The sequence below is a fragment of the Georgenia sp. Z1491 genome, assembly GCF_049856175.1.
Classification (GTDB): Bacteria; Actinomycetota; Actinomycetes; order Actinomycetales; family Actinomycetaceae; genus JB111.
Genome location: NZ_JBNDNA010000015.1, coordinates 1 through 57,671, shown reverse-complemented (window position 1 = coordinate 57,671; position 57,671 = coordinate 1). Strand labels below are relative to the sequence as shown.

General features: G+C 72.2%; 40 protein-coding genes (1 of these 40 running past the window's edge). 16 read left to right on the top strand and 24 right to left on the bottom strand.

The window, feature by feature from the left end; genetic code table 11:
- A protein-coding gene (gene aceA / locus ACPYO4_RS13895; RefSeq protein ID WP_425709847.1) for an isocitrate lyase crosses the window boundary here: on the bottom strand, positions 1-821 show its 5' portion. 544 nt of this gene lie to the left of the window's left edge; 821 of the gene's 1,365 nt are visible here — the first part of the coding sequence; it begins with the start codon at positions 819-821; its stop codon lies beyond the left edge, outside the window.
- Between the two features lie 133 nt (positions 822-954).
- Here aceA and ACPYO4_RS13890 point away from each other — a divergent pair, with 133 nt between their 5' ends.
- A complete protein-coding gene (locus tag ACPYO4_RS13890) occupies positions 955-2,541 on the top strand; it encodes a helix-turn-helix domain-containing protein (RefSeq protein ID WP_425709846.1) in 1,587 nt (528 codons plus the stop codon).
- A 119-nt stretch (positions 2,542-2,660) separates the two neighbouring features.
- Positions 2,661-3,713, top strand: a complete 1,053-nt coding sequence (locus ACPYO4_RS13885) for a lipoate--protein ligase family protein (protein ID WP_425709845.1) — start codon at positions 2,661-2,663, stop codon at positions 3,711-3,713.
- 9 nt (positions 3,714-3,722) lie between these two features.
- On the opposite strand, the gene pdxS is transcribed toward ACPYO4_RS13885, so the two are convergent.
- A complete protein-coding gene (gene pdxS, locus ACPYO4_RS13880; RefSeq protein WP_425709844.1) occupies positions 3,723-4,640 on the bottom strand; it encodes a pyridoxal 5'-phosphate synthase lyase subunit PdxS in 918 nt (305 codons plus the stop codon).
- A gap of 86 nt (positions 4,641-4,726) precedes the next feature.
- Here pdxS and ACPYO4_RS13875 point away from each other — a divergent pair, with 86 nt between their 5' ends.
- Positions 4,727-6,088 carry an aminotransferase class I/II-fold pyridoxal phosphate-dependent enzyme gene (locus tag ACPYO4_RS13875; protein WP_425709843.1) on the top strand — a complete coding sequence of 454 codons (1,362 nt, stop codon included), beginning with the start codon at positions 4,727-4,729 and terminating at the stop codon, positions 6,086-6,088.
- 7 nt (positions 6,089-6,095) lie between these two features.
- Here the strand turns inward: ACPYO4_RS13875 and ACPYO4_RS13870 are convergent, their stop codons facing one another.
- Entirely contained in the window at positions 6,096-6,896 is an 801-nt protein-coding gene (locus ACPYO4_RS13870; protein ID WP_425709842.1) for a UbiA family prenyltransferase, read from the bottom strand.
- 98 nt (positions 6,897-6,994) lie between these two features.
- Between ACPYO4_RS13870 and ACPYO4_RS13865 the strand changes: the two genes are divergently transcribed.
- The 5 genes from ACPYO4_RS13865 (at position 6,995) to ACPYO4_RS13845 (ending at position 11,076) form a co-directional block, all read left to right on the top strand.
- Positions 6,995-8,095: a type III polyketide synthase gene (locus ACPYO4_RS13865; RefSeq protein WP_425709841.1), complete on the top strand. Its 1,101-nt coding sequence runs from the start codon at positions 6,995-6,997 to the stop codon at positions 8,093-8,095.
- The gene (locus tag ACPYO4_RS13860) at positions 8,092-8,649 is read left to right on the top strand and encodes an isoprenylcysteine carboxyl methyltransferase family protein (protein WP_425709840.1); all 558 of its coding nucleotides are present in this window, start codon (positions 8,092-8,094) and stop codon (positions 8,647-8,649) included. Before ACPYO4_RS13865 ends, ACPYO4_RS13860 begins: the two co-directional genes overlap by 4 nt.
- Entirely contained in the window at positions 8,646-9,692 is a 1,047-nt protein-coding gene (locus tag ACPYO4_RS13855; protein WP_425709839.1) for an NAD(P)/FAD-dependent oxidoreductase, read from the top strand. The genes ACPYO4_RS13860 and ACPYO4_RS13855 overlap by 4 nt, the downstream gene beginning before the upstream one ends.
- A gap of 177 nt (positions 9,693-9,869) precedes the next feature.
- Positions 9,870-10,637 (top strand): GolD/DthD family dehydrogenase, encoded by a 768-nt coding sequence (locus ACPYO4_RS13850; protein ID WP_425709838.1) that lies wholly within the window; start codon positions 9,870-9,872, stop codon positions 10,635-10,637.
- Between the two features lie 148 nt (positions 10,638-10,785).
- Positions 10,786-11,076: a hypothetical protein gene (locus ACPYO4_RS13845; RefSeq protein WP_425709837.1), complete on the top strand. Its 291-nt coding sequence runs from the start codon at positions 10,786-10,788 to the stop codon at positions 11,074-11,076.
- On the opposite strand, the gene uidA is transcribed toward ACPYO4_RS13845, so the two are convergent.
- Positions 11,067-12,875 (bottom strand): beta-glucuronidase, encoded by a 1,809-nt coding sequence (uidA, locus tag ACPYO4_RS13840; protein WP_425709836.1) that lies wholly within the window; start codon positions 12,873-12,875, stop codon positions 11,067-11,069. The two genes, ACPYO4_RS13845 and uidA, sit on opposite strands and share 10 nt — an antisense overlap.
- 115 nt (positions 12,876-12,990) lie before the next feature.
- On the opposite strand from uidA, the gene ACPYO4_RS13835 reads away from it, so the two are divergent.
- Both ACPYO4_RS13835 and ACPYO4_RS13830 read left to right on the top strand, forming a co-directional pair.
- Entirely contained in the window at positions 12,991-13,746 is a 756-nt protein-coding gene (locus ACPYO4_RS13835; RefSeq protein WP_425709835.1) for a hypothetical protein, read from the top strand.
- Between the two features lie 109 nt (positions 13,747-13,855).
- Positions 13,856-16,114: an alpha-glucosidase gene (locus tag ACPYO4_RS13830; RefSeq protein ID WP_425709863.1), complete on the top strand. Its 2,259-nt coding sequence runs from the start codon at positions 13,856-13,858 to the stop codon at positions 16,112-16,114.
- A gap of 90 nt (positions 16,115-16,204) precedes the next feature.
- On the opposite strand, the gene ACPYO4_RS13825 is transcribed toward ACPYO4_RS13830, so the two are convergent.
- The gene (locus ACPYO4_RS13825; protein WP_425709834.1) at positions 16,205-16,966 is read right to left on the bottom strand and encodes a YggS family pyridoxal phosphate-dependent enzyme; all 762 of its coding nucleotides are present in this window, start codon (positions 16,964-16,966) and stop codon (positions 16,205-16,207) included.
- 93 nt (positions 16,967-17,059) lie between these two features.
- Here ACPYO4_RS13825 and galT point away from each other — a divergent pair, with 93 nt between their 5' ends.
- Together galT and ACPYO4_RS13815 are read left to right on the top strand one after the other, a co-directional pair.
- A complete protein-coding gene (gene galT / locus ACPYO4_RS13820; RefSeq protein WP_425709833.1) occupies positions 17,060-18,172 on the top strand; it encodes a galactose-1-phosphate uridylyltransferase in 1,113 nt (370 codons plus the stop codon).
- Positions 18,165-19,313, top strand: a complete 1,149-nt coding sequence (locus ACPYO4_RS13815; RefSeq protein WP_425709832.1) for a galactokinase — start codon at positions 18,165-18,167, stop codon at positions 19,311-19,313. The genes galT and ACPYO4_RS13815 overlap by 8 nt, the downstream gene beginning before the upstream one ends.
- 34 nt (positions 19,314-19,347) lie before the next feature.
- On the opposite strand, the gene ACPYO4_RS13810 is transcribed toward ACPYO4_RS13815, so the two are convergent.
- The 4 genes from ACPYO4_RS13810 to ACPYO4_RS13795 all read right to left on the bottom strand — a co-directional run bounded on the left by ACPYO4_RS13810 (position 19,348) and on the right by ACPYO4_RS13795 (position 26,037).
- A complete protein-coding gene (locus ACPYO4_RS13810; RefSeq protein WP_425709831.1) occupies positions 19,348-19,941 on the bottom strand; it encodes a hypothetical protein in 594 nt (197 codons plus the stop codon).
- Positions 19,942-20,063: 122 nt separating this feature from the next.
- Positions 20,064-22,847, bottom strand: a complete 2,784-nt coding sequence (locus tag ACPYO4_RS13805) for a DEAD/DEAH box helicase (protein ID WP_425709830.1) — start codon at positions 22,845-22,847, stop codon at positions 20,064-20,066.
- Between the two features lie 138 nt (positions 22,848-22,985).
- Positions 22,986-24,281 carry an APC family permease gene (locus ACPYO4_RS13800; RefSeq protein WP_425709829.1) on the bottom strand — a complete coding sequence of 432 codons (1,296 nt, stop codon included), beginning with the start codon at positions 24,279-24,281 and terminating at the stop codon, positions 22,986-22,988.
- 10 nt (positions 24,282-24,291) lie between these two features.
- Entirely contained in the window at positions 24,292-26,037 is a 1,746-nt protein-coding gene (locus ACPYO4_RS13795) for a heparan-alpha-glucosaminide N-acetyltransferase domain-containing protein (protein ID WP_425709828.1), read from the bottom strand.
- A gap of 291 nt (positions 26,038-26,328) precedes the next feature.
- Between ACPYO4_RS13795 and ACPYO4_RS13790 the strand changes: the two genes are divergently transcribed.
- Complete coding sequence (locus ACPYO4_RS13790) at positions 26,329-29,916, top strand: metallophosphoesterase (RefSeq protein WP_425709827.1); 3,588 nt, start codon at positions 26,329-26,331, stop codon at positions 29,914-29,916.
- A 418-nt stretch (positions 29,917-30,334) separates the two neighbouring features.
- Positions 30,335-34,051, top strand: coding sequence for a hypothetical protein (locus tag ACPYO4_RS13785; RefSeq protein ID WP_425709826.1), 3,717 nt, complete (start codon positions 30,335-30,337; stop codon positions 34,049-34,051).
- Positions 34,052-34,447: 396 nt separating this feature from the next.
- Here the strand turns inward: ACPYO4_RS13785 and ACPYO4_RS13780 are convergent, their stop codons facing one another.
- From ACPYO4_RS13780 to ACPYO4_RS13710, 15 genes are all read right to left on the bottom strand, one after another.
- Complete coding sequence (locus ACPYO4_RS13780; protein WP_425709825.1) at positions 34,448-35,296, bottom strand: fumarylacetoacetate hydrolase family protein; 849 nt, start codon at positions 35,294-35,296, stop codon at positions 34,448-34,450.
- Positions 35,297-35,301: 5 nt separating this feature from the next.
- Positions 35,302-35,679 carry a RidA family protein gene (locus ACPYO4_RS13775; protein WP_425709824.1) on the bottom strand — a complete coding sequence of 126 codons (378 nt, stop codon included), beginning with the start codon at positions 35,677-35,679 and terminating at the stop codon, positions 35,302-35,304.
- Between the two features lie 12 nt (positions 35,680-35,691).
- Positions 35,692-36,804, bottom strand: a complete 1,113-nt coding sequence (locus tag ACPYO4_RS13770; RefSeq protein ID WP_425709823.1) for an alanine racemase — start codon at positions 36,802-36,804, stop codon at positions 35,692-35,694.
- A gap of 58 nt (positions 36,805-36,862) precedes the next feature.
- Complete coding sequence (locus tag ACPYO4_RS13765) at positions 36,863-37,708, bottom strand: PIG-L deacetylase family protein (protein ID WP_425709822.1); 846 nt, start codon at positions 37,706-37,708, stop codon at positions 36,863-36,865.
- Positions 37,709-37,832: 124 nt separating this feature from the next.
- Positions 37,833-39,488, bottom strand: coding sequence for an ABC transporter ATP-binding protein (locus ACPYO4_RS13760; protein ID WP_425709821.1), 1,656 nt, complete (start codon positions 39,486-39,488; stop codon positions 37,833-37,835).
- A 1-nt stretch (position 39,489) separates the two neighbouring features.
- Positions 39,490-40,395: an oligopeptide ABC transporter permease gene (gene opp4C, locus ACPYO4_RS13755; protein ID WP_425709820.1), complete on the bottom strand. Its 906-nt coding sequence runs from the start codon at positions 40,393-40,395 to the stop codon at positions 39,490-39,492.
- Positions 40,392-41,351 carry an ABC transporter permease gene (locus ACPYO4_RS13750; RefSeq protein WP_425709819.1) on the bottom strand — a complete coding sequence of 320 codons (960 nt, stop codon included), beginning with the start codon at positions 41,349-41,351 and terminating at the stop codon, positions 40,392-40,394. Before ACPYO4_RS13750 ends, opp4C begins: the two co-directional genes overlap by 4 nt.
- A 4-nt stretch (positions 41,352-41,355) precedes the next feature.
- Positions 41,356-42,972, bottom strand: a complete 1,617-nt coding sequence (locus ACPYO4_RS13745; protein WP_425709818.1) for an ABC transporter substrate-binding protein — start codon at positions 42,970-42,972, stop codon at positions 41,356-41,358.
- A 68-nt stretch (positions 42,973-43,040) separates the two neighbouring features.
- Positions 43,041-43,886 carry a fumarylacetoacetate hydrolase family protein gene (locus tag ACPYO4_RS13740; RefSeq protein ID WP_425709817.1) on the bottom strand — a complete coding sequence of 282 codons (846 nt, stop codon included), beginning with the start codon at positions 43,884-43,886 and terminating at the stop codon, positions 43,041-43,043.
- 13 nt (positions 43,887-43,899) lie between these two features.
- Positions 43,900-44,412: a hypothetical protein gene (locus ACPYO4_RS13735; RefSeq protein WP_425709816.1), complete on the bottom strand. Its 513-nt coding sequence runs from the start codon at positions 44,410-44,412 to the stop codon at positions 43,900-43,902.
- Positions 44,409-45,425, bottom strand: coding sequence for a Gfo/Idh/MocA family protein (locus ACPYO4_RS13730; RefSeq protein WP_425709815.1), 1,017 nt, complete (start codon positions 45,423-45,425; stop codon positions 44,409-44,411). The genes ACPYO4_RS13735 and ACPYO4_RS13730 overlap by 4 nt, the downstream gene beginning before the upstream one ends.
- Positions 45,422-46,981: an N-acyl-D-amino-acid deacylase family protein gene (locus ACPYO4_RS13725; protein WP_425709814.1), complete on the bottom strand. Its 1,560-nt coding sequence runs from the start codon at positions 46,979-46,981 to the stop codon at positions 45,422-45,424. The genes ACPYO4_RS13730 and ACPYO4_RS13725 overlap by 4 nt, the downstream gene beginning before the upstream one ends.
- Before the next feature lies 1 nt (position 46,982).
- Entirely contained in the window at positions 46,983-48,308 is a 1,326-nt protein-coding gene (locus ACPYO4_RS13720; protein WP_425709813.1) for an aspartate aminotransferase family protein, read from the bottom strand.
- Positions 48,305-49,204, bottom strand: coding sequence for an amidohydrolase family protein (locus tag ACPYO4_RS13715; protein WP_425709812.1), 900 nt, complete (start codon positions 49,202-49,204; stop codon positions 48,305-48,307). Before ACPYO4_RS13715 ends, ACPYO4_RS13720 begins: the two co-directional genes overlap by 4 nt.
- Positions 49,201-50,007 carry an IclR family transcriptional regulator gene (locus tag ACPYO4_RS13710; protein WP_425709811.1) on the bottom strand — a complete coding sequence of 269 codons (807 nt, stop codon included), beginning with the start codon at positions 50,005-50,007 and terminating at the stop codon, positions 49,201-49,203. Before ACPYO4_RS13710 ends, ACPYO4_RS13715 begins: the two co-directional genes overlap by 4 nt.
- 236 nt (positions 50,008-50,243) lie before the next feature.
- Here ACPYO4_RS13710 and ACPYO4_RS13705 point away from each other — a divergent pair, with 236 nt between their 5' ends.
- Together ACPYO4_RS13705 and ACPYO4_RS13700 are read left to right on the top strand one after the other, a co-directional pair.
- Positions 50,244-53,360, top strand: a complete 3,117-nt coding sequence (locus ACPYO4_RS13705) for a sialidase family protein (RefSeq protein WP_425709810.1) — start codon at positions 50,244-50,246, stop codon at positions 53,358-53,360.
- A gap of 118 nt (positions 53,361-53,478) precedes the next feature.
- On the top strand, positions 53,479-57,671 hold a 4,193-nt coding region (locus ACPYO4_RS13700), incomplete at its 3' end, for a sialidase family protein (RefSeq protein ID WP_425709809.1).

Sequence of the window (57,671 nt, the reverse complement as noted above, 5' to 3'; positions counted from 1 at the left end):
AGCCGCGCGTCCCGCGGGTCGATGTCCGAGGTGATGAGCGTGGCCGCGAGCGCGTCCGTGCGGGCGACGATCAGCGTGGGCACGCCGAGGACGTCGGACGCGAGCCGGGCCGCCCCCAGCGTGCGCACGTGCTGCGCCGTGGGGACGAGGACCTTGCCGCCCAGGTGCCCGCACTTCTTCTCCGACGCGAGCTGGTCCTCGAGGTGGACCCCGGCCGCGCCGGCCGTGATCAGCGCCTTGGTCAGCTCGAACGCGTTGAGCGCGCCGCCGAAGCCGGCCTCGGCGTCGGCCACGATCGGGGCGAGCCAGTCGAAGCCCGGGTCCGTGCCCTCGGAGAAGGAGATCTCGTCCGCCCGCAGCAGGGCGTTGTTGATCCTGCGCACGACGCTGGGGACGGAGTTGACGGGGTACAGCGACTGGTCGGGGTAGGTCTGGCCGGCTGAGTTCCCGTCCGCCGCGACCTGCCAGCCGGAGAGGTAGATCGCCTCGAGGCCGGCGCGAACCATCTGCGTGGCCTGGTTGCCGGTGATCGCGCCGAGGGCGTGGACGTAGTCGCGGGTGTGCAGGAGCTCCCACAGGCGGTCCGCTCCGCGCCGGGCGAGGGTCGGCTCCTCGCGGACGGTCCCGCGCAGGCGCACGACGTCCTCGGCCGTATGGTCGCGCCGCACGCCGGACCAGCGTGGGTTGCTCGCCCAGTCCTGGGCCAGGTCGGCGGCCTCGGAGCGGATGCGGCCCTCGATCGACCGGGGGTGGCCGGTGCGGGGTGCAGCGGCGCCGGTGGTCCCGGTGGTCCCGGCTGTGGTCTCGAGAACGGTGCTCATGGGATGCCTCTTCCTCGTGGCTCTCCGCGGAGATCGGGTGAAATCCGCGATGAGTACACGTTCGCGAGCGGTGGCCGTCCCATCCAGCACGGATCTGTGTAAAGTTCGAGCGATCTTCACCGAGGGAGAAGAGATGGCCGCGCGCACACGCATCACCACGCCCGACGACGCCGGAGCCGCTCGGCGGCCCGCCGCGTCGCCGGCCGGACCGGGGGACCCCGGCGAGCCGGACACTCAGGGGAGCGCGGCCGGGACCGGAGCACGGGCCGAGCCACGCGCCGGCGACGACGGGCTCGACCTCGCCGTCCTCGGCCGGCGCATCCGGCACGCGCGCCAGGGCGCCGGCCTCACGCTCGCCGACCTGGCGGCACGCGTGGACCGGGCGCCGTCGCTGCTCTCCCAGATCGAGAACGGACGGCGCGAGCCCCGCCTCGCGCTCGTCCACGCGATCGCGCGCTCCCTCGACGTGCCGGTCGCTGACCTCATGCGCGCCGAGCCGCCGACCCGGCGCGCCGCCCTCGAGCTCGCCCTCGAGCGCGCCCAGGCCGACCCGACCTACGCCTCGCTCGGACTGCCCTCCGTGCGCGCCACCGCGAAACTGCCCTCCGACGCGCTCGAGGCCCTCGTCGGCCTGCACGCCGAGCTCGCCCGCAGCGCCACGGTCCGCTCGGCCACGCCGGAGGAGGCCCGACGCGCGAACGCCGAGCTGCGCGCCACGATGCGGGGGCGGGACAACTACTTCGCGGAGATCGAGCAGGTCGCGGCGGCGATCTCGGAGGCGGTCGGCCACCGGGGCGGACCGCTGACCGACCGCGGGGTCTCCGCCGTCACCGCGCACCTCGGCTTCACGATCCACCGCACCGACGACCTGCCCCGCTCCACGCGTTCGGTCACCGACCTGCACCACCGCAGGATCTACCTCCCGATCACGGCCCGGGGCGGTCACGACCCGCGCACGATCGTCCTGCAGACCCTCGGCCACTTCGCCCTGGAGCACGCCGACCCCCGCGGCTACGCGGAGTTCCTCGCTCAGCGGGTCGAGGCGAACTACTTCGCCGCCGCCCTGCTCGTGCCCGAGCGCTCCGCCGCCGACCTGCTCACCGCCGCCAAGAAGGAGCGGGACCTCGCGATCGACGACCTGCGCGACGCCTTCGCGGTCTCCTACGAGACCGCCGCGCACCGGTTCACCAACCTCGCCACCGAGCACCTCGGTCTGCCGGTGCACTTCCTGCGCGTCGGGGAGGACGGGGTGATCTACAAGGCCTACGAGAACGACGACGTCACGTTCCCCACCGACGTCACCGGCGCCGTCGAGGGTCAGATCGTCTGCCGGAGATGGGCCTCGCGCCGCGTGTTCGACAACGTCGACCGCTACGCCACCCACTTCCAGTACACGGACATGGGGCGGGGCACGTACTGGTGCACCACGCACGTGGAGCGCACCGACGGCGGGGACTTCGCGATCGACGTCGGCGTCCCGTTCGACCACGCGAAGTGGTTCCGGGGGCGCGAGACGTCCGTGCGGCAGAGGTCGAGCTGCCCGGACCCGGCGTGCTGCCGGCGCCCGCCGGCAGCGCTCGCGAGCCGGTGGAAGTCGCACGCCTGGCCGAGCGCCCGCGCGCACAGTCACCTGCTCGCCGCTCTCCCGCCGGGCACGTTCCCCGGCGTCGACGACACCGAGGTCTACGAGTTCCTCGATCGCCACGCCACCGGCGCGTGAGGCTCTCCCCCATGTCGTCGAGAGTGCGGTTCCTGGTCGTCGAGAGTGCGGGTGACCGCACTCTCGCGGTCGGAGAACCGCACTCTCGACGAATGTCAGGGGGTGCGTAGGCTCGAGGCGTGCATGGTGAGTACAAGGTCCCCGGAGGCAAGCTCGTCGTCGTCGACCTGGAGGTGGCCGACGGACGACTGACGGACGTCCACCTCGCGGGAGACTTCTTCCTCGAGCCCGACTCCGCGCTCGCCGAGCTCGACGCGGTCCTCACCGGGCAGCCGGAGTCGGCGTCGGCGGCGGACCTGGCTGCCGCCGCGGCGACGGTCCTCGACCGGCCGGACGTGCACCCGTTCGGCCTCACCGCCGAGGGCGTGGGCATCGCCGTGCGCCGGGCGCTGGGCCGCGCGATCTCCTGGGACGACCTGACCATCGAGCTCGTCCACGGGCCCACCCTCCACCCGGCCATGCACGTCGCGCTCGACGAGGTGATCCCCGGCGAGGTCGCCGCAGGACGGCGCGGCGCCGTCCTGCGGTTCTGGGAGTGGGACGCACCCCTGGTGGTCATCGGCTCGTTCCAGTCCGTGCGCAACGAGGTCGACGAGGCCGCCCTCGACCGTTACGGCATGTCCGTGGTGCGGCGCGTCTCCGGTGGCGGGGCGATGTTCATGGAGGCCGGCAACTGCATCACGTACTCGCTCGTGGTGCCGACCTCGCTCGTCGAGGGCCTGAGCTTCGAGCAGTCCTACGCCTTCCTCGACGCGTGGGTGCTCGACGCCCTGAAGGAGATCGGCGTGAACGCCCGGTACGTCCCGCTCAACGACATCGCGTCCGACGCCGGAAAGATCGGGGGAGCGGCCCAGAAGAGGTTCGCGTCCGGAGTGGTGCTGCACCACGTGACGATGAGCTACGACATCGACGCGCAGAAGATGCTCGACGTGCTGCGGATCGGCCGCGAGAAGCTCTCCGACAAGGGCGTGCGCTCGGCCGCCAAGCGCGTGGACCCCATGCGCAGCCAGACCGGCATGGCGCGCGAGGCGATCATCGAGTCCTTTCTCGACCACCTGCGGCTGCGGTACTCCACGGTCGAGTCGGGGCTCCACCCCGAGGAGCTCGAGAAGGCGCAGGCGCTCGTCCGGTCCAAGTTCACGGATGACACGTGGACCTACCGCGTGCCGTGACCGGCCCGCTCACCACCCGCGCTCGGCGAGCCGGTGCGGGGCCGGGAGGTCGGTCACGCTGATGCCGACCATCGCCTCGCCCAGGCCGCGCGAGACCTCTGCGACGACCGCCGGGTCGTCGTAGGCGGCTGTCGCCCGGACGATCGCCTTGGCGCGGGCGACCGGGTCCCCGGACGTGAAGATGCCCGAACCGACGAACACGCCGTCGGCGCCGAGCTGCATCATCATGGCGGCATCGGCGGGCGTGGCCACCCCGCCGGCGGTGAACAGCGGGACCGGCAGCCGTCCCGCCTCGGCCACCTTCACCACCAGGTCGTACGGGGCCTGGAGCTCCTTGGCCGCGAGGTAGAGCTCGTCCGCGGACCGCGCGCGCAGCGCGTTGATCTCGCCGATGATCTGGCGGATGTGGCGGGTTGCCTCCGAGACGTCGCCCGTCCCGGCCTCGCCCTTGGACCGGATCATCGACGCGCCCTCGGTGATGCGGCGCAGCGCCTCGCCCAGGTTGGTCGCCCCGCAGACGAACGGGACCGTGAAGGCCGTCTTGTCGATGTGGTGGGCGTAGTCGGCCGGCGAGAGGACCTCGGACTCGTCGACGTAGTCCACCCCGAGGTGCTGGAGGACCTGCGCCTCGACCATGTGACCGATGCGCGCCTTGGCCATGACGGGCACGGAGACGGCGGCGATGATCCCGTCGATGAGGTCCGGGTTGCTCATCCGGGCCACGCCGCCCTGTGCGCGGATGTCGGCCGGGACGCGCTCGAGCGCCATGACGGCGACCGCGCCCGCGTCCTCGGCGATCCGCGCCTGCTCGGGCGTGACGACGTCCATGATGACGCCGGCCCGCAAGGAGTTCGTGAGCTCCTCGGCAGGGCGCGCGGACGTCTCGCGCCCGGCGTGGGTGGTGGTCGAGGTGCTGGTGGCGGTCATGACGAACCTTCCGTGCGATGTGTAGACACGGCCGATGATTGGCCTAGGTCAAAAGCGTAACCCGTCCGCCACTAGGCTCGGACCCGATGACGACAGGTGAGATCGCCGGGGCCGCCGCGGGGCAGACCTCGGCGGAGATCCGGGGCGGGACGGCGGCGGAGATCGTCGACAGCGTGCGCGACCTCGTGGAACGCGGCGGCCTGCGTCCGGGCGTGCAGCTCCCGTCGGTGCGGACGCTCGCCGACCGGCTCGGCGTCAACCGCAACACGGTCGTCGCCGCCTACCGCCAGCTCGGGCAGGCCGGGCTCGTCGTCACCCGCGGCCGGGCAGGCACGCAGGTGGCAGGTCGCTCCGCCGTCGCGCAGGAGGGCTACGCCGCAGACACCGTCCTGCGCGACGTCGCCACCGGCAACCCCGACCCCGCGCACGTCCCCGACCCCGGTCCGGCGCTCGCCGCCCTGTCGAGCAGGCCCGTGATGTACGGCGAGCCCGTCGTCGACGCCGGGCTCGAGGACCTGGCGCGCGGCTGGCTCGACCCCGACGTCGGGGCCGCGGGGGAGCGCCGCCTCACGGTGACGAGCGGGGCTTTCGACGCCGTCGAGCGCCTCCTGGCGCAGGCGCTGACCCGGGACGACGCCGTCGCGCTCGAGGACCCGTGCTTCCTGGCCACCATCCGCACCGTGCGGCTCGCCGGGTACCGGCCCGTCCCGGTGCCGGTGGATGCGGAGGGGATGACCGTCGACGGGCTGCGGGCCGCCCTCGAGAGCGGCGTCCGCGCCGTCGTGTGCACGCCCCGGGCGCAGAACCCCACCGGCGCGAGCCTGAGCGAGTCGCGCGCGGCCGCGCTGCGCGAGCTGCTCGCGGAGCACCCCTACGTGCTCGTCGTCGAGGACGACCACTACTCGCTGCTGTCCAGGCGGCCGTTCCGCACGATCGTCGGCCCGGACCACCGGCGCTGGGCCCTGATCCGGTCGGTCTCCAAGTTCCTCGGCCCCGACATGTCGCTGGCCCTGACCGCCACGGACCCCGAGACCGCCGACCGCCTCGCGATGCGCCTGAGCCCCGGCACCACGTGGGTCAGCCACATCCTCCAGCGCCTCGCGCACGCACTGCTCACCGACGACGCCGCCCGGCGCACCATCGAGCGCGCGGCCGTCCACTACGCCGACCGCAACGCGGCGTTCACCGCCCGCCTGGCCGCGCACGGCATCGACGTACCTGGCTCCGACGGCCTCAGCCTCTGGGTGCCGCTGCCCGGGCCCGCCCGCGACGTGTCGGAGCACCTCATGCGGCGCGGCTGGCTCGCCCGCACCGGGGACGAGTTCGCGATCGACGACGCCGACCCGTCCTGGCACCTGCGTCTGACCGTGCACCACCTCGACGACGACGCCGCGCAGGCCCTGGCGGACGACGTCGCGGCGGCCTGCGGAGCGGTGGCGGGTCGCTGAGCGGCGGTCAGCTCCGCGCGACGAGCAGGACGACGTCCAGGAGCGCGATGACCAGTGCCGCGCGGAACGGCGCCCGCCCGCCGAGCACGAGCGCGCCGACCGACAGCAGCACGCTCATGGCGAGGACCGCCCATCCCCACCACGGACCGGTGCCGGCGGGCCCGAGCACGACGACCGCCGTGCCGGCGACGAGCGCGACGACCGCCAGCACGCTCGAGCGGCGGGCGCCGAGGCGGTGCGGCAGCCCACGCACGCCGGTGCGCGCATCGTCGTCGAGGTCGGGCAGCGTGTTGAGCAGGTGCGCGCCGAACCCCAGGACCGAGCCGACGACCATCACCCACCACGGCGGCATCGCCGGCGGATCGAGGGCGAGCCAGGAGAACGCGGGTAGGAGCCCGAACGCCACCACGTACGGCAGCCACGACCACACGGTGCGTTTGAGCCCGAGGTTGTATGCCCACGCGGCGGCGACGAGGGTCAGGTGCACGAGTCCGGCGAGCAGACCGACCGCCAGGGACAGCGCGACGCAGGCCGCCGAGGCGAGAACCAGCGCGCGGCGCAGCGCCGCCCGCGTGATCTCGCCGGTGACGAGCGGCTTGTCCCGGCGAGCGGTCGCCACGTCGCGGTCGGCGTCGACGAGGTCGTTCGACCACCCCACCGTGAGCTGCCCGGCGAGCACCGCGGTCGCGACGAGTGCCGCCTGCCCGGCCGAGTGCCCGGCCGTGACGGCCAGCAGCGCGGCGAGCACCGTGACGGCCGCGGTCGGCCCGGGGTGGCACGCCCGGACGAGCGCGACGGCGGTCCGCATGGGCCGAGCGTAACCAGCCGCCCACGTTCCCCCGCCGGCTACTGGCGGCCGCCGGTCACCATCGGGCAGCTCGACTACTGCGGCGTTAGCCTGGCGGGATGACCAGCGTCGTCGCTGTCGAACCCGTGCTGCCGGAGCACCGCTACGCGCAGCAGCGGCTCGCGGACGCCCTGGTCGAGGTCATCGGCGTCGACGGCGCCACCGAGAAGCTGCTCCGCAGGATCCACGCGAACTGCGGCGTCGACCAGCGTCAGGTCGCTCTGCCGCTCGAGGAGTACGCGGCCCTGACAGACTTCGGCGCCGCGAACGACGCCTTCATCGGCGCCGCGCTGGAGCTCGGCTCCGAGGCGGTGACCGGCGCTCTCGAGCGCGCCGGGCTGCGGCCCGGGGACGTCGACCTCGTCGTCTCCACCACCGTCACCGGGCTCGCGGTGCCGTCGATCGAGGCACGCGTCGCCGCGCGCGTCGGACTTCGTGACGACGTCGTCCGGGTACCGATGATCGGGCTGGGCTGCATGGGTGGCGCGGCCGGCATCGCGCGCGTGCACGACCTGCTGAAGGGGCGCCCGCGGGGCGTCGCCGTCCTGCTCTCCGTCGAGCTGTGCTCCCTGACGATCCAGCGTGGCGACGCCTCCCCGGCCAACCTGGTGGCGAGCGGGCTGTTCGGCGACGGCGCCGCCGCCGTCGTCATGGTCGGCGACGAGCACCCGCTCGCGTCCGGCGACGGTGCCGCCGCGCTGGACAGCGCCGCCGGCCCCGTCGTCGTCGACAGCCTGAGCCGCCTGTACGGCGGCACGCAGGACGTCATGGGATGGGACGTGCGGTCGACCGGTCTGCGGATCGTCCTCGGCGCCGAGGTGCCCGACCTCGTCCGCGGCCACGTGGGTGAGGACGTCGCCGCGTTCCTTCGGGACCACGGGCTCGGCGTCCGTGACGTCGGCTGGTGGGTGTGCCACCCGGGCGGCCCCAAGGTCATCGACGCGCTGGTCGAGGCGCTCGGCCTCGGCCCCGAGGCGCTCGCGCTGACCACCGACTCGCTGCGGCGCGTCGGCAACATGTCCTCGGCGTCGGTGCTGCACATCCTGCGGGACACCCTCGACCGGCGACCGCCCGCGCCCGGCTCGTACGGGGTGATGATGGCGATGGGCCCGGGCTTCAGCCTCGAGGTCGTGCTGCTGCGCATGCCGGAGGCACCGTGACCGGGACGAGCCTGCTGCTCTTCACCGCGCTCGTGCTCACTGTCGGCGCGGAGCGTGTGGCCGAACTCGTCGTCGCCAGGCGCAACGCGCGCTGGAGCTTTGCGCGCGGGGGGCGCGAGCACGGGGTCGGCCACTACCCGGTGATGGTGGTGCTGCACACGGGGCTGCTGCTCGGGTGCCTCGTCGAGGTGTGGACGCTCCGCCCCGACTTCGTGCCCGTCCTGGGCTGGTCGATGCTCGCGCTCGCCCTGGCGGCGCAGGGTCTGCGCTGGTGGTGCATCGCCTCGCTGGGGCACCAGTGGAACACCCGGGTCATCATCGTCCCCGGCCTGACGCTCGTGGCCCGCGGGCCCTACCGGCTGCGGTGGCTCAGGCACCCGAACTACGTGGCCGTCGTCGTCGAGGGGTTCGCGCTGCCGCTCGTGCACACGGCGTGGGTCACGGCGCTCGTGTTCAGCGTGGCGAACGCGGCGCTGCTGACCGTGCGGATCCGCACCGAGAACCGGGCGCTGACCGAGCTCGGCGACCCGACCGGTGTGGCCGGCCCGTCGTGACCCTCGACCTGCTCGTCGCCGGTGGGGGACCCGCGGGCCTCGCGACCGCGCTGCTCGCCGCCCGGGCGGGCCTGAGCACGGTGGTGATCGAACCCCGGGCCGGCGTCATCGACAAGGCCTGCGGCGAGGGGCTCATGCCGGCCGCGCTCAGCCGGCTGCTCGATCTCGGGGTCGAGCCTGCGGGACGGGAGCTCCGGGGGATCCGTTACTGCGCGGGGACGGTCACCGCCGAGGCGGACTTCGCCGACGGCGCTCCCGGACGCGGGGTGCGTCGCACGATCCTGCACGCGGCCCTGCTCGACGCCGTGCGGGAGGCGGGCGTGCCGATCGAGGCCGGGCGTGTGCGCGACGTCGTGGCGCACCGGGAGGGTGTCGTGGCCGACGGGCGCCCGGCGCGTCACCTCGTCGTGGCTGACGGGCTGCACTCGCCCCTGCGGCGAGCGCTGGGACTGGACGCGGCGGTCCGCGGCCCGCGCCGCTACGGGCTGCGGCAGCACGTGGCGGTGGCGCCCTGGACCGATCGGGTCGAGGTGCACTGGGCCGCCGACGCCGAGGCGTACGTGACGCCCGTCGGACCGGACGAGGTCGGGATCGCGATCCTCACCTCGACGCGGCGACCTTATGCGGAGCACCTCGCGGCGTTCCCGGAGCTGGTCGAACGCATCGGCGGCCCGGGTGCGGGCGGGGGAGGCCCACGTTCGTCCGTGCGCGGCGCGGGCCCGCTCGGGCAAGCCTCGCGGCGCCGGGTGGCCGGCCGGACGCTGCTGGTCGGTGACGCCAGCGGCTACGTCGACGCGCTCACGGGGGAGGGGCTGTCCCTCGCCCTGGCGCAGGCCGAGGCGGCGGTAGGCGCAGTGGTCGACGACGACCCGGAGCGGTACGAGCGGGAGTGGCGGCGGATCGTGCGCCGCCACCGGATTCTCACCCGGGCGCTGCTGACCGCGACCGGCGTGCCGGCCGTCCGACGACGGCTCGTGCCGCTCGCGCGCGCCCTCCCCGGCGTGTTCGGCGCGGCCGTCCGCGAGGTCGGCCGGGTGGGGTGAGCGACGTCGTCGGTGCTCGGCGCTCGGGGCTCGGGGCTCAGGGCTCGGCGCTCGGGGGCGTCCGGCGCGGGCCGTGAGCCGCGACGGTGCAGCGCCGGCTCCCGGATGAGACGGTGGGAGTGGCGCCGGTCGAGTGCCGGTCGCCGCGTCATCGCCGCCCGACCGAAGGAGACCCCCGTGTCCGAGACAGCTCCCACCGTCGACCTCGACTTCAACCTGGCAGGAAAGGTCGCTCTCGTCACTGGCGGCGCCGCCGGCATCGGCTCCGCGATCGTCGACGCGTATGCCGCCAAGGGTGCGCGTATCGCCGTCCTCGATCTCGACGGCGATGCCGCAGCCGCGAAGGTGGCCGACCTCGACGGCGGCGTGTCCCAGCAGTGCGACGTCTCCGACGAGGCCTCCGTCCGGCGGGCCGTGGACGCCGTCGTCGCCGAGACCGGCCGCATCGACATCCTCGTCAACAGCGCCGGCGTCGCGCTCCTCGGCCCCGCCGAGGAACTCTCCGTCGACGACTTCCGCACGACGATCAACATCAACCTCACGGGCTTGTTCGTCGTCGCGCAGGCCGTCGCCCGCCACATGCTCGAGGCCGGTCAGGGACGCGTCATCAACATGGCGTCCCAGGGCGGGAGCGTGGCGCTCGACCAGCACGTGGCGTACGGCGCCTCGAAGTTCGGCGTCATCGGCCTGACGAAGAACCTCGCCAACGAGTGGGGCGGCCGCGGGGTCACGGTCAACACGATCTCGCCGACCGTCGTCCTGACCGACATGGGCCGCAAGGCGTGGGCGGGCCCGAAGGGTGACGCGCACAAGGCCGAGATCCCGAACGGCCGGTTCGCGTACCCCGAGGAGATCGCCGCGGCCGCCGTGTTCCTCGCCTCCGACGCCTCGGCGATGATCAACGGCGCCGACCTCGTCGTCGACGGCGGGTTCACGATCCGCTGATGCGACGGCGGTCCCGCGAGGCTGGGGAGCAGCGGTGCCCGGCCGCGCCAGACGTGGTCCGGCCCACATCGCCCCGGCGCCGGGACGTTGTCCACAGCCGGGCGGCCGCCCCTCGATCGGGCCCGCGGACGGGGCTACTGTCGTGGGCATGACGTCGACGAGCATCGAGCAGAAGGTGCGCCAGCTGGACAACGACGTCGAGGCCATCTACGAGATGCTCTCGACCATTTCCCTCACCCAGCGGCGTCACACCAACCGCCTGGGCGAGATCAGCAACGACATCACCGCACACGGCGCTCGGCTCGACTCGATCGAGTCCAAGGTCGATGCGGTCGATGGCCGTGTGGGGTCGGTGGAGTCGAAGGTGGGCACGGTCGACACCAAGGTAGACGCGGTCGACACCAAGCTCGATCGCGTACTGGAGCTGCTTCAGCCCTGACGGTCGGCCGCGAGCCAGCGCCTGCGCAGGGCGTGCGCGGCGGTCTTCGGGCGGCGGTCACGGGTGAAGACGCCCTTCTTGTTGCCGCCGACCCGCATGACGCCGGCCTTCGTGGCGAAGTCGGCGAAGTTCCACACGTGCTCGCCGATGACGGCGTCGATCGAGTCGAACACCTTGTGGTTCATCTCCAGGTACGCGACCTGGTACTCCTCGCTCCACGGCTCTGCCGGCTCCGAGTGGAGTCCGGCCAGGGTGTCTGCGCCGTACTCGGTGACGATGATCGGCTTGCCGTCGCCCGCCCAGGCCTCCAGCTCAGCCGTCCATGCGCGCTCGGCGGCCGCCAGCTCCCCGGTGTGCACGTACCACCCGTAGTAGCGGTTGAGCATGAGGACGTCGGCGAACTGCGAGACCCGGCACTTCCCGTGGGGCGCGAGCATGACGTTGACGAAACCCACCGGGCGCGTCGGGTCCAGCTCGCGCGTGAGCGCGAACAGCGGCCGGAAGTAGTCCTCGGCCGGCTCCGTGTCCGACTCGGGCTCGTTGGCGATCGACCACAGCACGACGCTCGGGTGGTTCTTGTCCCGGTGGATCAGCTCCCGGATCGCCTGGGCGTGCACCTCGCGGCTCTCGTCGTTGATCGTCTCCGGTGAGAAGGTCGTGTAGCCCTGGGCGCCGAAGATCCCGCCGCCCAGGCCCATGTTCTGCCCGACGGCGGCGACCTCGTCGATGACCACCAGCCCGTGGCGGTCCGCGTGATCGAGCACGTCCTGGCTGTAGGGATAGTGCGACGTGCGCAGCGAGTTCGCCCCGATCCAGTGCAGCAGCTCGGTGTCATGGACGAGGTGGGCGTCCGAGTGCCCCTTGCCGATGACGTCGTGGTCCTCGTGCATGCCGAAGCCCCGGACGTAGAAGGGCTCCCCGTTGATGAGGAGCTCGGTGCCGCGCACCTCGACCGTGCGGATCCCGACGCTCTGGTGGTAGCTGTCGAGCACCTCCTCGCCGTCGACGATGCGCACCTCGAGGTCGTAGAGGTAGCCGTCGCCCGGCGCCCACCTGTGGACGTCGGGCACGGTGAGGGTGCCCGACGCACTGCCGGCGACGAGTGCCGCGTCCCCCTCCTCGACGACTCGGCCTGCGGTGTCGCGCAGGATGGCGGCAACCGTCGGTGTGGCCTGGGACGACGCGCGGACGGACCAGTCGACCGTACCCGTGGAGCCGTCCAGGCCGGTGACGACGGTGACGTCGGTGACGTGGTCGTGCGGCGTCGCGTGGAGCCGGACGGAGCGGTGCAGACCTGCGTAGTTGAAGAAGTCGTGCCAGTAGGTCTGGCGGCGTCCGTCCTCGGTGTCCTCGACGACGCCCGGCGGGATCGACCGGAAGCTCAGCTCGTTGTTGACCACGACCGTCAGGCGGAACGTCCCACCGGGGGTGACGTGCTCGGTGACGTCCGCCTCGAACGGCGTGTAGCCGCCCTCGTGGGAGACGACCTCGACGTCGTCGACCCAGACGGTCGCGCGGTGCGTGGCCGACTCCAGGTGCAGGACGATCCGCTCGCCCGCCCAGCCGCGCGGCACCCGGACGGTGCGCTGGTACCAGGCGTCGCCGACGTGGTTCTTGACGGCCGGGTCCGGCACAAGGTCGTTGTAGCTGGCGGGCACGGCCATGTCGCGGGCGTCGGGGAGCGGGCCGGCGAACCAGTGCTCGTCCCGGCCGCGGCCGTCAGGGTCGAGGGCGAAGTCCCAGATCCCGTCGAGTCGGCGCGAGTCTCGGGTGGCCGTGTCCTGCGGGCGGATCGTCATGGCGTCCCTTTCGTCGATCGTGTCGTGCCCAGGGTCCCCGCCAGTGTGTCGCGGGGCTGCGCCTGCCGCATGACAGGGGGCGACGCTTGAGCGAGCGGTGCAGGATGGAGAAATGGTGGACGAGCCGCACGACGCCGAGCAGGACGTCGATCGCGAAGTGGGCAGCCGCTTCGTCTGGGTGGAGGACGAGGTCACGATCACCTCGACCGCGCGCTCGATCCAGAAGCGGAAGGGCAGGGTCGACGCCGAGGTCGTGGCGGCAGTCGTACCCCTGTTGTCGCACGAGCGGCGAGTGTTCCACTCGGAGGCGGACTTTCAGTTCGCCCTCGGGATGGCCGTACGGGAGGAGACGGGGGCGCGTGTCCGGCTCGAGGTCGCTGTGAAGCCGGGTGTGCATCTCGACATGATGGTCACCGACTCGCAGACCGGCGCTCAGACGGCGGTGGAGCTCAAGTACCTCAAGGCCGCATGGCGTGGAACTGTCGACGACGAGCAGTATCAGCTGCCTGGTCACGACGCTCGGGACCTCGGCGGCTACGACTGCCTCAAGGACCTACGACGCAACGAGGACTTCGTGGCCGTGGAACAGGGGCGTTCCGCGCTGCTCGTTGTCCTCACCAACGACCCCGGCTACTGGTCGCCCCCTAAGAATGGCGGGACGACGAACGCCGAGGACTTCCGGATCCACGAGGGGGCGGTCATCGAAGGTGTCCGCGAGTGGGGGCCGGGCGCCGGTCCGGGCACGAAGAGCGGCGGCCGCGCAGCACCGATCGAGCTCCGCGGCACGTACCAGCCCCGGTGGCACGACTACTCCCGGCTCGACGGCCCGCGCGGCCTGTTCCGGTACACGACCCTAATCACGCGAACCTGACGGGAGATTGACCGATCAGCAGCGGCGATCCGAGCTACCCCGCCACGTACGATGTCTCGCGGTGCCCGATGGCGGGCGTTCACCGAGAATCGACGGAGCGCCCGTGCAGATGAGCCCACCGCGCAGGCAAATCAGGCGTCGCTGGATCGTCGTCGGCGTTCTCGGTCTGGTCATCGTGCTTGTGACCGCCGGCGTCCTGTGGCGCCTGCCGCCGCCGGCCACCGACCTCGCCGATCCGCCGCGGGGCGAGCTCGACGCCGGGGCCGGTGGCACGTGGGAGGTCGGGGGGTTCACCGTCGTCGTGGACGACGGCCTCACCGTCACGCACCCGGCCGCGGACGGGCCGGTCTGGTCCACGCCCGCGGGGGGCGCCTTCCTCACGGCCGCCGACGGCGATGCCACCTACCGCGACGACGTCGGACTGCTGAGGATCGCCGACGAGCACGAGGCGACCTGGACCGAGCAGAGCCTGACCGATGCCACGCTCGACGGCGAGGAGCTCCGGCTCAGCGGGCGGCTGAGCGGCGACGAGGGCGAGATCGGGTGGGAGCTCACGCTCGCCCAGGGGGCCGAGGAACGGCTCGACGTCGATGCCCGCCTCGTGACCCAGGGGCCCGCGCCGACCCGCCTCTACCTCACCGCTGCGCTCGCCGACGAGGAGAGCGTCCACGGCCTCGGTGCCCAGAGCGGCGAGTTCGACCTGCGCGGCCGACGCGTCCCCCTGATCTCTCGCGAGCAGGGTGTGGGGCGCGGGAACCAGCCGCTCTCCTTCGCCGTCGACATGGCCGAGGCGGCCGCGGGCGGGCAGGACACCACCTACCTCGTCAGCGGCGTCAACGTCACGAGCCGCGCGCGGAGCCTGGCCTACCGGGGCGGCCGGATCGCGAGCGTCGACCTCACCGGCGACGAGCTCGTGTGGGAGGTCTGGTCGGAGGAGGCGTCCTTCTCGGTCGCTGCCGCGGGGACGCCGCTCGAGGCCGTCGAGATCCAGTCCGGGTGGGCCGGGGCCGCCGAACCGCCGCCGGACTGGACGCAGGAGGGCGCCGTCGTCGGCCTGCAGGGCGGGACGGAGGAGGTGCGCGCGGAGCTGGAGGTGCTCCGGGGCGCCGGCGTGCCGGTCGCCGCCGTGTGGCTGCAGGACTGGACGGGTCGACGGGTGACCTCATTCGGTGACCGCCTCCAGTGGAACTGGGTGCTCGACGAGGAGCGCTACCCCGGATGGGACGAGCTCGTCGAGGAGCTGGCGGCTGACGGCATCCGCGTCCTCACCTACACCAACGCCTTCCTCTCCGCCGACAGCGGGGCCGCAGCCGCCGACCGTGGCGACCGGGACCTGCACGCTGAGGCAACCGAGCTCGGCCACCTCGTCGTCGGCCGTGACGGTGAGGTCGTCGAGCTCGACCAGCAGGGCTTCACCGCCGCCATGGTGGACCTGACCAGCCCGGAGGCCCGCGAGTGGATCGCCCAGGCGATCGCCGACGAGGTCGCAGGCGCGGGGGCGTCGGGCTGGATGGCGGACTTCGCCGAGGGCCCGCCGCCGGACGCCGTCCTGGCCGGCGGGACCGGCGAGGAGTGGCGGGCCGCATGGCCCGTGCTGTGGCAGGAGGTCAACAACCGCGCGCTCGAGCTGGCCGGTCTCGCCGAGGAGGGCCTCGTCTGGCACCGCAGCGGGCACTCCGCGTCCTCGGGATCCGCCGACGCGCTCTGGCTCGGCGACCAGCTCCAGGACTGGTCGGCCGAGGACGGGCTCGCCTCCGTGCCGGCGATGCTGCACGCCACTGCGGCGAGCGGGATGGCGCAGATGCACTCCGACGTCGGCGGCTACACCAGCCTCGCCCTGCCCGTGGTGCCGGACATCGGACGCGACGCCGAGCTCCTCGCCCGGTGGGGCGAGGCCTCCGTGCTCGGTCCGGTCTTCCGGACCCACGAGGGCAACCGGCCCGCCGACGTGGTCCAGGCCGCCGGCTCCGGCGAGACCGCCGAGGTGCTCGCATCGTCGGCGCGGCTGTTCGTCGCCCTCGGGCCGGAGCGCGCGCGGCTGACGGCGGAAGATCCGCTCGGGGCCGCCCAGCACCACCCGTGGATGGTGCACGGCGGCGACGAGCTGCTGGAGCAGGCCGGCGCGGAGCTCGCCATGGGGCCGGACGTGGTGCTCGCCCCGGTGCTGGAGCCGGGGGAGGACAGTGTCGACGTCGTGCTCCCGCCCGGCCGGTGGGTGCACGTCTGGAGCGGCGACGTGTACGGCGAGGACTCAGGTGTTGCCGAGGTCGAGGTCGACGCACCGATCGGTGAGCCGGCCCTGTTCGTGCGCGAGGGGAGCGCGGTGGCCGAGGAGACGGCGGCGTTCGTCGCTGCGGAGCGCGGCTGAGACCTGCGGGACGATCGGCGGGCACGTGCGGGGCAGAACCCCGCTCACTCGCGGGGCGGACCCGCGCTCATTCGTCGGGCGGAACCCCGCTCACTCGTGAGGATCGGGGCGGGCAGGCGCGGGGCGGGGGCCGAAGACCGCCGTGCCGACGCGGACGATCGTGGCGCCGGCGGCCACGGCCGGCTCGATGTCGCCCGACATCCCCATGCTCAGCTCGAGCGCGCCGAGCCCGCCGACCTCCTGACCGATGCGCTCGCGCAGCTCGGCGAGCTCGGTGTACGAGGCGCGCACGAGCCCGGCGTCGGGACTGTTCGCGCCGATCGTCATCAGACCGGTGAGCCGCAGGTGCGGGCGCTCGCCGACGTACGCGGCGAGGTCGACGGCCGACTCCGGGTCGACGCCGTGCTTGGTCGGCTCGCGGGAGGTGTTGACCTGGATCATGACGTCGAGCGGCCGCGGCTGCCGACGCGGGCCGATACCCTCACCGGCGTCGAGGCGGCGCCCGACGGCCTCGTCGATCTTCCGCGCCCGCCTGGTCGACTCGATCGACTGCACGCACGTCGTCCACGGCAGGGCCGCGTTGATCTTGTTCGACTGCAGGTGCCCGATGAGGTGCATCTCGTGGCCCAGCACGTCCGGGGCGGACAGCGCGGGCCCGGAGCCCGCGAGCTCGTCGACCCGGTTGTGGCCGAGGACCGTCGCGCCGGCGTCGAGCGCGGCCAGGATCTCCTCCGTCGGCTGCGTCTTCACCGCGACCAGGATGCGCACCTCCCGCGGGTCTCGGCCGGCGTCGGTCGCCGCGGACACCACGCGCTCGCGCACGGCGCGCATCCGCGCGGTCAGGTCGGTCATCGGGGCACCATATCGCCGCCGGGGCGTCCGGTCCGACGCTCTCCGTCGGCGAAGCGGTAGCGTCGTCGCCCGACACCCCAGGTGAGGACGGGCATGACGACGATGACGCGGACGACGCTCGCGGACGGCCGCGAGCTGATCTACTTCGATGCGCACGGTGCACCCCGGCGGGAGCCCGGCCCGGACCGGCGGCCGCTCGACCCGCGCCCCGCCACGCCCCGGCTGCGACGAGACCCGCTCACCGGCGACTGGATCACCGTGGCGACGGCGCGGCAGGGCCGGGCGCACCTGCCGCCGCCCGAGTTCGACCCGCTCGCACCGCAGGCGCCCACCAACCCGAGCGAGATCCCGGACGACTACGAGGTGGCGGTGTTCGAGAACCGCTCGCCCTCCTTCGGGCCGGGACTCGGCGAGGCGGAGGAGACCCACGGGCTCGAACGGGCGAGGGACGCGTTCGGCAGGTGCGAGGTCGTCTGCTTCAGCCCCGACCGCACGGGCTCGTTCGCCACGCAGACGGAGGCCCGGGCCCGCACGATCATCGACGCCTGGGCGCAGCGCACCGAGGAGCTCGGCGCGATGGAGGGCGTCGAGCAGGTCTTCGTGTTCGAGAACAGGGGGGTCGAGATCGGCGTGACCCTGCACCATCCGCACGGTCAGATCTACGCCTACCCCTACGTCACGCCTCGCACGCGGCTGCTGCTCGACCGGGTCCGGGAGCACGGCGGCGACCTCCAGGGCGACGTGCTCGAGCGCGAGCTGGCGGGACCGCGCGTCGTGGCCCGGACCGAGAGGTGGGTGGCCTACGTGCCCTTCGCCGCCCGCTGGCCGATCGAGCTCCACGTCCAGCCCCGGCGCAAGGTCCCCGACCTCGCGGCCACCGACGACGCCGAGCGCGACGAGCTCGCCGGCCTCTCCTTACGGCTGCTGCGCGCGGTCGACGCGCTCTACGACACCCCGACGCCGTACATCGCCGCGTGGCACCAGGCGCCGGTGCGCGAGGGGCGCGACGACGTCCGCCTGACCTGGCAGATCACGTCGCCGCGGCGGGCGGCGGACCGGCTCAAGTACCTCGCGGGCTCCGAGGCCGCGATGGGCGCCTGGGTGGGCGACGTCGTCCCGGAGGCCGGCGCCGAGCGTCTCCGTGAGGCCCTGGCACGGGTCGACGCCGACAGGGCGGCCCAGCGCGGGGGTGAGGCGGGTGCGTGAGGAGTTCGCCGCGGCGTTCGGTCGCGAGCCGCTCGGGATCTGGTCGGCCCCCGGGCGCGTCAACCTCGTCGGCGAGCACACCGACTACAACGGCGGCGCCAGCCTCCCGTTCGCCATCGACCGCAGGGCCCGGATCGCCGTGGCCCCGCGGGAGGACCGGGTGGTGCGGGCCGGCACGACTTTCTCCCCGGGCGTCGTCACCCACGACGTCGGGGCTCTCGCAGGTGGAGCGGAGCGCCCGACCGGGTGGAGCGCCTACGCGCTGGGGGTGGTGTGGGCGCTCGGCGAGGTGCGTGCGCTCGACGTCCTGCCCGGGTTCGACGCCTGGATCGACTCCGACGTCCCCGTCGGTGTCGGCGTCTCGTCCTCCGCTGCGATCGAGGCCGCCGTGTGTGTCGCGCTCGACGCGCTCTGGGGCCTGGGCCTCGACCGGCCGACAATGGTGCGCGTGTGCCAGCGGGCCGAGAACGTCGTGGCCGGAGCACCGACCGGCACGCTCGACCAGTCCGCGGCGTTGCTCACCCGCGCCGGCGCCGGCATCCTGCTCGACTTCGGCCGGGGCACGGTGGCAGAGGTGCCCCTCGACCTCGTCGGGGCGGGACTCGAGGTCCTCGTCGTCGACTCGACGGTGCGGCACGACCATGCCACCGGCGGCTACCGGGAGCGCCGGGCCGAGTGCGAGCGGGCGGCGGAGCTCGCCGGCGTCGAGCACCTGGCGCAGGTCGCTCCCGGCGACGTGGCCGGTTGGGCGGGACGGATGCCCGACGCCGAGCACCGCCGGATGCGGCACGTCGTGACCGACACCGCCCGCTGCCACGAGGTCGCACGCCTCCTGGGGGAGGGGGCACCCCGGGCGGTCGGCCCGCTCCTCACCGAGGCGCACGCCTCCCTGCGGGACGATTTCGAGGTCTCGGTGCCCGCGATCGACGCCGCCGTCGACGCCGCGGTCGCCGCCGGCGCGCACGGTGCCAGGCTCACCGGGGGCGGCTTCGGCGGGGCGTCCATCGCGCTGGTGGACGCGTCCGAGGCCGAGCGCATCGCGTCCGAGGTCGACGAGGCGGTGGTACGGGCGGGCTTCCCACGTCCCGAGATCTTCCCCGTCGTGCCGAGCGGCGGCGCGCGCCGGGACGGCCTCGGCTGAACGATCGGTCGACCGCACGAGGCGGGCCGGCGGCTCAGTCGTCGAGCAGCCAGTGGTGGCGCATCCCCAGCGCGCGCTCGAGCGCGGCGAGGGCGCCGCCGATGGTCAGGAGCGTGTTCAGCCAGCCGGGGAGCGACACCGGCGAGGTGAAGTCGAACCATCCCGTCCAGACGCTCACCAGCTGGAGCAGCTGGGGGGCCTGCAGGATCAGCGCGATGACGAGGAGCGTCCACGACGCCGCCACAAGGAGCCGGCTCAGCCCGGGCTGCTGGCGCTCGAGGTCGGCCCGCCAGCGCTCCCCGGTGCCGGGTCGCGGCTCGAGCCGGATCTCGTTCCCCACGGCGTCGACGAGGTGCGCGCGCCTGATCCCGTACATGCTCCAGGCGACCTCGACGCGGTGCCGGGGCGGGATCTCGAAGGTGGACCGACCGCGCTGGATGCGGTCCTGCGTACCGTCGCGGTACAGACGAACCTTTTCGTCGAGGTCGAACAGGTCGACGTCGACGTCCCACGTGACGCCGAAGACCGTGATCCCGAGCTGGGAGCGCCAGAGCCACTGCCACCCGGTCACCCGACGCAGCGCGCTGCCGTCGCCCGGTTGCTCACCCTTCGGTCCGTTCCTCGCCATGGGCCCAGTCAAGCGGCGGGCGGGCGGGTGGTCGTCCGCCCTTCGACGGACCTTGCCCGTGGTCCGTCCGACCGACCCGACGACGAGCCGCACCCCCGTCGGGTGGGGCGTCGTGGCGGCACTCAGCCCGCGGCGGCCACCCGCACGACCGCCAGCACCACGCGCCCCGCCTCGTCGGACGCGGCGAGGTCGACGACCGCGGTGAGCGCCCAGTCCAGCTCCTCGTTCTCGTCGACGAGCCGCTGGGTGACGAGCCACCAGCGTCGCTCGCCCGGCTCCGGCGCGACCTCGGCATCGACGCCGGCCAGCTCGAGGTCGGCGTCGTCGGGGTCGATCGTCACGGTGACCACCTGGCGGCTGGTCGCGTCCGGCCCGGTCGACAGCCACTCGTGCGCGTCGTAGAAGTCGTCGAGCACGTGCGTCCAGTCGTCCTCCGTGACCGGCGCCGACGGGGCGAGGCGAGCCCCGCCGTCGGGTGCGTGCCAGCCCGACCCCGACGCGAGGCGGGCGAGCGCGTCGGGGGCGTCGTTGGCCATCTGCCGGACGTAGGCGGTACTCGCACGCAGGACGGCCGAGCGGAAGGCGTGGGTGTTGCGGGTGAGCGCCACGTTCCCGTCGGCGTCGGCCCCGAGCCGAGGTTCCTCCGTGCCGCCCTCGGCGCGGGCCGCCGTGCTCTCGTCGCCCGGGTCGACGGTGCCGTCCGCGAGCGCGGACCACTCGTCGAGCAGGGAGGAGTCGACGGCGCGGACCATCGCCCCGAGCCAGTCGACGATCTCCGTGACGTTCTCGGTGCGGTGCGCGTCGGGGACGACCTGCCGCAACGCCCGGTAGGCGTCGGTGAGGTAGCGCAGCACCACGCCCTCGGACCGGCCCAGGTCGTAGCGGGAGATGAGCTCGGAGAACGTCATCGCGCTCTCGATCATCTCGCGCACCACCGACTTCGGGGCGACCTCGAGGTCCGCGACCCACGGGTTGGACTGCCGGTAGGTGGCGAGAGCGGCGGTGAGGATCTCCTCGAGCGGCTTGGGCCAGGTGACATCCTCGAGGGCCTCCATCCGTTGCTCGTACTCCATGCCCTCCGCCTTCATCGCGGCGATGGCCTCACCGCGGGCCGCCCGCTCCTGCCCGTAGAGGACGGGCCGGGGGTTCTCCAGGGTCGCCTCGACCACGGAGACGACGTCGAGGGCGTGCAGCTCGTCCTCGACGTCGAGGAGGTCGATCGACGCCAGCGCGAACGGGGCGAGCGGCGCTGTGAGGGCGAAGTTCTTCGGCAGGTCGAGGGTGAGCCGCACGTACGGCTCACCGGGGTGCGCGCGGCGCCACTGCGCGCCCCGGTGCTCGACGACGCCGGCGAGGCGCAGCGACCGGTAGATCTCGATCGCCCGGCGCACGTGCATGTTGCGGGGCGTGTCGGGCTCGTGGTTGTCCGTGAGCAGCCGGTACGCGGCGGCGACCGGGTCCCCGGGGCGGGCCAGCAGCGACAGAACCATCGTGTGGCTCACCTGGAGCTGGCTCGTCAGCCGCTCGGGGGTGGCCTCGACGAGCCGGTCGTGCGTCTTCTCGGTCCAGTTGACCAGACCCGGCTCGGGCTTCTTGCGCACGATGCGCTTCTTCTTGGTCTCGTCGTCCCCAGCGCGCGCGAGCAGGCGCGCGTTCTCGATCTCGTGCTCCGGGGCCTGGGTGAGGACCTCGCCGGAGGTGTCGAACCCGGCACGGCCGGCCCGGCCGGCGATCTGGTGGAACTCGCGCGCGGAGAGGTGGCGCATGCGCTCGCCGTCGAACTTCGTCAGCGCCGTGAGCACCACCGTGCGGATGGGCACGTTGATCCCGACGCCGAGCGTGTCGGTCCCGCAGATGACCGGCAGCAGACCCCGCTGGGCGAGGCGCTCCACGAGGCGGCGGTACCGCGGAAGCATCCCCGCGTGGTGCACACCGATGCCCTTGCGCAGCAGGCCGGACAGGGTGGCGCCGAACCCGGTCCCGAAGCGGAAGTCCCCGATGGCGTCGGCGATCGCGTCGCGCTGCTCGCGCGAGGCGATCTTCACCGAGGTCAGCGCCTGGGCGCGGGTGACGGCGTCCTTCTGGGAGAAGTGGACGACGTAGGCGGGCGCCCGGTGCGTGGCGGTGAGCTCGACGAGCAGGTCCTGCAGCTGCTGGACGGACCACGTGAAGGTGAGCGGCACGGGGCGCACGGCGTCGTCGACGACCTCGACGTCCCGCCCCGTGCGGCGGGTGAGGTCCTCCGCGAGCCAGGTGACGTCGCCGAGCGTGGCGGACATCAGCAGGAACCGGGCGCGGGGCAGCTCGAGCAGGGGGATCTGCCAGGCCCCGCCGCGCTGGGGGTCCGCGTAGTAGTGGAACTCGTCCATGACGACGGTGGCCTCCGCCGTCGGACCGTCCGGCCCCTCGCGCAGCGCCGTGTTCGCGAGGATCTCCGCGGTGCAGCAGATGATCGGGGCGTCGGGGTTGATCGAGCTGTCGCCGGTGACCATGCCGACGTTGGTCGCGCCGAACAGGGCGACGAGCTCGAAGAACTTCTCCGACACCAGTGCCTTGATGGGGGCGGTGTAGACCCCGGGGCGGCCCTGGGCCAGCGCGTGCGTCAGCGCCCCGACGGCGACGAGCGACTTGCCCGAGCCCGTCGGCGTCGCGAGGACCACGTGCGCGTCGGTGGCGAGCGCGACGAGGGCCTCCTCCTGGTGCGGGTAGGGCTCCCGGCCGGTTGAGGAGACCCAGTGAAGGAAGCTCTCGAGGATCGCGTCGCCGTCGGGCGTGGCCCCGCCGGCCTCGTCCTCGAGGCGGTCGAGGAGGAGGTTGAGCGGCGGCCCGCCGGGGACCTCGTCCGACGCCGGGGCCTCCGGCGCGGGTGCGGTCGCGTCCGTGGTGGGCTCGGGGGAGGTGGTCACCCGCCCAGGGTGTCACGCCGCCTCCGACTCCCGGCGACCGAGCGAACCCCCTCCCCACCAGTGAGGGGACTTTCCTTCGCAGGCTCCCGACCGCAATCTCGGCGGCTCCCAACCGCAATCTCGGCGAACGAGGCGGGGTCAGGTTCGTCGTCGCGAGACGACCACCGCACGCCCGACCAGCCCGACGGCGAGTACCGCGAGCCCGGCCGCGAGCGAGGTCCAAGGCAGCGTCGCGACGAGGACGACGCAGCCGACGAGCCCGAGCACCTGGAGCGCCGGTGGGTACCGGCGGTCGGCACCCCGCTGCGTGAGTGCCGCGAGGTTGGCGACCGCGTAGTAGACGAGCACCCCGGTCGAGGAGAAGCCGATCATCTCCCGCAGGTCGACGAGCAGGACGGCGACGGCGACGAGTCCGCCGATGACCATCTCCACCCGGTGCGGCACCTTGTGGACCGGATGGACGGCTTCGAGGGCGGCCGGAAGGTCGCGGTGGCGTGCCATCGCCAGCGCGGTGCGCGAGACGCCGGCGAGCCCGGCGAGGAGCGCGCCGAGGCAGGCGGCGGCCGCGGCCACGCGCGCGGCCACGCCGGCCCACGGACCGAGGCCGGCCGACTGCGCGGCGTCGACCAGGGGAGCGGAGGAGGCGGCGAGACCGGCCGGGCCGAGCGTGGCGAGCAGGGTGAGCGCGACGACGGCGTAGAGGACGACCACGGCTGCGAGCGTGGTGACGATGGCGCGCGGGATGGTGCGCCGCGGGTCGATGACCTCCTCGCCGAGGGTGGCGATCCGCGCATAGCCGGCGAGCGCGAAGAACAGCAGGCCGGCGGACTGGAGCACCCCGTAGGCGCCGCCCGGGGAGTCCCAGGTGCCGAGCGCGGCGCCCGGGTCCACGCCGCCGCCGAACCACGCGGCCGCGAGGACGACCGCGAGCAGTGTGAGGACGAGGCCCGCGATCGCTGCCGCCCCGCGGGCGGTGCGGGTGATCCCGCGCAGGTTGACGGCGGTGAGCGCGACGACGGCGACCGCCGCGACCGGCCGGGACCACTCGGGCGGCACGGCGTAGACGGCGAACGTCGTGGCCATCGCGGCGGCCGAGGCGGTCTTGCCGATGACGAATGCCCAGCCCGCCGTGAACCCGGCCCACTCGCCGAGGCGCTCGCGACCGTAGACGTACGCGCCGCCCGAGGTGGGGTAGGCGGCGGCGAGCTGTGCGGTCGAGGTCGCGTTGCACAGAGCGACGATCACCGCGAGGGCCAGCCCGAGGAGCAGGAGTCCGCCCGCGGCCGCGGCAGCCGGAGCGAACGCGGCGAAGACCCCGGCGCCGATCATCGAGCCGAGCCCGATGGAGACGGCGCCGGGAAGTCCGAGGCGGCGGTCGAGGGAGCCCGGCGGGCCGCCCGACGAGACGGTGGGTGGGGCGGGCGGCTCGGTCACGCCGGTGAGGCTACGGGCGCCGGGTGTCCGGCGGGTGACCGTGGATCGCTGCTGGAGTGGGCGCCGGCTCGGGTGTGAACGCGGGTGCGGGCGTCGGGGTGGACGTCGGCGCGGGCGCGTCCGGACCGGCGCTCCCTGAGCCCGGGACCCGAGATCCGGGACCGGCGTCCGTGCGCGCGGCCCGGACCGACAGGCCGTGCATGAGCCGCTCCAGCGGCCCGCGCCCCAGGGTGAGGTACCAGGCGAGGCAACCGACCGCGAGACCGCCCGCGAGGATCGCGAGCGCCCGGTTGCTCTCGCTGTGGGTCGCGAACGTCTCCGGCCACCAGTCGATCGCCACGACGTGCGCGGAGTACGCCGTCAGCGACATCGTGCCGATGGCCCGGATCGGCAGGAGCGCGACGTGGACGAGGCGCGGCAGCAGCAGGCAGGCGGCGAGGATCGCCAGCGCGACTCCGCCGGAGCCGAGCATCTCCACCACGGAGGCGCTGTGCGCCTCGGAGGCGTAGTGGTCGGTGGAGGAGGGCCACACGAGGTTCGAGTCGAAGCTGAGGCCGGGGATTCCAGGGACGTGCCACGGCTCGTCGGAGGTCGATCCCTCGGGCATGCCGGTGGAGCCGATCTCGGTGTCGATGACGGCGGGCGGGTTCGAGCCGGTCCAGCCGAACTGGACGGACGACTGCTCGCCCGGGTAGGGGTCGTCGGCCGTCTCGCCCGCGAACGAGACGGAGTCCGAGGCCGCGTCACGCAGGAGTGCGCCGCCCCCGTAGCCGACGCCTGCCGAGAGGATGCCTGCGCCGAGCAGGATGAGCAGGATCTTCCAGCTGCGCATGTCGAGCCGCGCGACGCCCATGCCGACCAGGACGAGGCCGTACCAGACCAGCCCCGGGTAGAGGCCGAACATGGCGTCGAGGACGGCTCCGTTGGCGCCCCACGAGTCGGTCACCATCCCCGCGCCCTCGAGCACGGTGAACAGGTAGGGCATCCCGACGGCGGAGACCACCAGCCAGACGCCGCCCGTGACGAGGAGCCGTCGCGCCCGCCACCGGTGGAACGGCAGGGAGAACATGAACCAGACGGCGTAGAAGCCGAGGATGAGCGCGACGAAGGTGTCGAGCATCGCCAGCGCGGCGGCGATGGCGAGCAGGAGCACGGCCCGGACGAGGATCCGGGTGCGTGACTGCAGGGCCCGCAGGCCCGTGTAGGGCGTGCGGCCGCCGGTGAGGATGCCGAGCGAGACGCCCGCCAGGAGGCAGAAGAGGATCGAGCTGCGGCCGTGCGCGAAAGCGAGCCAGCCGGACAGGGTGGACAGGTCGTCGGTCGTGTGCCCGACGTGCGCCGTGACCATGCCGAGCACCGCGATACCCCGCGCGAGGTCGAGCCCGACGAGGCGGGCGGTGCTGCGCGGGGCGGCGGGGCCGTTCGGCGGGGCGTCGGCGTCGGCGGTGGTTCCGGGCGGGGAGCCGGCGAACGGCGGTGCCTCGGAGCGGTGCGCGGCGGACCAGGGCGGCCTGGGTCCGACCTGTGACGGCGCCCCGTTCGACACGGCGGTCCCCGGGTAGGAGGTCGCCGGTCCCTGGTTCGACGTCGGCCGGTCGCTCGGTGGTGACCACGGGCTCCCGGCGTACGGGTCGGTCGTCGGTCCGCCCGCGGGCGCCGGTGAGCTCGCGCCAGGGTAGGGCCAGGCGGACGCCGCCGCGAGGGGTGTGCCCGCGGGCGAGGTGGCGGGCGTGTGTGCCCCAGGCGTCTGGCTCATCCTGCGAATCCTGCCGCGCGAGGGGCCCCGCGCACGACCTCTGCGGGTGCCTCGAGCGGGGGAGCGCTCCCCATGTGCTCCCCCTCACCGACGAGCGAGCGCCGAGCGCGTACCGGTCTGGCGGGTGACCGCCCCGTGACCGCGCGACCGGCCCTGCATAGCCGCGTTCTTCGTGTCGTCGCAGGTCAGTTCACCGTGAGGTCACCCGCTCGACGCCGACGAGACGCAGTCGGGGCGCACCGTACTGGGGCCGGACGGTGACGCCCGGCTCACCCCTCAAGGAGAAGATTCATGAATCACGTCAGATCGCGCCGCATCGCGGCGGCCGCGCTAGGCACCGCGCTGGTCGGTGTCGCGCTACCGGCCGCGGCTCTGCCCGGGCCCGCCGACCTCGAGCCCGACGAGCCGGCACTCGTGGAGGGCGAGGTCGACGGACCCGTGCTCCCCGCCGAGTGGGAGGCCGCCACGGCCACCCCCGAGCAGGAGGCCGCCGGTGAGCCCACGCTCACTCCCGGCGACGGCACCCGGATCTCCGGCACCCAGACGCTGGTCGCCGGCCGGACCGCAGCGGACGACCCCGTCGAGCAGATCTCCGTCAACGGTGAGGACGTTCCTGCCGCCTCGACCCTCGGGGGCGAGGACGACGCCATGTTCCAGGTCGACATCGCCTCGAACTCGATGGACCGCAGCTACGGCAACTACCTGGTCGTGAACGGCACGCGCATCACGATCCTTGACACGTGGGTCAACGCGACGACACAGATCCCGGTCCCCTACGAGCTGCTCGTACACGGCGAGAACACGATCACGCTGGGCACCGGCACGCGCGCCAGCAGCTGCGGCATCAACCACGACGACTTCGACGCCGACGACTTCCGCCTCACCCTGGCGGACGGCACCGAGGTCCGGGACGACGCGAACCCCGACAGCATCATCCTCGGCGACGGCAACTGCGGATCGAACGCGACCCGTGCCCGTTCCGTCGACCTCACCTTCACCATCGACGCCGAGCAGGGGGACGAGTCCGGTCTCCTGCACGCCCTCGACTCCACGGCGCTCGAGGACGGGGAGCACGAGGTCGCCGCGACCACCGCGGCCGGCGCGACGACGACCCACACCTACACGGTGGACAACACCGGGCCGGCACTCGTCTCCTCCACGCCCGAAGCGGGCTCGACCCTCGTCGGGGACGCCGTGGTCGCGGCCGAGGTCGCCGACGACGCCGGCATGCGTGGCGAGACGACCCTCACCCTCGACGGTGAGCCGGTCCGGATCGGTCAGACGCTCTCCTCGGACAGCCTCGCGGCCGGTGAGCACGAGCTCGTCGTCGAGGCCACCGACGAGCTCGGCAACGCCGCTCGCCACGTCGTCCCGTTCACGTCGGCCTCCAACGCTCCCACCGTGGGAGCGATGAGCCCGGAGAGCGGTACCGCGGACGTCGGGGACGCCGTCGAGCTGTCCGTCGACGTCGTGGACCCCAACGGGGCCGACCTCGAGACGACCTTCTACGCCGCCGAGCCCACCGCCCCGACCGCTGCCGCCCAGGGAACGGTCGGGGAGCTGCCGCTCAGCCAGCTCGACCTCACGGGTCAGGAGGAAGCGCCGGTCGACGCGCTCCTGCCGGGTGACGGCGAGCTCCTGCGCAGCCCGGCGGGCGAGGACGTGACGTTCCAGCGCTTCGACGTGCCGGTCGAGACCGACGCCGACGACGAGATGGTCGTGTCCTGGTCCGGCGAGGTCGACCCGGCCCGCGGCGCGCGGCTGTACGTCTGGGACACGGCCGAGCAGGGCTGGCAGGAGGTTGACGACGTCCGCGGCGCCGACGAGGGTGAGACGCACCTGAGCGGTGCCGCGCAGGCCGCGCACGTCGACGACGGCGAGGTGCACGTGCTCGTCGAGGGCTACGACCCGTTCGCCGACGACCTCGCGGACGAGCCCGACGACGCGTTCCGCGACCCGGAGACCTACGACTTCTCGCTCGCGCACCTCACGGACACGCAGTACTACGCCGAGGGCGCCTCGGAGCGGGAGACCGAGGAGGAGCGTGCGCTGTTCGCCGACTCCTACCGTGGCATCGCCCAGTGGATCGCGGACAACGCCGACGAGCACAACATCGCCTATGCGTTCCACACGGGCGACATCACGGAGAACAACATCCTCCTGACCGACGACGAGGCCTGGAACGCGCAGGTCCGTGCGGAGTTCGAGTTCGCCGACGAGATGCAGTCGATCATCGACGACGCGGGCGTGCCGAACGGTGTGCTGCCCGGCAACCACGACAACGTCTACGGGGCAAACCACGACCTGTTCAACGAGTTCTTCGGGCCGGAGCGGTACGAGGCCCTGTCCGAGAGCTGGGAGAACGCCGAGTACGGCGGGCCGTGGCGCGAGGGCGACAACTCCGCGCACTACGACCTGTTCACCGAGGGCGGCCTGGACTTCATCGCCGTGCACCTGCCCTACTTCGCCACCGAGTCCCAGCTCACCTGGGCGCGTGAGCTCCTCGCCGAGCACCCGGACCGCAACGGGATCCTGGCCTCGCACGAGTACCTGGGCGCCTCCTCGGCACCGGACGGACGGGGCGGCGCCTACGGTGGTACCGACGGTCAGCGGATCTACGACGCGGTGGTCTCCCAGAGCCCGAACGTCTTCCTCACGCTCGCCGGGCACATCCACGGCGTGACCACCAACGTGCGCACCGACGTGGCCGAGCCGGGCCACAACGTGGTCGAGATGCTCGCCGACTACCAGGCGTTCGAGGTTGACGGCGAGCGCACCACCGGCTTCTTCCGTCTGCTGCAGTTCGACGTCGACCGGTCCGAGATGACGGTGGACACCTACTCGCCGCGCCTCGACGAGCACGGCGCGAACGAGTACGACACAGGCGAGCGGTACGACGCGACGGCGGACGAGTTCACCGTTCCGGTGGACCTCACCTCGCGCACCACCTCGATCGCGACGGACGCCGTCTCGGTGGCGGTCCTGAGCGACGAGGCGATCGCCACGGACACCGTCGAGGGCGAGGGCACCGCGACCGCCGAATGGACGGGCCTGGCGCCCGGCACGACGCACGGCTGGTACGCGGTGGCGGAGAACGCGACCGGCGGTCGCGCGGTCTCGCCCCTGGCGACCTTCACCACCGCGGGCGAGCCGGGTGAGGAGCCGGAGAACCCGGAGGAGCCGGGACCCACGCCGCCGGCGGCGGGCGTGGGCTTCCACCTCAACGACGGGTGGGACGCAGCGGCCGAGCACGAGTTCTCCTACGGCCGCACCGGTGACGAGGTGCTCGTGGGGGACTGGGACGGCGACGGCAGTGACACGCTCGCGGTGCGCCGCGGGAACGCCTACTTCCTGACGAACTCCCTGTACGGCGGGAACGCGGACGTCGAGCTGGCCTACGGCCGTGCCGGGGATGTCGTGCTGGTCGGTGACTGGGACGGCGACGGCGTGGACACCTTCGCCGTGCGCCGTGGCAACAGCTACTTCGTGTCCAACAGCCTTCAGAGCGGCTGGGCGGACGCCGAACTGGACTACGGCCGGGCCGACGACGCAGTTCTCGTGGGTGACTACGACGGCGACGGCGTGGACACCTTCACGGTGCGGCGTGGGAACACGTACTTCATCGCCAACTCGCTGACCGGTGGTGACGCCGATGCCGAGCTGGACTACGGCCGGGCCACGGACGAGGTGTACGTGGGTGACTGGGACGGCGACGCGACGGACACGTTCGCGGTCCGTCGGGGGATCACGTTCTTCGTCTCGAATTCGCTGACCTCGACGACGGCGGAGATCGAGCAGGACTACGGCCGCACCGGCGACGAGGTCTTCGTCGGCGACTGGGACGGCAACGGCACCGACACCCTCGGCGTCCGCCGCTGACCACCTCTCACGAGTGAGGGGAGTTTTCCGCGAGTGCGGGAATCTTCCCCACGAGTGAGGGGAGTTTTCCGCGGGTGAGCGGACGTCCTCCCCGCAAGTGAGCGACGTCCGTCGACAGCAGTGAGCGCCGCCCGGACCACGGTCCGGGCGGCGCTCACCCGTTCGTCATCGGGCGGAGCGGACCGAACCCCGCTCACTCGCCATCGGGAGCGACGAGCCGGGCATCGACCGTGTGGGCCTGGCCCCTCAAGAAGGCCTGCGGTACCATGCGCACTCGCCTGATCTCTGTCGATATCGGTGCACCGGCAGGTCAGTTCACGAGTTCTACACCGGGCGGTCGGCACGGGTTGTCCATCGGCGGGCAGCCTGGTTGTACCGGTCGCTAACCACGGTTTCGCCTCCGAAGGAGTTCCGACCGATGGCTACTCGCAGACCGCGTCGCCTCACGGCGATCGCCCTCGCCTCACTGATGGTGGGTGCCGCGCTTCCTGCGGCGGCTGGCCCGGGCGCCGCTCTCCCCGCGGTGGCGGCCCCGGGCGCCGTACGGTTCGAACCCGCCGAACCCGCCGACGACCAGGGCGGGTCGGCCGGTCCCGTCCTCCCGCTCGAGCACGAACCGGCGACGGCCGGCCCGGAGCAGGAGGCGGCCGGGGCGCCGACGCTCACGCCCGCCGACGGCACCCGGCTCTCCGGGCGGCAGACCCTCGTCGCGAGCCCGACGTCGGGGACCGACCCGCTCGAGTCCATGTCGATCGACGGTGAGGACGTCCGGGCCCGCACGACGCTCGGCGGAGGCGAGGACGCGCTCTTCCAGGTCGACGTCGGCAGCAGCTCGATGTCGCTCGGCTCCGCCAGCTACTTCGTCGTCAACGGCACCCGGCTGACGAACGTCGAGACCGACGCGGGCGAGCCCACCCGCGTGGAGGTCCCGTACGAGCTCCTCGTCCTGGGCGAGAACCACATCACGATCGGCGCCGTCCCACGCCCGGGCGCGTGCGGCATCGACGTCGATGACCTCGTCCTCGACGACTTCCGGCTCGTCCTCGCCGACGGGACGGAGATCCGGGACGCCGCCAACCCGGACGACGTCACGGTCGACGTCGGCAGCTGCATGTCGACCACCGCTCGGAGCGCCACCCAGGACCTGACCTTCACCATCGGGGGCGAGGCGACGCCCGGCTCCGGCCTGCTGCACATGTTCGACACGAGCGGCGTGGGCGACGGCAACTACGCGGTCACCGCCACGACGGCTTCGGGTGCCATGACCACCCAGAGGCTGATCGTCGACAACACGGGACCTGCGCTCGTCTCCTCGACTCCCGCAGCCGGCGACGTCGTCGTCGGCGAGTTCACGATCGGTGCGGAAGTGGCTGACGACGCCGGTGTGCGTGGACTCGTCGAGGTCTTCCTCGACGGCGACCCCGTGCAGCTTGGCCAGACGATCAGCACCGACGACCTCTCGGCGGGCGAGCACGAGCTCGTCGTCGAGTCCGGCGACCAGCTCGGCAACGCTTCGGGTCACGTGGTGCCCTTCACCGCCGCGCCGGGCTCGCCGACGATCGGGGCGATGAACCCGCACAGCGGTGCGGTCGTCGACGGTCCGAGCGCCGACCTGTCGGTGGAGGTCACGGACCCGAACGACTCCGACGTCGCCACCACCTTCTACGCCGCCGACCCCACGTATCCGGACGCCGCATGGCAGGGCGTGGCCGACGAGCTGCCGTTGGACCAGCTCGACCTCACCGGTCAGGAGGAGGCAGCGACCGACGCACTGCGCCCCGGGGACGACGAGGTGCTGCGCAGCCCGGCCGCCCAGGGCGTGACCTATCAGCGCTTCGACGTGCCCGTCGAGGCCACCGACGATGACGACCTGCTCGTCTCCTGGTCCGGTCAGGTCGACCCGGCCCGCGGCGTCCGTCTGCACGCGTGGAACGCCCAGGACCTCGTGTGGGAGGAGCTCGCCGACGTGCGCGGCCAGGTCGACGGGGACACCCACGTGTCCGGCTCCGCCACCTCGGACCACGACGACGCCGGCGAGGTCCACCTCCTTGTCGAGGGCTACGATCCCTTCGACGACGACAGCGACGATGCCCCCGACGGCGAGTTCCGCGACCCGTCGACGTACGACTTCTCGCTCGCCCACGTCTCGGACACCCAGTTCTACTCCGAGGGCGCGGTCGGTGCCTCCGGCGGCGAACCGGGCACCGTGCCCGAGGACGAGCGCGAGCTGTTCGCCGACTCCTACCGTGGCATCGTCGACTGGCTCGTGGAGAACGAGGACGAGCACCGCCTCGCCTACGCGTTCCATACCGGCGACCTCGTGCAGAACCACACCATCGCCACCGACGACGAGGAGTGGATGGGGCTCATCCACGACGAGTACCGGTTCGCGAGCGAGATGCAGTCGATCCTCGACGACGCCGGAATCCCGAACGGCACCCTCCCGGGCAACCGCGACAGTATCTACGGCGCGAACAACGATATGTTCAACGAGTACTTCGGCCCGGAACGGTACGGGGCGCTGTCCGATGGCTGGGAGAACGCGGAGTACGGCGGACCCTGGCAGCCCGGTGACAATTCGGCGCACTATGACCTGTTCACGGCCGGGGGCCTGGACTTCATCGCGGTCCACCTTCCGTACTGGACCTCGGACGCCCAGCTGACCTGGGCGCGCGAGATCCTCGCCGAGCACCCCGACCGCAACGGCATCATCGCGACGCACATCTACATCCGCTCGTCGTCGTCACGCGACGGGCGCGGCGCGGCCTTCGGCACTCCCGACGGTCAGCGGATCTTCGACGCGGTCGTCTCGCAGAGCCCGAACGTTTTCCTCACGCTGAACGGCCACATCGGCGGGGTCGGCACGAACGTTCGGACGGACGTGGCCGAGCCCGGGCACCACGTGGTCGAGCTGTTGGCGAACTACCAGAACTACGAGGTCGACGACCTGCGCGCCACTGGGTTCTTCCGGCTGCTGCAGTTCGACGTGGACCGGTCCGAGATGACGGTCGACACCTACTCGCCGCGTCTCGACGATCACGGCGCGACCGAGTTCGACACCCACAACCGCTACAACGCGACGGCGGACGATATGACGCTCCCCGTCAACCTCACCTCGCGGACGACCTCGATCGCGACGGACGCCGTCTCGGTGGCCGTGCTGTCGGACGAGACCATCGGTGCCGACGAGGTCGCCTCGGGCGAGACGGCGTCGGTCGAGTGGACCGGTCTGGCGCCCGGGACCACGTACGGCTGGTACGTGGTGGCGGAGAGCGAGAACGAGGACTCGGCCGTGTCGCCGGTGGCGACGTTCACGACGACGGGTGACGCCGGTGAACCGGGGGAACCGGGGGAACCGGGGGAGCCAGGTGAGCCGGGTGAGCCGGGGGAGCCGGGGGAGCCGGGGGAGCCGGGGGAGCCGGGGGAGCCGGGGCCGGGTGAGTCGGTGGTGCCGGCGCCGGGGATCGGGTTCTTCCTGAACAACGGTTGGGATGGCGTTGCGGACGTGGTCTTCGAGTTTGGCCGCGTCAGCGATGAGGTGTTCGTGGGGGACTGGGACGGGGACGGGACCGACACCCTGGCGCTGCGCCGGGGGAATGCGATCCACGTGACCAACGACCCCGCCGCGGCGACCGCGGAGCCGGCGTTCACGTACGGGCGTGCGGGTGATGTGCTGCTGGCGGGGGACTTCGACGGCGACTCGGCGGACTCCTTCGCCGTGCGGCGGGGGAACGAGTACCTCGTGCTCAACACCCTCGTGTCCGGCGATGCGGACGTCGAGGTGGCCTACGGGCGAGCTGATGACGAGGTGCTGGTCGGTGACTGGGACGGGGACGGCCTGGACACCTTCACGGTCCGGCGGGGCAATGGGTTCTTCGTGGCCAACGAGGTGCGGGACGGGTGGGCCGACCAGGTCATCTCCTACGGCCGCGCCGGCGACGTCGTGCTGGTCGGTGACTGGGACGGTGACTCGGTGGACTCGTTCGCGGTGCGTCGTGGGAACGCGTACTTCGTGAAGAACGAGATCGCCGGCGGGTACGCGGACATCGAGCTGACCTATGGCCGCGCCGGTGACCAGGTGCTCGTGGGTGACTGGGACGGCAACGGCACCGACACTCTCGGAGTCCGCCGCTGACCACCTCTCACGAGTGAGGGGAGTTTTCCACGAGTGAGCGGACGTCCGCTCCACCGATGAGCGCCGCCCGGACCGTGGTCGGGGCGGCGCTCATGTATCGGGCAGGCCCCGCACCCATCAGGATGCGGGGCCCGCCCCTCGTCGTCGTGCCCGGCGCCGGCCCGGTCTGGTCGGTGAGTCAGCGAGGTAACCACCGAGGCAGTTCCCCGGGGGGACTGCCTCGATGGTTACCCGATTGACTGGGCGACGGCGACACCGCGCGACACCGCGACCCGCTCCCCGATGAGCAGAAGTCCGCTCACTCGCCACTCGCCACCCGGAACGCACCGCGCTCACTCGTCAGGTGGAGCGGACCGAACCCCGCTCATTCGTCATCCGGAGCGGACAGAAGTCCGCTCACTCGTCGGAGACGAGGCGGGAACGCTGCTGGCCTAGGCCGGACACCCCCATCTCCATGACGTCCCCGGCCGCGAGGTAGGGGAAGCGACCCGACAGCGCGACGCCCTGCGGCGTTCCGGTGCTGATGAGGTCGCCGGGCTCGAGCCGGACGTACTGCGACAGCTCCTGGACGATGGTGGGCACGTCGAAGATGAGGTCGGCCGTGGTCGAGTCCTGCCGCGCCTGCCCGTTCACCGTCGACCAGATCCGCAGGTCCCCCGGGTCCACCTCGTCGGCGGGGACGAGCACGGGCCCGACGGGGCAGAACGTCGGCGCGGTCTTGCCCTTGGACCACTGTCCCAGCGAGGTGACGAGTTGGTGCTCCCGCTCCGAGACGTCGTTGCACACGACGTACCCGGCGATCGCGGCCTCGGCCTCCTCGCGCGAGGTGAGCCGACTCGCGGCGCTCCCGATCACCACGCCGAGCTCGACCTCCCAGTCGACCTTCTCGGCGCCCGGGGGGATGACGACGTCGTCGAAGGGCCCGACGACGGTGTTGGGGTGCTTGAGGAAGACGATGAGCTCGCTGGGCGGCTCGGACCCGGACTCCGCGGCGTGCGCCGCGTAGTTCTGGCCGATGCAGAGCACCGCGGTGGGACGGGCGATCGGCGCACCGACGCGTTCGCCCTCGACGTCCACCTGGGGCAGCTCCCCGGCGGCGAGCGCGCGGGCGACGCGGCCGATCCCGTCGTCCGCGAGGAAGGCGCCGTCGATGTCTGTCGTGAGGCCGTCCAGCGCGTAGGTGGTGCCGTCCTGCCGGACGACGGGCCGTTCGCTGCCGGCCGCGCCGATGCGCATGAGCTCCATGCGCGTCACGCGCCCGGAGACAGGGCGACGACCGCATCGATCTCGACCAGGAAGCCGCTGAGGTCGGCCTGGATCGACGTGCGCGCCGGGTAGGGCTCGGACAGATGCTCCTTCGAGACCTCGTTGAACTCGGGCCAGTCGGCCATGTCGTTGAGGTAGACGCCGATGCGGACCGCGTTCGTCATCGACGTGCCCGCCGCATTGGCGACAGCCTCGAGGTTGGCGAACGTCTGCCGGACCTGGTCCGCGAACGTCTCACCGACCAATTTGCTGTCGGCGTCGAACGGGCCCTGCCCCGCGAGGAACAGGAAGCCGCCGCTGACGATGCCGGACGAGTAGGGGCCGGCGGGTGCCGGTGCGGTGGGTGCTGAGATCTGCTGCAACGTGGTTCCTTCCTAGTGGCGGCCCAGGACGGGCCAGACGTCGACGACGATGCCGCCGTCGACGGCGAGGACGTGGTCGTGCATGTTCGTGAGCCCGCAGGCGTGGTTCGGGCGGATCCGGACGAGGTCACCAACCCTCAGTGGCGATGCGCCGCGGAGCACCCCGTGCTCCTCGTAGCCGGTCGCCAGCACACCCCCCGAGTCGGAGACGACGGTGCCGATCCTCCCGTCGCCGTGCAGGGAACCGTCCGAGCTCATGGCCTTGATCCCGGCGTCGACGACGACCGGATCGCCGCGCTGCGTGCTGACGACCCGGCTGAGCACGGTCGACGCGGTGTCGGCAGGGTCGACCGTGCCGATGGCGACCTGGTTCTCGTCGCCGTAGACGTACGTGCCCGGGCGGGCCTCGGTCACGCCCGCCGCGCTCGGGGCGGAGCGCGCGCCGGCGGTCGAGCCGACCGAGACGCTTTCGGGCGCGAGCTCGTCCGCCCGCAGCCGCTCGGCGACCTCCGCGAGCAGCCGACCCGCCGCCGTGCCGACCTCCATGCGGCGCTCGGGGTCGGCGCCGAGCCCCTGGACGTGCCCCTCGTGCGTGAAGACCCCCTCGAGCATGAGCCCCGGCAGGGCCGCGAGGCGCCGGGCGACCGGCAGCGCGTCGTCGGGGTCGACCCCCGTGCGCCGCAGCCCGGTGTCGACCTCGAGGCGGACCTCGACGTCGACCCCCTCGGCGGCGGAGGCCTCGGCGAGCGGACGGGCCGACTCGAGCGAGTCGACCCCGACGATCAGCCGCGTGCGCCGGGCGGCGCGCAGCGCCGTCCCGACGCGGTGGGGACCCACGGGCGGGTACGCCCAGAAGACGTCCCCGATCCCGGCGTCGACGAGCGCCTCGACCTCCGCCGCCGTCGCCGCCGTCAGCCCGACCGCCCCCGCCTCGAGCTGCATGCGCGCGACCTCGGCGCACTTGCTCGTCTTCCAGTGCGGGCGCAGAGCGACGCCGAAGTCGCGCGCGACCTGCGCCATCTGCGCGATGTTGCGACGCACCGTGGGCACGTCGATCAGCACCGCGGGGGTCGGCAGCTCGTCGATCGGGCGCCCGACGAGGTCGGGCAAGGCGGTCGTGGTCACAGACACTCCAGGGCTGATGGTCGTGGTCGTGGTCGTGGTCGTGGTCGCGGTCGGACGATCAGTCGACCGGGAACTCCCGGCGCACGTCGAACTGGGAGTACGCCACGTGGCGCGTGAGCGGGTCGGCCGCCTCGGCGTACTCCGTCAGCGGCAGCAGCGACCGGGTCTCGGCGCGGAACCGGACGTAGGGCTCGGCGAGCGCCACTCCGGCGGAGCGTCCGAACTCGCCGTTGCTCGCCTCGATGAGCTTGCGGGCGAACGGGCCGTCGTAGCCCTGGCTGGTGAAGCAGTCCATCGCCGCGATCTTGCGACCGACGACCGAGCTGATGTCGATGAAGAGGTCGTTGCGGACGCCGTAGGTGGACAGGGCGTCGCTCGCCATGACCGGGAGGCCGCCGAGGAACACCTGCTTGACGTTGACCTCCTCCTTGCCGTCGATGTTCTTGAGGAACTGGGACGCCCGGTCGAGCGCGGCGATGAGCGTCATCGTGGCGATGGTGTGGGCGGAGTTCGTCACCGCGGGGTTCTGCGGGTAGTCGGCGATGATGACGTCCGGCCGGTGCTTGGCGATGAGCTCGGCGACCTCGTCGACCATGTCCTCGCGGACGACGCTGATGGCGTCGTCGTGGTCGAGGAACTCGATCGTGCCGATCCCGACGAACTCGGCGGCGCGGCGCAGCTCGCCCTTCTTGTTCTCGATGATCTCCGCCCGGTCGGCCGCGAGGAGCGCCTGGTCGGCGTCCGACTTGCGTGCCTCCTCGGCGTAGACGTTGGGGTGGATGCGGCCGCCGTGCGTGAGGATCACCGCGACGATGTCGTCACCGGCGTCGGCGTGCAGCGCGAGCGTGCCTCCGCAGTTGGTGATGGTGTCGGCGGGATGGGCGTAGACGGTCATGACGCGCATGGGTGTGCTCCTTGGTCGGACTGCTTGGACTGCTTGGACTGCTCGGACCGATCAGGCTGATCGGACTGCTCGGGTGGATCGGCCAGCTCGAACTGCGCCGGCCGATCGGACTACTCGGACGGTGTTAGACGGTGACGGTGTGGCGGGCCCGCTGACGGGCGGGGTCGGGGATCGGCGCGGCGTCGATGAGGCGGCGCGCGTACGCGGTCTGCGGGTCGTTGAGGACCGAGCCCGCCTCGCCCTGCTCGACGATCTGCCCGTGCTGCAGGACGACGACGCTCTCCGAGAGCAGCTCGACGACCGCGAGGTCGTGACTGATGAAGAGGCACGAGAAGCCCAGGCTCTGCTGGAGCTCCTGGAACACGTCGAGCACGGCGGCCTGGACCGAGACGTCGAGCGCGGAGGTCGGTTCGTCCGCGATGAGCAGCTCGGGATCGAGCGCCAGTGCGCGGGCGATGCCGACGCGTTGCCGCTGGCCGCCGGAGAGCTCGTGCGGGAAGCGCGTGCTCCACGCGGCGGGCAGCTGCACCTGCTCGAGCAGCTCGACGACCCGGGCGCGGCGCTCGGCGCGGGACATCTCGCGCCGGTGCGCCACGAGCGGCTCGGCGACGCACTCGCCGATCGTCATCCGTGGGTTGAGGGACGACGCCGGGTCCTGGAAGACCATGCCGTAGTTCGCGCGTGATCTGCGCGCGGCACCGCCTCGCAGGTCCTTGAGGTCGACGTCGCCGACCCGGATGCTGCCGGACGTGATCGGGGCGAGCCCGACGATCGCCTTGCCGATCGTCGACTTGCCCGATCCCGACTCGCCGACGAGCCCGACGACCTTCCCCTCGGGCACCGAGAAGCTGACGCCGTCCACCGCGGTGATGCCATGCTTGCGCCAGCCGCGTCGGTACTGCACGACGAGGTCCCTCACCTCGAGCGCGGTCGGTTCCGCGCTTTCCGGCCCGCCGTGCTCCGCCACCTCGCCCGACGGCTGGGGGACGGCGTCGAGCAGCTTGCGCGTGTACGGGTGCTGCGGGGAGGCGAAGAGTGCCTCGGCCTCGCCCGTCTCCACGACCTTCCCGTCCTTCATCACGACGATGCGGTCGGCCATGTCGGCGATCACTCCCATGTCGTGCGTGATGAGCATGATCGACAGGCCCCGTCGCTCGCGGAGCTCGCGGAGGAGGGTGAGGATCTCCGCCTGGATCGTCACGTCGAGGGCCGTGGTCGGCTCGTCGGCGATGATGAGGTCCGGGTCGTTGATGAGCGCCATCGCGATGACCGCCCGCTGGCGCATGCCGCCGGACCACTGGTGCGGGTACTGCTTCGCCCGGTCGGCGGGGTCGGGCACGCCGACCCGCTCAAGGGTCTCGACCACGCGTGCGCGTGCCTCCGACCGGGAGGCACGCGGGTGGTGGATCCGGTACGCCTCCGCGATCTGCGCGCCGATCGAGATCACGGGGTCGAGGGTCGTCATGTGGTCCTGGAAGACCATGGCGATGCGGCGTCCGCGGATCCTGCGCATCCGGCCCGAGCCGAGCGTGGCGAGGTCGACGCCCTCGAAGTCGATGCCTCCGCCGACGATGCGCGCGCCGGGTGGCAGGATCCTCAGCACGCTGAGGGCGGTCATGCTCTTGCCGGAGCCGGACTCGCCGACGACGCCGACGATCTCCCCCTCGTTGACCTCGAGCGCCACGTCCTCGAGGATGCGCGCCTTGCCGTGCGGGGTGGCGATGTCGAGCGTGAGGTCGCGCACGGCGAGCAGGGGCCCGGATGAGGTCTCGTTCGTCATGTCAGCTGTTCTTCCGCGGGTCGATGGCGTCTCGGACGCCGTCCCCGATCGCCATCGCCGACAGGACGGTGACGGCGATCATGAGACCGGCCGGCACCCACAGCCACGGCATGGACGACAGGACGGTGAGGGACTGCGCCTCGTTGAGCATGTTTCCCCAGCTCGACTCCGGCGGCTGGACGCCGGCGCCGAGGAACGACAGGGAGGACTCCAGCAGGACGGACTCGGCCACGAGCAGGGTCGCCGAGACCACGATGGGGGGCAGCACGCCCGGCACGAGGTGCCGGAAGAGGATGAACCCGGTCCGCGAGCCGAGCGCCCGGGCGGCCTGGACGAACTCCTCCTCGCGCAGGCTGAGGACCACGCCCCGGGCGATGCGGGCCGGCGTCGGCCACGCGAGTCCGGCGATGACGATGATGAGCATCGGCACGCTCGGGCCGATGATGCCGGCGAGGACGATGATCACCAGGACCGGCGGCACCGACAGCATGATGTCGATGACGCGGCTGATGATCCCGTCGACGATCCCGCCGAACCACCCGGCGACGACGCCAGCGAGCGTGCCGATCACCACCGCCATGAGGGCGGCGAGGAAGCCCACCATGAGGGAGATCTGACCGCCCGCGAGCAGGCGGCTGAAGACGTCGCGGCCGGTCGAGTCGGTGCCGAGCCAGTGCTCGCCGGACGGCGCCTGCCGGGTGTTCGTCAGGTCGATCTCGTTGGGCGGGTACGGGCTGATGAACGGGGCCAGCGCGCTTGCCAGCACGATGATCACCAGGGCGACCACGCCGATCACCGCGGCCGGGTTCTTGAGGAACCGACGCAGGGCGAGCTTGTCCGGCGAGGACTCCTGCGGGGTCGGGGCGAGGTCGACGGTCGAGGCGGGGAGCTGGTCGTTGCTCGTCATCGTGCTTTCCTCACCCTCGGGTCGATGATCGTGTAGGACAGGTCGGCGATGAGGTTGCAGATCAGGACGAGCACCGCGATGTACAGCCCGAACCCGATGAGGACCGGGTAGTCGCGCTGCCCGAGGGCGTCGATCGCGAGCTGCCCCATCCCGGGCCACGAGAAGATCTGCTCGAGCACGACCGCGCCGGACAGGGCGACCGGGATCGTCATCGCCAGCACCGTGACGAGCGACATGAGGCTGTTGCGCAGCGCGTGCCGCAGCGCCCGCGCCTGGGTCCCGCCTTTCGCGATGATCGTGCGGACGTAGTCCTTGTTCAGCTCCTCGAGCACGCCGCTGCGGACGTAACGGATGAAGTTGGCCGCGTTGGCCAGCGCGAGCAGGCCGACCGGCATGACCATGTGGCGCAGCAGGTCGCCGATGTCGTCCCGGCCGCTGCTGTACATCCCCGAGGAGGGGAGCCAGCCCAGCTGCACCGCGAAGACGTAGATGGCGAGCATGCCGAGGAAGAAGCTCGGGACGGCGATGGCGACGACGCTCACCGAGCTGATCGTGTAGTCCGCGACGGTGTTGCGTCGCACGGCAGCGATGACGCCCGCCGGGATGGCGACGATCAGGCCGATGGTCATCGCGCTGCCCATGAGCAGGGCGGTCGGGCCGAGCCGGTCGGCGAGCAGCTCGCCGACCGGCCGGCCACCGTTGTACGAGTATCCGAGATCTCCCGTCATGAGCCCGCCGAGCCAGTGCCAGAACTGCACCACGACCGGCTGGTCGAGACCGAACCGCTCGCGGACCGACGCGATGTACGCGTCCCGCTGGGCCCCCGCCAGCTCCGGCGGCACCATCATCTCGATGGGGTCACCGGGCGCGAGCCGGGTGAGGGCGAACAGTCCGACGGCGATGAGCAGGAAGACGGCCACGCTCGAGAGGAGACGTGGGACGAGAGCTCTCAGCATGCAATCAGTCCGTCACGGTCCACTCGGCGGCGTTCCAGAAGCCGTTGGCGAAGTCGCCGTGCGGCTCGAAGCCCTGCAGGCGGTCACTCACCGCCCAGGGGGTGTCGGGGACGTAGAGCCACAGGTAGGGCACCAGCTGGTTGTCGAGGCGGACGGCGTCCTGGTAGATCGTCTCGCGCTCGGCCTCGTCGGCCGTGACGGCACCCTGGTTGAGCAGCTCGTCGAGCTCCTCGTTGCAGAACAGGGACGTGTTGCCGCCGGCCGGGAAGATGGCGTCGCAGCGCAGGGCGTTGGCCGAGACCGTCGGGTCGGGGGTGTACGTGCCGCCGCCCGAGATCATGAGGTCGTACTCGGCGTTCTCGATCATGCTCAGCTGGTTCGCCTCCTCGATCTGGTTGGCCACGACGTTGATGCCGATCGCGCCGAGGTTCTCGATGACGACCTGGACGGCCGCGTCACGGTCGGCGGTGCCCGGGATCCAGCTGATCCGGAGCTCCTGGTCGAAGTCGAAGCCGGCCTCCTCGAGCAGGGCCGTGGCCTCCTCGGGGTTGTAGTCGTAGGTCTCGAGGTCGTCGGGGATCGCCCAGGGCGTCATGATCGTGCTGTTGAGGACCTCGCCGTGGCCCCCGAGGATCCCGTCGATGATGCCCTGGCGGTCGATGGCCATGAGGAGTCCCTGGCGGACCCGCTCGTCGTCGTACCGCTCGAAGTTGACGAGCAGGCGGAGGAACCCGGGCGACGGCGCCGAGCTGACGGTGACGCCGTCGAGCCCCTCGACCGTCTCCAGGTCCTGCGGCGCGATCTGGACGAGGTCGGTCTCGCCCGTGGCGAGCTGGGCGGTCGCGACGTCGCTGGTGAGCATCTGGAGGTAGAGCGTGTCGATGCCGACCTCTGTCCAGTAGTTGGGGTTCGCGTCGAGGACGACGTTCTGGTCGACGTTGAACTCGCGCATCACGTAGGGCCCGGAGCTGACGGGGGGCAGGTCGAAGAACTCGTCCTCCATGATCGAGGCGGGCTCGACGTCGCCCAGGACGTGCTCGGGGAGGATCCCGAAGCCGCTGCCGAACAGGGCGAGAAAGCCGGGGGTGGGCTCGGTGAGGTTGATCGTCACGGTCTGGTCGTCGTCCGCCACGATGCCCTCGAGCGTGTCGGCCGCGCCCTCCTGGACCTCGTCGAAGCCCACGACGCCCTGGAAGGGCGCGGTGTTGGGGCTGGCGACGTCGGGGTTGGCGAACAGGTTGTACGTGAAGACGACGTCGTCCGCGGTGATCTGCTCTCCGTCGCTCCACTCGAGCCCGTCGCGCAGGTGGAAGGTGTAGGACGTGGCGTCGTCGTTCACGTCCCACGACTCCGCGATCCGGGGGACCGGCTCGAAGTCGGGTCCCACGTTGAACAGGGCGTCGTACACCAGCGTCATCGTCAGCTGCTCGGCACCCTGCCCGGGTGCCAGCGGGTTGAACTGGACGGGGGACTGGTACAGGTAGAGGTTGGCGGACGTCGGGTCGCCCCCGTCCGATCCGGCCTCGCCGCCGCCGTTGTCGTCGCCACCTCCTCCGCAGGCGGTCAGCAGGGCTGTGGAGAGGCCGAGTGCGACGGCCGTCCTGGCGATTCGTGATCGCATGATTGCTCCTCGTGGTGGGTGGAACAGCCTGATCTGCGTCGATCAGGCCCGGGGGCTCCGGGCGGCGGCTACGCCGCCACGACTGGGGTGGTGAGGGACCCGAGTCCCTCGACCGCGGCGACCATGGTGTCGCCGGGCTGGAGGAAGACGCCGGTGGTGGCACCGACGCCGGACGGTGTGCCGGTGAGAATGATGTCCCCCGGGTTGAGGGTCATGAGCCGCGAGCTGAACGACACCAGCTCGGCGACGGTGTGGACCATGTCGGACGAGCTGCCCTGCTGCATGACCTGGCCGTTGAGCTCGAGCGTGAGCCCGAGGTCCTGGGGGTCCGGCACCTCGTCGCTGGTGACGAGGTAGGGGCCCAGGGGCGCCGAGCCGTCGAGCCACTTGCCCTCGAGCCAGTCGAAGAAGCCGGTCATGGCCTCGCCGTCGCGGGGCACGCCCAGGTCGAGGCTGCGCGCCGAGATGTCGTTGCTCGTGGCGTAGCCGAACACGTGGTCCAGCGCGTCGCCCACCGGCACGCCCTGCGCGCGCCAGCCGATCACCGCGGCGATCTCCACCTCCCAGTCGAGCTGGGTGGTGATGGGATTGAGGGCGACCGGGGCGTCCGGGCCCGTGATCGCCGTGTCGGGCTTGAGGAAGAGGCGCGGCGTCGCGGTCGTCTGCTTCCGCGCCTCGAAACCTGCCTCCTTGACGTGCTCCTGATAGTTCGCGGCGACCGCGAGCACCTTGCCCGGCGCCAGCAGGGGAGCGAGGAGGCGCGCGCCGGCGAGCGGGCGGCGCCCGACCTCCGTCGCGCCGGTCTCGCCCCGGACCACGGCCGCCAGGTCGCCGTCGCCGGCCACGACGATCTCGTCACCCTCGACGTACCCGTGCCGGACGGTGCCGCCGTCGTCGAACGTCAGCCACTTCATGTCCTGTTCTCCCTCACCAGTTGGTCGTTACCGTGCGGCCCGACCGCGCGGAGTCGGCGATCGCGGACAGGGCGTCGGTCGTGTCCTCCGGCGGGACCTGCGCGCCGGGCACCCCGAACGGCACCCGCGTGGTCCCGGCCGCGGTGCGGACGTCCAGCAGCGGGCGCAGCAGGTCCACGACCACGGAGCCGTGCGTGCCGACGAGCCGGATCGCCGCGTAGAGGTGCTCGCCGCCGTCGCCGTCGACGAGCGAGAGGTGCGCGCTCACGGCGATCCCGTGGCTCGCCCGCCCGAGGAACGTCGTCGCGCCCCCGTCCGCGGCGGAGTGCGCCTGGAAGTCGACCGACGTCGGGCCGGTCGCGGCGCGCAGGACGCCGATCGCGTCCGGGCCGAGCACGCTCAGCGCGTCCCCCTCGCCGACCGCGACGACGTCGAGCGCCGCTGCCCGCAGGAGCCCGAGCTCGCCGGAGTGCATCGCCGCGAGCGCGCGGACGAGTCCGGGCCGGGTGGTGAGCGTGCCGGTCATGCCGTTGCTCCGATCGTCATCGTGCGGCCCTCGCGGAGCGAGGCCTCGGACGCGGCGGCGACGTCGACGGCGTGGATCGCCGCCGACACGGGTGGGACGACCTCGACCTCGCCGCGCGCCGCGGCGGCGAACGCCTCGAGCTCGCGGACGAAGGTGCGGCCGCCGGAGCCGTCGACGCCCCACGCCGTGAGGCCGGTGTCGGTCCAGGCGAGGACGCCCTCGGCGTCCCACGAGCGTGAGAGGACGCCCTCGGTGCCCACGACGGTGAGCTCCAGGTAGCCGGCGCTGCGGGGGAGCTCGCCGCGGCTGATCTCGCACACCCCCGAGGCACCGCTCGCGAAGCCGAGGCCCATGACCAGGTAGTCGTGGATCTGGAGCGCCTCGCTCGTGGCGTGCTGCCCGACCGAGAAGACGCTCGTCGCCGGCTCGCCGATCCACCAGCTCGCGAGGTCGATGAGGTGGACGCCGTTGTGCAGCGAGTGACCGCCGGAGAGCTCGGGGTCGAGCACCCAGGCCTGCCAGCCGGGCCAGATCCAGCCGCCGTTCATGACGACGCGGACGAACCGCGGCGTGCCGATGTCGCCGGAGTCGATGACCTCGCGGATCGCCAGGCTCTGGTCGGTGAACCGGTGGCTGTGGCCCACGGCGAGCGCGAGGCCGCGTGCGTCGGCCTCGGCCGCGACGCGTCGCGCACCCTCGGGCGTCAGCGCCAGGGGCTTCTCCATCAGCAGGTGCCGACCCGCCGTGAGGACCTGGAGGCCGAGCGCCTCGTGCGTCATGTTCGGGGTGCAGACGATGACGGCCTCGACGGCGTCGTCCGCGAGGAGCTCGTCGACCGACCCGTAGCCGGCGCACCGCTCCGTGTGCGCCACCTCGGCGGCGCGGTCGGCGTCCAGGTCGCACACGGCGACGAGCCGTGCGCCCGTCATGGTGCGCAGCGCGGCCATGTGGGACAGCGCGATCCCGCCGACCCCCACGATCCCGACGCCCAGGGGCGTTCCTTGCTCGGTCACTGCTGGCCCTTCCTGATGAGAGTGCCCGGACGCGCACCGGTGCGGCGCCCGTGCTCGGTGACGGCCGTGCCGCCCACGTAGACGTGGTCGAGCCCCACGGAGGTCTGCGCCGGCTGGGCGAACGTCGCCGCGGAGTCGAAGGTGAGGTCGTCGAGCACGACCAGGTCGGCGCGGTGGCCCTCGACGATGCCGCTGGTGAGGCCGGCGCGCGCCGCCGGCGCGGTGGTGAGGCGTCGGACGGTCTCGCCGACGGGCGTGCCGCGTCGCCGCATCCGCCGGTAGCCGGCGGAGAAGGCGCCCCAGGAGCGGGGGTGCGCGACGGACGACAGGTGCGTGCGGTTCAGCGCCGTGCCGTCGGAGGCGACCGAGATCCAGGGGGTGTCGAGCGCCAGGTCGACGTCGCTCCACCGTCCGCTCTCCACGGCGACGTCGACGAGCCCGTCGTTGGCCACCAGCAGGTCGGCGAGCCATACCCAGGGGTCGCCGTCAATCTCGGTCAGATCCTTGCCCACGGCCTCGGGCGTCGCCGTCGCCTTCATGACGAGGATCTGGTGGAGGGCGTAGCCGGCGGCCGCGAGGAGGTCGGCGATCGCGCCCGGAGAGGTGAGGCAGGCGTCGACGACCGCGTCCGGTCCGGCCGCGCGCAGCTCCGGAGGCAGCAGCTGGATGAGCGTGGTGTGTCCGTGGACGTACGGGTACGCGTCGGCCGCGATGTCCGCCGACCCCTGCAGCGTCTCGACGTGGTCGAGCACCTCCGGGAATCCGTCCTCCCCGCCGATGCCCCGCAGGTGCGAGATCTGCAGCCGCGGTCCGCCGTCGTGCACGGCGCCGGCCACCTCGTCGATCGACCCGCGCAGGGCGCTCGTGCGGTAGTCGCGCAGGTGCGCCGACAGCAGTCCGTCATGGGCGGCGACGATGCGCGCCACCGAGGCGAGCTCGTCGGCGCGCGCCGACTCGCCGGGGGCGTACATGAGCCCGAGGCTGACCCCCACGACGCCGGCCGCGAAGGCGCCGGCGACCTCGCGCTCGAGCGCGGCCAGCCCCGCGCCGTCGAGGGCGTCCGTGCTGGTGCCGGCCACGGCGAACCGCGCGGACCCGTGGCCGACGTGGGCGGCGACGTTGGTCGCGGTGGGGCAGTCGTCGAGCGCCTGGAGCCAGCCGGCGACGTCGCTCCAGGTCCACTCCAGGTCGGGCGTGACGTCGATGGTGCTGATGACCTTCTGCAGGCCGGTGAGGTCGGCGCCCACCGGGGCCGGAGTCATGCCGCAGTTCCCGACCACCTCGGTGGTCACGCCCTGGCCGATCCGGCTCTCGTTGTCCGGGTAGGCGAGCAGGCTGAGGTCGGAGTGGCAGTGGATGTCCACGAAGCCGGGGGCGACGACCCGCCCCGCGCAGTCGACGATCTCCGCGTCGTACCCGCCGGCGGGTCGCTCGCCCGCCGGGACGACGGCAGCGATCCGCTCCCCGGCGACGACGACGTCGCCGAGGAAGGGGTCACCACCGAGCCCGTCGGCGACGAGGCCTCCGCGCAGCACGGTCGTCGGAGTCGGGGACATGTCAGACCGCGGCCTTCGGGTGCGCGAACAGCCCCTCGTGCGCCATGGCGACGAGGACCTCCTCGGCCTGCGCGAGGGTGCGGTCGACGTCCGCCTCGGTGTGCGCGAGCGAGATGTGGTTCCGCTTGAGCGCCATCGGGTACATGAACGAGCCCTTGTCGATCATGCGCCGCTGGAACGTGGCGTAGGCCTGGTCGTCGTTGCGCAGCAGGTCGCGGTACCCGCGGACCTCGCCGTCGAGGAAGTACGGGATGAACACGGAGCCGAGCCCGGTGATGTGCGCGGCGATGCCGTGCTCGTCGGCGATTCCCTGGAGGCCCGTGCGCATGCGGTCACCGAGGCGGCCGACGTGGCCGTAGAAATCGACCTCGGGGTCCTTGAGCACCTCGATGGTGGCGATCGCGGCGGCCATCGACGCGGCGTTGCCGTTGAACGTGCCCGCCAGCATGACCGTGCCGCCCGCGGGCGTGAAGTGCGACATGACGTCGCGGCTGCCGGCCAGCCCCGCGACCGGGAACCCGTTGCCCATCGCCTTGCCGAACGTGGTGAGGTCCGGCGTGACGCCGCACAGCTCCTGGTAGCCGCCGAGCGCGTGGCGGAAGCCGGAGATCACCTCGTCGAAGATGAGGACGCTCCCGTGCGTCCGGGTGAGAGTGCGCAGGCCCTCGAGGAAGGACTGCTCGGGCAGGAGCGCGCCGACGTTGTGCGGGACGGGCTCGAGGATCACGGCCGCGATCTGCCCGGGGTGCTGGGCGAACAGCTCCTCGACCGAGGCGAGGTCGTTGAACTCGGCGACGAGCGTGTGGTCGATGGCGTCGTCGAGGATCCCGGACGAGTTCGGGTCGCGCTTCCACGCGAGCTCGGGCGCGGAGATGACGTTGCGGGCGAGCGCGTCGTAGGACCCGTGGAAGTTGCCCTGGAACTTGAGGATGTACGGGCGCCCCGTCGCGCCGCGCGCGAGGCGGACCGCCTGGAACGTCGCCTCCGAGCCGCTCATGGTGGAGATGGTCATCTCGGCGCTCGGGATGGCGTCGACGACCAGCCGTGCCAGCTCCACCTCGAGCTCGGTCGTGCCGACGCCCACGAGGTCGATGTCGGCGATGGCGCGCGTGACGGCGGCGTTGACCCGCTCGTCGCTGTGCCCGAGGAGGATCGCGCCGAACGCGGCGTGGTAGTCGGTGTAGACGCCGCCGTCCATGTCGGTGATCGTGGCGCCGTGCGCGGATCGCCAGGCCCAGGGGGCGCCGATGCTGCGGGTGGCGGAGTTGACCCCGCCCGGGATGAGGCGCTCTGCCGCCTCGGCGAGGCCGCGGGAGACGGATGTCACGTGGTGCTCCTTGGTGTCGACGACCGGGCGTCGACCTGGTCGGTGCTGGTTCGGGGGTCGGCGAGCCCGAGCATCTGCAGGGCGTCGCAGTGGATGATCCGTTCGACCGTGTCGTCATTGACGAACGGCAGGTTCCCGGCGCGGAACGTGGCGATCGAGCGCAGGTTCGCGAGGGCTTCGACGGGCGTCCAGAGCGGGTAGTCGGAGCCGAACACGAGCTTGTCGACCGTGCCCCACTCCTGGGCCCCGACGAGCGCGAAGAAGGCGTCCATCGGGCGCGAGGGGACCCCCGAGACGTCGGCGAACACCCGCCGGTTCTTGCGCAGCACCACGTTCGTGTCGCGCTGCCACGGGTGACCCATGTGCGCCATCACCTGGGTGAGGTCCGGGTGCCGGCGGGCGACCTCGTCGATCACCATCGGCTGGCTCACCGCGAGACGGCCGACCGGGCTCGGCGTGGCGCCCATGTGCCACAGCGCCACCATGCCGTGGGACCTCAGCGTCGTGTAGAACTCGTCGAACTCCGGGGCGAGCGGGTCGAACAGCGAGAGCACCGGGTAGAGCTTCACGCCCTGGAACCCGAGCCCGATCGCCTCGTCGAGCTGGTCGCGCCAGTCGGTGTCGAGCGGGTCGATCGAGCAGAACGGGATCGCCGGTGTCCGCATCCGCGAGACGAAGTCGGCGACGAAGGCGTTCGGCGTGCGCACGCCGGCCTGTGACGCCGAGAGCCCGAAGACGACCGCGACGTCGACCCCCGCGTCCTGCATCACCTGGTCGTACGACTCGGGCGTGACCACCGGGTACGGCTCGCCGCCGTAGGCGCCCTGCCAGTGGTCCTCGTGCTCGCGGCCCCAGTGCTCCGGCTGGTGGCAGTGGCTGTGGACGTCGACGATCATGCGACGGTCATCCTGGTGCGCAGCGGATCGAGCGCCGCATCGAACCCCGGCCGGGCGACGAGCTCGGTCGCCGCCGCCCTCAGGACGGGCAGGAGCTGCTCGCGGGCGGGATCCTCGAGCTCGGCGCTCGGGGCGGAGACGGACAGGGCGAGCGTGGGAGTGCCGTGCGTCGGCAGCAGGACGGCCATGCAGGTGACGCCGCGGTTGCGTTCCTCGTCGTCGACGCTGTAGCCGGCCTGCCGGATCCGCTCGAGCTCGGCGACCATGCCGGCCCGCGTCGTGATGGTGCTCGCGGTCCAGCTCGAGTAGGGCTCCGACTCCGGCAGGTGCGCGTCGATGTCGTCCTCGGGGAGCACGGACATGAGCAGCTTGCCGAGCCCGGTGCAGTAGGCGTAATCGAGTGTGCCTCCCGTCGCGAACCGGAGCGCACGTTGCGGCTCGGCCACGTGCAGGTGGAGGACCGAGGGCCCTTCGAGCACGCCGAGGTTCGCCGTGAAGCCCACCTGGTCGGCGAGCCGGGTGAGGACGGGAGCCGCGACGTCGGACATGCTCGGCGGCCGGTAGCCCTCGGCGATCTCGTGGACGGCGTGCCCGATCGAGTAGGCGGGGTGCTCGCCGGACCTGCGCACGAACCCCTCCTCCTCCATGACGAGCAGGAGGCGCACGGCGGTCGACTTCGGCAGCTTGAGCTCCGAGGCGATCGCGGCGAGCGTCAGCGGGGTGCTCGCCTTGCCGAGGAGTCGCAGAATCGCAAGGGCTCGGTAGAGCCCCTGCGAGTGATACGACTTGGCACGCTGTTCCATGTCGGGGAACGTAACAGTCGACCGCTGACATGGAAAGTCATTCCATGTCACGAAGCGATCACGCGACATGGCACACTGCCAGGCCCGCGGCGCGGCGCTGCGCCGGCTCGGCGGGGGGTTCGGATGGTCGATTGGCCGGTGAACGTCACGATCAGATCACGCAACATGGGGCTCTCGACATGGAACGGCGGTCCATGCTGATAGTTGCGCCTCAAAGGTCGGCAAAGGAGCCACTCGTGATCACCCATCCCCTGGACAGTGACAACCATTCGAGCCGGCACCGGCCCGGGCGCCGGCGCCGGACGCCGGGCATCGCCACCGCCGCGCTCCTCGGCCTGGCCCTGACGGTGCTGCCGGGCGGTGTGGTGCCGGGCTCGCCCGCCGCGGCAGCGCCGGCCGACGGCGCCGTGCGCACGTTCGATGACGAGCCGTTGGGGGAGCCGCCCGCGGACTGCCGGATCATCGGCGACGTCACCGTCGCCGAGGCCGAGTTCGGCGGAGCGGCCGAGGGCAACCGCGCCATGCGCGTCGTCGACCAGAGCAGCGCCGTCTACACCCGCGCATGGTGCGACTATCCGCAGACGGCCGAGCGGTCGGTGTCCTACCGCTTCTCGCCCGCCGAGTTCAACGCGGGCCCGTACGTGGCGATCCAGGGCGCCGAGGGCACCAGTGCCAACGGTGTCTGGCGGTTCACCTTCAACCGGGACGGGGACGACATCCGGATCGCGGCCTACGACGGATCGAGCTTTGCCGACGTCGCCCGGGTCGCGGGTGGTGCGGCGCTGGGCGAGTGGGTGGACGTGACGATCAACGCCACCACCGAGCGCGCGGAGATCATCGTCGACGGTGTCCGGTTCGAGACCGAGCGCCGCAACGCGGCCTCGCCCACGATGGGCGAGATCTACTTCGGCTCTGCCGGATTCAGCGCCGTCGGCGTGGACTACTACATCGACGACCTCGCCGTGTCCGGCGAGCTGCCCGACGACGCCTTCGCCGGCCTCGCCGTCGAGCCCCTCCTCGACGACTTCATCGACGCCGGCGAGATCGTGGCCGAGCCCGTCGCGCGCGTCCAGCTCCCCGAGGGGGCCGACGTCGCGGACTACACGGCGGCGGTGGAGTGGCAGGGCCAGACCGTCCCGGCCGAGCTCAGCGGCCCGGACACCGACGGCTGGGCGACCGTGTCGGTGACGCACACCTTCGAGGACGGGGACCGCGGGATCCTGCGCACCGTCGTCACCGGCCCGGACGGGACCGAGTCGGTGGCCGCGCAGTCCGTCGGCGCGAGCTCCAGGATTCAGCCGGACGTCATCATCGCGGAGGGCGACGGCGACGAGCGGCCCTTCTTCCCGGAGGTCGCACGCCTCGACGACGGACGCCTGGTCACCGTCTACTACTGGTCGAACGGGCACTCGCCGGGCGACGGCGGTGATCCCGGTCAGATCCGGTGGACCGAGAGCACCGACGGGGGGCTGACCTGGTCGGATCCTCGGGTCATCATCGACTCGGCCCACGACGACCGCGACCCGCAGATCACGCAGCTGCGCGACGGGACCATCGTGCTCACCTGGTTCCAGACGGACTGGACCGACTACCCGGCCGAGGGCGCCACGATCGACACCTACGTGGCGCGCTCCGAGGACGGGGGCCAGACGTGGTCCGATCCGGCCCTCGTGGAGTCGTCGATGAGCTGCGGCTGCGGGCCCCGCAGCGGCCACTACCTCCTCGGCTGGGCCGCCGAGTCCGGCAACGTCGTCGAGCTGGACAACGGCGACCTCCTCGTCCCCCTGTACGGGACGCGCCCCGACGCCGCGCTGGGCCGCGCCAGCGTCGTGCGCAGCACGGACGGCGGGCGGACCTGGCCCGTGGAGAACGAGGTGATGATCCCCGCGGAGCCGGGCGTCGGCCTCTCCGAGACGGAGGTGGCGGTCCTGTCCGACGGGCACCTCACCGCAGTCATCCGGCCCGGCCTCGTCAGCGAGTCGTTCGACCACGGTCGCACGTGGTCCGTCGCGAGCCCGGTCCCGTGGAGCATGCAGGCTCCCGACATCCTCACGCTGCCCGGCGGCCGGATGCTGCTCACGTACGGCGGCAACGACTACGGGTCCAGCGAACCCGTCGTCGGCCGGCTCGCGCACCCGGGGCAGGCCTGGACCGACACGACTCCCGTGCTCCTGTACATGTCGCGGCAGAACGTCGACCAGGGCGATCCGAGCTCCGCCGTCGTCTCCGGCGACGAGTACCTCACGGTGAGCTACGACACGAACATCAACGCCGTCGTCGGCACCTTCAGCTCCCTGGGTGACTATCCCGCGGACCCGAACGAGCCCGAGCCGGTGGCGGGGTCGATCACGGCGTCCGTCGAGGACGTTGACGGTGCTGCTGTCGCGGGTGGTGCGATCACGGTCGCGGGCGCCGAGGACGAGTTCACGGTGGCCGATGGCGCCGAGGCCGACCTGGCCGAGGACGACGGCACCATCACCGTGGCCGTCGAGGGTGCTGGGGACTACGACGTCACGCTCTCCGGTGTGCCGGAGGGCTACGAGCACGAGGCGGTGGCCCTGACTGCGTCCCTCACCGAGGAGACGCCGGACGTCACGCTCGACCCCTTCGTCGTCACGCTCATCGACGACGAGGAGCCGGGCGAGCCTGGTGAGCCGGAGCCGGTTCCGCCGTCGCCGGGTCGTGGGTTCTACCTCAACGACGGGTGGGGGATCTGGGCTGATCATGAGTTCAGCTTCGGTCGCCCGGGTGATGAGGTGCTGGTCGGTGACTGGGACGGCGACGGCAGCGACACGCTCGCCGTGCGCCGCGGGAACGCCTACTACCTGTCCAACACCCTCTCCGGCGGGACGGCGGACGTGGAGCTGACCTTCGGCCGCTCCGGCGACACCGTGCTCGTGGGCGACTGGGACGGCGACGGCAGCGACTCCTTCGCCATCCGACGTGGGAACAGCTACTTCCTCACCAACCGGCTCACCGGTGGGAACGCGGAGACCGAGCTGGACTACGGCCGGGCGGATGATCAGGTGCTCGTGGGTGACTACGACGCCGACGGTGCGGACACCTTCGCCGTGCGGCGCGGGAACACGTACTACGTGTCCAACTCGCTGACCTCTGGTTGGGCGGACGCGCAGTTCGACTATGGCCGGTCTGGTGACACGGTGCTCGTGGGTGACTGGGACGGTGACGGGGCGGACACGTTCGCCTCGCGTCGCGGGAACCAGTACCTCGTGTCCAACAGCCTGACTGGTGGTTGGGCGGACATCGAGCAGTTCTACGGCCGGGCCTCCGACGAGGTGTTCGTCGGCGACTGGAACGGCGACGGCTCCGACACCCTCGGAGTGCGCCGCTGACGCGCGTCCCCCGATCACCGATGCCCCCACCGCCTCCGGGCGGGCCCACACCCCCCACGCATGACCGAACGCGCCGCCACGCCGTGCCGGCCGCATCACCGAGGAGGAAGTGGAAGAGATGAAACTCCGCCAACCGCGTCCACGACGCGCCGCGCTCGCAGCGGCCGCCGTGGCCGCCTGCGCCCTGACGCTGGTGTCGGGTGCTGCCGTGCCTGGTGCGCCCGCCGCGGCGGCGCCGGCCGACGGCGCCGTGCGCACCTTCGACGACGAACCGCTCGGCGAGCCACCCGCGGACTGCCGGACCATCGGGGACGTCACCGTCGCCGAGGCCGCCTTCGGCGGCGCCGCCGAGACCAACCGGGCGATGCGCGTGGTCGACCAGGACAACGCCGTCTACACCCGCGCCTGGTGCAACTACCCCCAGACCGAGGAGCGGTCGGTCTCCTACCGGTTCTCGCCCGCCGAGTTCAACGCCGGCCCGTACGTGGCCATCCAGGGTGCCGAGGGCACCAGCGCGAACGGCGTCTGGCGGTTCACGTTCAACCGCGACGGCGACGACATCCGCGTCGCCGCCTACGACGGGTCGAGCTTCGCCGACGTCGCCACGATCCCGGGAGGTGCCACCCTCAACGAGTGGGTCGACGTCACCATCAACGCGACCACCGAGCGCGCCGAGCTCGTCCTCAACGGTGTCCGGTTCGAGACCGAGCGACGCAACGCCGAGTCGCCCACGATGGGCGAGATCTTCTTCGGGTCCGCCGGACAGAGTGCCGTCGGTGTCGACTACTACATCGACGACCTTGCCGTCTCCGGCGAGCTGCCCGAGGACGCCTTCGCCGGCCTCACCATCGAGCCCCTCTTCGACGACGAAGGTCTCGCCGTCGGCACGGAGGTCACCGACGAGCCTGTCGCGCGGTTCTACCTCCCCGAGGGAGCGGAGCTCGCGGACTACACGGCGGTCGCCGAGTGGCAGGGCGAGACCATCCCGGCCGTGCTCAGCGGGCCCGACGAGGACGGCTGGGTGACGGTGTCGATCTCGCACACCTTCGCCCAGGCCGGCGTCAACACGCTGCGCACGGTCGTCACCGACACCGCCGGCAACGAGTCCGACAGCACCCAGGAGGTCACGGTCGCCGGCGAGTTCAGCACACTGACGTTCGAGAACGACGACGTCGGCTCCGTGCCGGCCGAGTGCTCCACGCTCGACGGCTACGACCCGGCGCTCGTCAGCGACGAGGCCGCGTCCGAGGGCGAGCGCTCGCTCCGTGTGCAGGACACGAGCTCCGAGGCGGCGGTGGGCATCTCGTGCCCGGTCGCCCCCCAACAGGGCGCCTACCTCTCCTTCGACGTCAACCCCACGGCACTCGAGGGATTCACGTTCGACATCGTCGGCGACTCGCTGCTCCCGACCGGCCACCCGGCCAACTCGCTCTTCCGCCTACGAGTGATCGACGACGGCAGCATCGAGTGGTACGAGCAGTGGACCCGGACCTGGCGCGAGCTGGCTCCGGCCGGCAGCGTCCCGCTCGGCGAGTGGTCGCAGATCGAGGTCGCGGTGCCGAGTGACAACGCCGCCGCGCGGGTGAGCGTCGGAGGCGAGTACGTCGGCTCCGCGGGGTCGACCATCGGCAACAACTCGGGTGCGACCAACGAGGTCACGGCCATCACCGGGCTCGCCTTCACCACGGGCTCGACCGGCGTCGGGGCTGCGGTCGACGATCTCTTCATCGACGACGTCACGTTCGGCACGGCCGAGGAGACCCCGGCCGAGGCGGTCGGCACCGCGCCGTTCACCATCGGCGACACCGTGACGATCGACGACGACGGCGAGGATCTCGGCTTCCCCCTCGGCGGGATCCTCGTCCCGACCGACGACGGCGGACGTCGCATCATCTTCCCGTACTCGGCCAGCCCGGACCGCATCGACGCCTCCGGCTTCCTCTTCGGGATGTCGGACGACGACGGCGCGAGCTGGACCCCCGCCGTGGACCTCAACCCCATGCCGGACGCCTCGGGCATCACCGTGTCGAGGCTCCGCAACGGCGACATCATCGCGGTCGACTTCAACACGTTCATGGTGGAGGGCAGCGACAACCGCCAGGCCACCGTGGAGACCGCGATCTCCTCCGACGGCGGCACGAGCTGGGAGCACCGCGACGGTGTGCTCGACACGCCCGAGCCGATGCGGCCGATCGGCGCCACCTCACCGCGGCCGGGGACAACGCTGGGCGGCTTCGTGCTGCTCCACACCCTGCTCGAGGACCCCGACGGGACGCTGTACATCTCGGCCTACGGGTACTACGAGGGCGACGAGAACTACCGCCAGCTCCTGCTCGTCTCCGAGGACGGCGGCATCAACTGGAGCGTCCGCGGCACGGTCGCCGTGGAGGACCCGGAGCTCGCCGACGTCACGGCCTACGACGGACCGAGCGAGGGCGCGGTCGAGCGGCTCGCCGACGGTTCGCTGTACATGGTCATGCGCACCGGCTGGCACCTGCCGATGCTCCACTCGCGCTCGACGGACGACGGCGCGACCTGGAGCGAGCCGGAGCCGATCGACGTCGGCCCGGCCGGGCAGGACCTGGAGAGCGTCCAGCCCACGATGGAGATGCTCCCCTCGGGCGAGCTGCTCCTCATGGTGGGGCGGCCCGGGCTCGTGCTCACGATGTCGGAGAGCGGGCGCGGGGACGACTGGAGCGTCCCGGTCGGCGTCGACTACAACAACTCCGAGAACGGCGCCTTCACGGTGCTCGACTCGATGAACGTCGTCGTCGCCGGTGACCGCGGGCGTGTGGCGCCGTGGGAGGTGTGGTCGAGGAACGTCTCGATCGCTCCGCCGTGCGAGCAGACGATCACCGGCGCCCACGACGGATCGGTCACCGCCGGCGCGGGCGGGCTCTGCCTCGACGACGCGAACGTCTCGGGCGACATCACCGTCTCCGACGGGGGCCGGCTCATCGTGCAGGACTCCGAGGTCACCGGTTCGATCACCAGCGACGGCGCCTCCGTCGTCGCGATCTGCGGGTCCGGCGTCACCGGACCGGTGAGCATCGCTGGTACGACCGGCCAGGTCTCGGTGGGCGACACGACCGCCGGGTGTGAGCAGTCGACGATCGGGGGCACGCTCAGCGTCACCGGCACGGCGGGCCCTGTCGTCATCGACCGCTCGGAGGTCGCCGACGACGTGACGATCGCGGACAACAGCGGCCGGATGGCGACCATCCTCGCCGGTCTCACCGTCGACGGCTCGCTGGCATGCACGGGCAACGCGGTCGTTCCGACGGACTCGGGCGTGCCGATCGCAGGGGACGGTCCTCGCTACGGCCAGTGCGGCGACGACGAGGAGCCGGGCCCGGTCGACGGCTCGATCACCGCGTCCGTCCAGGACGAGGACGGTGCTGCGGTGGCCGGTGGCGAGGTCACGGTGTCCGGTCCTGAGGGGCAGGAGCTCGTGGTGGCCGATGGCACCGAGGCGGACCTGGCCGAGGACGGCGGCGTCGTCACGGTGGCTGTCGAGGGCGCCGGGGACTACGAGGTCACGCTGACCGGTGTGCCGGAGGGCTACGAGCACGAGGCGGTGGCCCTGACCGCGACCGTCTCAGAGGAGACGCCGGACGTCACGCTCGAGCCGTTCGTCGTCACGCTGATCGACGACGAGGAGCCGGGTGAGCCTGGTGAGCCGGTGCCGCCGACGCCGGGTCGTGGGTTCTACCTCAACGATGGTTGGGGGATCTGGGCGGACCACGAGTTCTCCTTCGGTCGCCCGGGCGACGAGGTCCTGGTCGGTGACTGGGACGGCGACGGCAGCGACACGCTCGCAGTCCGGCGTGGGAATGCCTACTTCCTGTCGAACAACCTGTACGGGGGCAACGCGGATGTGGAGCTGACGTTTGGTCGTGCATCCGACACGGTGCTGGTGGGTGACTGGGACGGTGACGGCGCGGATTCGTTCGCGGTGCGTCGTGGGAACAGCTACTTCCTCACCAACTCCCTGTCTGGTGGGAATGCGGAGGCCGAGCTGGATTACGGCCGGGCGGATGACCAGGTGCTGGTGGGTGACTACGACGCCGATGGTGCGGACTCGTTCGCGGTGCGCCGGGGGAACACCTACTACGTGTCCAACAGCCTGTCCTCGGGTTGGGCGGATGCTCAGTTCGACTACGGGCGGGCCGGTGATCAGGTGCTCGTGGGGGACTGGGACGGTGATGGGGCGGACACGTTCGCCTCGCGTCGCGGGAACCTGTACCTGGTGTCGAACAGCCTGACCGGTGGGTGGGCCGACATCGAGGTCCGCTACGGCCGGGCCGGCGA

Coding starts and splice junctions, on each gene's coding strand:
- ACPYO4_RS13830 (WP_425709863.1), top strand. CDS start 13,856: ATGAGCCCACCGCGCAGGCAAATCAGGCGTCGCTGGATCGTCGTCGGC.
- ACPYO4_RS13870 (WP_425709842.1), bottom strand. CDS start 6,896: ATGCGGACCGCCGTCGCGCTCGTCCGGGCGTGCCACCCCGGGCCGACC.
- ACPYO4_RS13740 (WP_425709817.1), bottom strand. CDS start 43,886: ATGAAGTGGCTGACGTTCGACGACGGCGGCACCGTCCGGCACGGGTAC.
- ACPYO4_RS13810 (WP_425709831.1), bottom strand. CDS start 19,941: ATGGCGAGGAACGGACCGAAGGGTGAGCAACCGGGCGACGGCAGCGCG.
- ACPYO4_RS13725 (WP_425709814.1), bottom strand. CDS start 46,981: ATGTCCCCGACTCCGACGACCGTGCTGCGCGGAGGCCTCGTCGCCGAC.
- ACPYO4_RS13785 (WP_425709826.1), top strand. CDS start 30,335: ATGGCTACTCGCAGACCGCGTCGCCTCACGGCGATCGCCCTCGCCTCA.
- ACPYO4_RS13765 (WP_425709822.1), bottom strand. CDS start 37,708: ATGCGCGTCATGACCGTCTACGCCCATCCCGCCGACACCATCACCAAC.
- ACPYO4_RS13875 (WP_425709843.1), top strand. CDS start 4,727: ATGACGACAGGTGAGATCGCCGGGGCCGCCGCGGGGCAGACCTCGGCG.
- opp4C (WP_425709820.1), bottom strand. CDS start 40,395: ATGACGAGCAACGACCAGCTCCCCGCCTCGACCGTCGACCTCGCCCCG.
- ACPYO4_RS13865 (WP_425709841.1), top strand. CDS start 6,995: ATGACCAGCGTCGTCGCTGTCGAACCCGTGCTGCCGGAGCACCGCTAC.
- ACPYO4_RS13750 (WP_425709819.1), bottom strand. CDS start 41,351: ATGCTGAGAGCTCTCGTCCCACGTCTCCTCTCGAGCGTGGCCGTCTTC.
- ACPYO4_RS13715 (WP_425709812.1), bottom strand. CDS start 49,204: ATGATCGTCGACGTCCACAGCCACTGCCACCAGCCGGAGCACTGGGGC.
- galT (WP_425709833.1), top strand. CDS start 17,060: ATGACGACGATGACGCGGACGACGCTCGCGGACGGCCGCGAGCTGATC.
- ACPYO4_RS13825 (WP_425709834.1), bottom strand. CDS start 16,966: ATGACCGACCTGACCGCGCGGATGCGCGCCGTGCGCGAGCGCGTGGTG.
- ACPYO4_RS13845 (WP_425709837.1), top strand. CDS start 10,786: ATGACGTCGACGAGCATCGAGCAGAAGGTGCGCCAGCTGGACAACGAC.
- ACPYO4_RS13760 (WP_425709821.1), bottom strand. CDS start 39,488: ATGACGAACGAGACCTCATCCGGGCCCCTGCTCGCCGTGCGCGACCTC.
- ACPYO4_RS13780 (WP_425709825.1), bottom strand. CDS start 35,296: ATGGAGCTCATGCGCATCGGCGCGGCCGGCAGCGAACGGCCCGTCGTC.
- ACPYO4_RS13795 (WP_425709828.1), bottom strand. CDS start 26,037: ATGAGCCAGACGCCTGGGGCACACACGCCCGCCACCTCGCCCGCGGGC.
- pdxS (WP_425709844.1), bottom strand. CDS start 4,640: ATGACCGCCACCAGCACCTCGACCACCACCCACGCCGGGCGCGAGACG.
- ACPYO4_RS13735 (WP_425709816.1), bottom strand. CDS start 44,412: ATGACCGGCACGCTCACCACCCGGCCCGGACTCGTCCGCGCGCTCGCG.
- ACPYO4_RS13890 (WP_425709846.1), top strand. CDS start 955: ATGGCCGCGCGCACACGCATCACCACGCCCGACGACGCCGGAGCCGCT.
- ACPYO4_RS13710 (WP_425709811.1), bottom strand. CDS start 50,007: ATGGAACAGCGTGCCAAGTCGTATCACTCGCAGGGGCTCTACCGAGCC.
- ACPYO4_RS13790 (WP_425709827.1), top strand. CDS start 26,329: ATGAATCACGTCAGATCGCGCCGCATCGCGGCGGCCGCGCTAGGCACC.
- ACPYO4_RS13745 (WP_425709818.1), bottom strand. CDS start 42,972: ATGCGATCACGAATCGCCAGGACGGCCGTCGCACTCGGCCTCTCCACA.
- uidA (WP_425709836.1), bottom strand. CDS start 12,875: ATGACGATCCGCCCGCAGGACACGGCCACCCGAGACTCGCGCCGACTC.